The organism is Psychrobacter sp. AT9 (assembly GCF_047272965.1).
GTDB lineage: Bacteria > Pseudomonadota > Gammaproteobacteria > Pseudomonadales > Moraxellaceae > Psychrobacter > Psychrobacter glaciei.
Window position 1 is genome coordinate 2,594,676 of record NZ_JBKOTW010000001.1, and the last position, 57,671, is coordinate 2,652,346.

47 protein-coding genes and 1 tRNA gene (2 of these 48 cut by a window edge) are annotated in these 57,671 nt (G+C 42.8%); 17 read left to right on the forward strand and 31 right to left on the reverse strand.

The window, feature by feature from the left end; translation table 11 throughout:
* The 3 genes in view from ACMFL8_RS10845 to ACMFL8_RS10855 are tightly spaced (at most 1 nt apart) and all read left to right on the forward strand, a layout consistent with a single transcriptional unit that may run on beyond the window.
* Positions 1 to 873, forward strand: the 3' portion of a protein-coding gene (locus ACMFL8_RS10845) for an ABC transporter permease (RefSeq protein ID WP_189580195.1). Its footprint begins 42 nt before the window's first position; 873 of the gene's 915 nt are visible here — the last part of the coding sequence; its start codon lies off the left edge, out of view; the stop codon is at positions 871 to 873.
* A gap of 1 nt (position 874) precedes the next feature.
* Positions 875 to 1,948 (forward strand): ABC transporter ATP-binding protein, encoded by a 1,074-nt coding sequence (locus tag ACMFL8_RS10850; RefSeq protein ID WP_413190981.1) that lies wholly within the window; start codon positions 875 to 877, stop codon positions 1,946 to 1,948.
* Complete coding sequence (locus tag ACMFL8_RS10855) at positions 1,945 to 2,916, forward strand: peptide ABC transporter ATP-binding protein (protein WP_413190982.1); 972 nt, start codon at positions 1,945 to 1,947, stop codon at positions 2,914 to 2,916. The genes ACMFL8_RS10850 and ACMFL8_RS10855 overlap by 4 nt, the downstream gene beginning before the upstream one ends.
* A 12-nt stretch (positions 2,917 to 2,928) precedes the next feature.
* Here ACMFL8_RS10855 and ACMFL8_RS10860 read toward each other — a convergent pair whose 3' ends face one another.
* The 5 genes from ACMFL8_RS10860 to serS form a co-directional block, all read right to left on the reverse strand.
* Positions 2,929 to 3,948, reverse strand: a complete 1,020-nt coding sequence (locus tag ACMFL8_RS10860; protein ID WP_194619105.1) for an NERD domain-containing protein — start codon at positions 3,946 to 3,948, stop codon at positions 2,929 to 2,931.
* Positions 3,949 to 3,988: 40 nt separating this feature from the next.
* Entirely contained in the window at positions 3,989 to 5,506 is a 1,518-nt protein-coding gene (locus tag ACMFL8_RS10865) for a hypothetical protein (RefSeq protein ID WP_413190983.1), read from the reverse strand.
* Positions 5,507 to 5,780: 274 nt separating this feature from the next.
* Entirely contained in the window at positions 5,781 to 6,302 is a 522-nt protein-coding gene (locus ACMFL8_RS10870; RefSeq protein ID WP_413190984.1) for a hypothetical protein, read from the reverse strand.
* 283 nt (positions 6,303 to 6,585) lie between these two features.
* Complete coding sequence (gene tkt, locus ACMFL8_RS10875; RefSeq protein WP_413190985.1) at positions 6,586 to 8,583, reverse strand: transketolase; 1,998 nt, start codon at positions 8,581 to 8,583, stop codon at positions 6,586 to 6,588.
* A gap of 271 nt (positions 8,584 to 8,854) precedes the next feature.
* Complete coding sequence (gene serS / locus ACMFL8_RS10880; RefSeq protein ID WP_194619112.1) at positions 8,855 to 10,141, reverse strand: serine--tRNA ligase; 1,287 nt, start codon at positions 10,139 to 10,141, stop codon at positions 8,855 to 8,857.
* A gap of 439 nt (positions 10,142 to 10,580) precedes the next feature.
* On the opposite strand from serS, the gene ACMFL8_RS10885 reads away from it, so the two are divergent.
* On the forward strand, positions 10,581 to 11,240 hold the full coding sequence (locus tag ACMFL8_RS10885; RefSeq protein ID WP_240215358.1) for a YcxB family protein: 660 nt from the start codon (positions 10,581 to 10,583) through the stop codon (positions 11,238 to 11,240).
* 238 nt (positions 11,241 to 11,478) lie between these two features.
* The gene (locus ACMFL8_RS10890; RefSeq protein WP_413190986.1) at positions 11,479 to 11,955 is read left to right on the forward strand and encodes a Dps family protein; all 477 of its coding nucleotides are present in this window, start codon (positions 11,479 to 11,481) and stop codon (positions 11,953 to 11,955) included.
* A gap of 123 nt (positions 11,956 to 12,078) precedes the next feature.
* Here the strand turns inward: ACMFL8_RS10890 and ACMFL8_RS10895 are convergent, their stop codons facing one another.
* The 3 genes from ACMFL8_RS10895 to ACMFL8_RS10905 form a co-directional block, all read right to left on the reverse strand.
* Positions 12,079 to 12,786, reverse strand: a complete 708-nt coding sequence (locus ACMFL8_RS10895; protein ID WP_189580170.1) for a DUF2057 family protein — start codon at positions 12,784 to 12,786, stop codon at positions 12,079 to 12,081.
* Positions 12,787 to 12,857: 71 nt separating this feature from the next.
* Complete coding sequence (gene hda, locus ACMFL8_RS10900) at positions 12,858 to 13,661, reverse strand: DnaA regulatory inactivator Hda (RefSeq protein WP_010196392.1); 804 nt, start codon at positions 13,659 to 13,661, stop codon at positions 12,858 to 12,860.
* Between the two features lie 325 nt (positions 13,662 to 13,986).
* Entirely contained in the window at positions 13,987 to 15,090 is a 1,104-nt protein-coding gene (locus ACMFL8_RS10905; RefSeq protein ID WP_010196390.1) for an AI-2E family transporter, read from the reverse strand.
* Between the two features lie 350 nt (positions 15,091 to 15,440).
* Between ACMFL8_RS10905 and purM the strand changes: the two genes are divergently transcribed.
* Entirely contained in the window at positions 15,441 to 16,490 is a 1,050-nt protein-coding gene (gene purM, locus ACMFL8_RS10910) for a phosphoribosylformylglycinamidine cyclo-ligase (protein WP_194619116.1), read from the forward strand.
* The gene (purN, locus tag ACMFL8_RS10915) at positions 16,490 to 17,182 is read left to right on the forward strand and encodes a phosphoribosylglycinamide formyltransferase (RefSeq protein WP_201593683.1); all 693 of its coding nucleotides are present in this window, start codon (positions 16,490 to 16,492) and stop codon (positions 17,180 to 17,182) included. The genes purM and purN overlap by 1 nt, the downstream gene beginning before the upstream one ends.
* Before the next feature lie 153 nt (positions 17,183 to 17,335).
* Here purN and ACMFL8_RS10920 read toward each other — a convergent pair whose 3' ends face one another.
* A complete protein-coding gene (locus ACMFL8_RS10920; protein WP_189580158.1) occupies positions 17,336 to 18,709 on the reverse strand; it encodes an NAD-dependent succinate-semialdehyde dehydrogenase in 1,374 nt (457 codons plus the stop codon).
* Positions 18,710 to 19,155: 446 nt separating this feature from the next.
* Entirely contained in the window at positions 19,156 to 20,145 is a 990-nt protein-coding gene (locus ACMFL8_RS10925) for a LysR family transcriptional regulator (protein ID WP_010196381.1), read from the reverse strand.
* A gap of 783 nt (positions 20,146 to 20,928) precedes the next feature.
* On the opposite strand from ACMFL8_RS10925, the gene ACMFL8_RS10930 reads away from it, so the two are divergent.
* The gene (locus tag ACMFL8_RS10930; protein ID WP_189580155.1) at positions 20,929 to 22,515 is read left to right on the forward strand and encodes an isocitrate lyase; all 1,587 of its coding nucleotides are present in this window, start codon (positions 20,929 to 20,931) and stop codon (positions 22,513 to 22,515) included.
* Between the two features lie 171 nt (positions 22,516 to 22,686).
* Here ACMFL8_RS10930 and ACMFL8_RS10935 read toward each other — a convergent pair whose 3' ends face one another.
* Positions 22,687 to 23,907, reverse strand: coding sequence for a DUF4349 domain-containing protein (locus ACMFL8_RS10935; RefSeq protein ID WP_413190987.1), 1,221 nt, complete (start codon positions 23,905 to 23,907; stop codon positions 22,687 to 22,689).
* Between the two features lie 239 nt (positions 23,908 to 24,146).
* On the opposite strand from ACMFL8_RS10935, the gene ACMFL8_RS10940 reads away from it, so the two are divergent.
* Entirely contained in the window at positions 24,147 to 25,727 is a 1,581-nt protein-coding gene (locus tag ACMFL8_RS10940) for a CYTH domain-containing protein (protein WP_413190988.1), read from the forward strand.
* Between the two features lie 148 nt (positions 25,728 to 25,875).
* Here ACMFL8_RS10940 and ACMFL8_RS10945 read toward each other — a convergent pair whose 3' ends face one another.
* Positions 25,876 to 26,391, reverse strand: coding sequence for a L,D-transpeptidase (locus ACMFL8_RS10945; protein ID WP_194619124.1), 516 nt, complete (start codon positions 26,389 to 26,391; stop codon positions 25,876 to 25,878).
* A gap of 140 nt (positions 26,392 to 26,531) precedes the next feature.
* Between ACMFL8_RS10945 and ACMFL8_RS10950 the strand changes: the two genes are divergently transcribed.
* Complete coding sequence (locus ACMFL8_RS10950) at positions 26,532 to 27,749, forward strand: hypothetical protein (protein ID WP_413190989.1); 1,218 nt, start codon at positions 26,532 to 26,534, stop codon at positions 27,747 to 27,749.
* A gap of 110 nt (positions 27,750 to 27,859) precedes the next feature.
* Here ACMFL8_RS10950 and ACMFL8_RS10955 read toward each other — a convergent pair whose 3' ends face one another.
* Positions 27,860 to 29,098 (reverse strand): argininosuccinate synthase, encoded by a 1,239-nt coding sequence (locus ACMFL8_RS10955; protein ID WP_010196371.1) that lies wholly within the window; start codon positions 29,096 to 29,098, stop codon positions 27,860 to 27,862.
* A 352-nt stretch (positions 29,099 to 29,450) separates the two neighbouring features.
* Between ACMFL8_RS10955 and pyrC the strand changes: the two genes are divergently transcribed.
* The 3 genes from pyrC to ACMFL8_RS10970 all read left to right on the forward strand — a co-directional run bounded on the left by pyrC (position 29,451) and on the right by ACMFL8_RS10970 (position 32,118).
* The gene (gene pyrC, locus ACMFL8_RS10960) at positions 29,451 to 30,521 is read left to right on the forward strand and encodes a dihydroorotase (RefSeq protein WP_026037065.1); all 1,071 of its coding nucleotides are present in this window, start codon (positions 29,451 to 29,453) and stop codon (positions 30,519 to 30,521) included.
* A gap of 303 nt (positions 30,522 to 30,824) precedes the next feature.
* A complete protein-coding gene (rnt, locus tag ACMFL8_RS10965) occupies positions 30,825 to 31,484 on the forward strand; it encodes a ribonuclease T (protein WP_189582421.1) in 660 nt (219 codons plus the stop codon).
* 558 nt (positions 31,485 to 32,042) lie between these two features.
* A tRNA-Glu gene (locus tag ACMFL8_RS10970) sits at positions 32,043 to 32,118 on the forward strand.
* A gap of 517 nt (positions 32,119 to 32,635) precedes the next feature.
* On the opposite strand, the gene ACMFL8_RS10975 is transcribed toward ACMFL8_RS10970, so the two are convergent.
* The 12 genes from ACMFL8_RS10975 to ACMFL8_RS11030 form a co-directional block, all read right to left on the reverse strand.
* Positions 32,636 to 33,259, reverse strand: coding sequence for a BLUF domain-containing protein (locus tag ACMFL8_RS10975; RefSeq protein WP_413190990.1), 624 nt, complete (start codon positions 33,257 to 33,259; stop codon positions 32,636 to 32,638).
* A 712-nt stretch (positions 33,260 to 33,971) separates the two neighbouring features.
* Positions 33,972 to 34,730 (reverse strand): 2-C-methyl-D-erythritol 4-phosphate cytidylyltransferase, encoded by a 759-nt coding sequence (gene ispD / locus ACMFL8_RS10980; RefSeq protein ID WP_413190991.1) that lies wholly within the window; start codon positions 34,728 to 34,730, stop codon positions 33,972 to 33,974.
* Between the two features lie 148 nt (positions 34,731 to 34,878).
* Positions 34,879 to 35,187, reverse strand: coding sequence for an FtsB family cell division protein (locus tag ACMFL8_RS10985; RefSeq protein ID WP_010196361.1), 309 nt, complete (start codon positions 35,185 to 35,187; stop codon positions 34,879 to 34,881).
* Between the two features lie 95 nt (positions 35,188 to 35,282).
* On the reverse strand, positions 35,283 to 36,599 hold the full coding sequence (gene eno / locus ACMFL8_RS10990; protein ID WP_194619129.1) for a phosphopyruvate hydratase: 1,317 nt from the start codon (positions 36,597 to 36,599) through the stop codon (positions 35,283 to 35,285).
* Positions 36,600 to 36,916: 317 nt separating this feature from the next.
* Entirely contained in the window at positions 36,917 to 39,277 is a 2,361-nt protein-coding gene (locus tag ACMFL8_RS10995; RefSeq protein ID WP_413190992.1) for a heavy metal translocating P-type ATPase, read from the reverse strand.
* A gap of 350 nt (positions 39,278 to 39,627) precedes the next feature.
* The gene (locus tag ACMFL8_RS11000) at positions 39,628 to 39,852 is read right to left on the reverse strand and encodes a heavy-metal-associated domain-containing protein (RefSeq protein WP_010196358.1); all 225 of its coding nucleotides are present in this window, start codon (positions 39,850 to 39,852) and stop codon (positions 39,628 to 39,630) included.
* A 177-nt stretch (positions 39,853 to 40,029) separates the two neighbouring features.
* On the reverse strand, positions 40,030 to 40,284 hold the full coding sequence (locus ACMFL8_RS11005; RefSeq protein WP_413190993.1) for a hypothetical protein: 255 nt from the start codon (positions 40,282 to 40,284) through the stop codon (positions 40,030 to 40,032).
* A 27-nt stretch (positions 40,285 to 40,311) separates the two neighbouring features.
* A complete protein-coding gene (gene kdsA / locus ACMFL8_RS11010; RefSeq protein ID WP_189580125.1) occupies positions 40,312 to 41,187 on the reverse strand; it encodes a 3-deoxy-8-phosphooctulonate synthase in 876 nt (291 codons plus the stop codon).
* Positions 41,188 to 41,416: 229 nt separating this feature from the next.
* The gene (locus ACMFL8_RS11015; RefSeq protein ID WP_352310371.1) at positions 41,417 to 43,051 is read right to left on the reverse strand and encodes a CTP synthase; all 1,635 of its coding nucleotides are present in this window, start codon (positions 43,049 to 43,051) and stop codon (positions 41,417 to 41,419) included.
* Between the two features lie 327 nt (positions 43,052 to 43,378).
* Positions 43,379 to 44,500, reverse strand: a complete 1,122-nt coding sequence (locus ACMFL8_RS11020) for a porin (protein WP_413190994.1) — start codon at positions 44,498 to 44,500, stop codon at positions 43,379 to 43,381.
* Between the two features lie 285 nt (positions 44,501 to 44,785).
* Positions 44,786 to 45,832 carry a porin gene (locus ACMFL8_RS11025; RefSeq protein WP_413190995.1) on the reverse strand — a complete coding sequence of 349 codons (1,047 nt, stop codon included), beginning with the start codon at positions 45,830 to 45,832 and terminating at the stop codon, positions 44,786 to 44,788.
* 628 nt (positions 45,833 to 46,460) lie between these two features.
* Complete coding sequence (locus ACMFL8_RS11030; RefSeq protein ID WP_413190996.1) at positions 46,461 to 48,659, reverse strand: malate synthase G; 2,199 nt, start codon at positions 48,657 to 48,659, stop codon at positions 46,461 to 46,463.
* Positions 48,660 to 49,250: 591 nt separating this feature from the next.
* Here ACMFL8_RS11030 and ACMFL8_RS11035 point away from each other — a divergent pair.
* On the forward strand, positions 49,251 to 50,018 hold the full coding sequence (locus ACMFL8_RS11035) for a tRNA-(ms[2]io[6]A)-hydroxylase (protein WP_413190997.1): 768 nt from the start codon (positions 49,251 to 49,253) through the stop codon (positions 50,016 to 50,018).
* Positions 50,019 to 50,334: 316 nt separating this feature from the next.
* Here the strand turns inward: ACMFL8_RS11035 and ACMFL8_RS11040 are convergent, their stop codons facing one another.
* The 6 genes from ACMFL8_RS11040 to mtgA all read right to left on the reverse strand — a co-directional run bounded on the left by ACMFL8_RS11040 (position 50,335) and on the right by mtgA (position 55,346).
* The gene (locus ACMFL8_RS11040; RefSeq protein WP_413190998.1) at positions 50,335 to 50,535 is read right to left on the reverse strand and encodes a hypothetical protein; all 201 of its coding nucleotides are present in this window, start codon (positions 50,533 to 50,535) and stop codon (positions 50,335 to 50,337) included.
* Between the two features lie 125 nt (positions 50,536 to 50,660).
* Complete coding sequence (locus ACMFL8_RS11045; RefSeq protein ID WP_413190999.1) at positions 50,661 to 51,017, reverse strand: hypothetical protein; 357 nt, start codon at positions 51,015 to 51,017, stop codon at positions 50,661 to 50,663.
* Positions 51,018 to 51,100: 83 nt separating this feature from the next.
* Positions 51,101 to 51,364, reverse strand: coding sequence for a hypothetical protein (locus tag ACMFL8_RS11050; RefSeq protein WP_413191000.1), 264 nt, complete (start codon positions 51,362 to 51,364; stop codon positions 51,101 to 51,103).
* Between the two features lie 85 nt (positions 51,365 to 51,449).
* Positions 51,450 to 51,620 carry a hypothetical protein gene (locus ACMFL8_RS11055; RefSeq protein ID WP_413191001.1) on the reverse strand — a complete coding sequence of 57 codons (171 nt, stop codon included), beginning with the start codon at positions 51,618 to 51,620 and terminating at the stop codon, positions 51,450 to 51,452.
* Positions 51,621 to 51,980: 360 nt separating this feature from the next.
* Positions 51,981 to 54,206 carry a polyphosphate kinase 1 gene (gene ppk1 / locus ACMFL8_RS11060; protein ID WP_413191395.1) on the reverse strand — a complete coding sequence of 742 codons (2,226 nt, stop codon included), beginning with the start codon at positions 54,204 to 54,206 and terminating at the stop codon, positions 51,981 to 51,983.
* A 453-nt stretch (positions 54,207 to 54,659) separates the two neighbouring features.
* Positions 54,660 to 55,346, reverse strand: a complete 687-nt coding sequence (gene mtgA / locus ACMFL8_RS11065) for a monofunctional biosynthetic peptidoglycan transglycosylase (protein ID WP_010196335.1) — start codon at positions 55,344 to 55,346, stop codon at positions 54,660 to 54,662.
* A 196-nt stretch (positions 55,347 to 55,542) separates the two neighbouring features.
* Here mtgA and ACMFL8_RS11070 point away from each other — a divergent pair, with 196 nt between their 5' ends.
* From ACMFL8_RS11070 to ACMFL8_RS11080, 3 genes are all read left to right on the forward strand, one after another.
* A complete protein-coding gene (locus ACMFL8_RS11070; protein ID WP_201592420.1) occupies positions 55,543 to 55,857 on the forward strand; it encodes a glutaredoxin family protein in 315 nt (104 codons plus the stop codon).
* Positions 55,858 to 56,095: 238 nt separating this feature from the next.
* Positions 56,096 to 57,073: a rhomboid family intramembrane serine protease gene (locus tag ACMFL8_RS11075; RefSeq protein WP_413191002.1), complete on the forward strand. Its 978-nt coding sequence runs from the start codon at positions 56,096 to 56,098 to the stop codon at positions 57,071 to 57,073.
* Positions 57,074 to 57,188: 115 nt separating this feature from the next.
* Positions 57,189 to 57,671, forward strand: the 5' portion of a protein-coding gene (locus ACMFL8_RS11080; RefSeq protein WP_210540246.1) for a MipA/OmpV family protein. It continues 330 nt past the right edge of the window; the window shows 483 of its 813 coding nt (coding positions 1-483); it begins with the start codon at positions 57,189 to 57,191; its stop codon lies beyond the right edge, outside the window.

A 57,671-nucleotide genomic window follows, 5' to 3' on the forward strand; every position in this document is an offset into this window, starting at 1 on the left:
ATGACACCACCCTCGTCTTGGCAGCTATTTTTATCGACGTTCTGCCGTAATAAAGGCGCGGTACTTGGGTTTATTGTACTGGCATTGATGGTTCTCATTGCCATACTCGCGCCTGCTATTGCCCCTCATGACCCTTATGAATTATTTACTGGTCAAGAGCAATTGCCACCTGCCTTTCTGGATGGCGGCAATACAATGTTTTGGCTAGGTACTGATGATGCTGGCCGAGATACCCTATCTCGGGTGATGTATGGCGCGCGTTACTCGTTGTTTATCGGTCTAAGTGCGACGACTCTTGCCATGTTGGTGGGTGTCTCATTAGGACTGAGTGCTGCGTTTTGGCCCAAAGTTTGGGGCAAAGCCGTCATGCTGGTCAATGATATCTTAATGTCTTATCCGAGCTTACTATTGGCGATCATCATTGCCGCTATTTTAGGGCCTTCTATGACCAATACGATTATTACCATCGCACTGGTCTGTACACCACCCTTTATTCGGCTGACACGTGCCACTGCGATGGTAGAGCTACAACGTGAGTACTTTGTTGCCTCGCAAGTGATGGGTGCTGGTGTGCTCAGGTTATTGTTTGTGACCATTCTACCCAACTGTATGGCGCCGCTCATCGTACAAGCGACGATGATTTTCTCTTCTGCTATTTTAGAAGCAGGCGCGATCGGTTTCTTAGGCTTTGGTGTACAACCACCTGATGCCGAATGGGGCGCGATGCTAGGTACGGCACGTCAGTATATTCAAAGTAATGTTTGGCTCGCTATTTGGCCGGGTGTCGCTATTTTCTTGGCTGCCCTGTCGATTAACTTGACTGGTGATGGCTTACGCGATGCGCTAGATCCCAAATTAAAGCAGGTGACCTAAGATGATTGATCCATTAATTAAAACGCCAACCAGCCATACCTCTATGAATGGCGTGTCAGCAAAAGAATCACCATTGCTATTAGACATCGAGAACCTGTCCGTCACTTTTGGACAAGGGGTACGTGCTTTTCGTGCCGTCGATGATGTGTCATTGAAAATCACACAAGGCGAAGTCATCGCCGTGGTGGGTGAATCTGGCTCAGGCAAGTCCGTCACTATGATGGCGCTAATGGGACTGTTGCCACCCTCTGCAACCGTTCGCGCTCAGCGAGTGATGTTCGATAATAAAGACATGCTTAGTATGCCAGCCAAAGAGAAGCGCGGCATCATTGGCAAAGACATCTCTATGATTTTTCAAAATGCGATGTCTTGCCTAAACCCAAGCTTTACGGTTGAGATGCAGCTGGGCGAAGTACTACGCAAGCATCTTGGTTTGCGAGGGTCAGCTGTACAAACACGCATCTTAGAATTGCTAGAGTTAGTGGAAATGCCCGATGCAAAGAATCGTCTCAAGGTATATCCGCATCAGTTGTCAGGTGGTATGAGCCAACGGGTTATGATTGCGATGGCGATTGCTTGTGAGCCAAAACTACTCATCGCAGATGAACCTACTACTGCGCTCGATGTCACCGTACAAGCGCAAATCATGGACTTGCTGAGCCGATTACAACGCGAAAAACAAATGGCGATGGTACTTATTACCCACGACTTGGGTTTGGTCGCACAAAACTCGCGTGATGTTGCAGTCATGTATGCTGGGCAAGTGGTTGAAACCAGTACCGTGCCAGAGATTTTTCAAAATCCTGCGCACCCTTATACCGAGGCGTTGCTACAAGCCATCCCTGAACTGGCTATCGGTCAAGACCGACTGAATAGCTTACCCGGAGTCGTACCCAGTCAATATGATCGCCCAAGTGGTTGCTTACTGTCCCCTCGCTGCCCGTACAAAGAGTCCGCTTGCGAAGTACCACCGCCCATATTAGACACGCCTACTGGCAAGGTGCGTTGTATTCATGCTGATCCTTCTTCTCGCAACCCTACTTCTCACGCTGCTACATTGGAGTCACAAGTATGAATAATAAAGTGGTCCTAAAAGCAGACAATCTACACAAGCATTACCCCGTATCTCAAGGCTTAGGTAAGGCAAAAGCGTATGTTAAAGCCCTCAATGGTATCTCATTCGAGCTTGAAGCTGGCAAGACACTGGCCGTCGTTGGTGAATCAGGCTGCGGTAAATCCACGCTTGCCCGCCAGCTAACGCTGATCGAAGAGCCCACTCATGGTCAGCTATTTATCAATGATGAAGGCACCACTGACTATAGTAGAAAGGCGCTCAAAGAGCTGCGTACCGAAATTCAAATGGTCTTCCAAAACCCTTATGGTAGCTTAAATCCGCGCCATACTATTGGCTATCAATTGACTGAACCATTGGATATCCATACCAAACTCTCTAAAGAAGAGAAGCGTGACAAAATCAACGAGATGATGAGAAATGTTGGTCTACGTCCTGAACATGCTGGCCGTTATCCGCATATGTTTTCTGGTGGTCAGCGCCAACGGATTGCCCTCGCCCGCGCGATGATGCTCAACCCTAAGATTGTCGTCGCTGATGAGCCAACTTCCGCGCTCGATGTATCGATTCAGGCACAAGTCTTAAATCTATTTATGGATTTGCAGGATGAGTATCGTACCGCTTACGTTTTTATCTCGCACAACTTATCTGTCGTGCGCCATGTGGCAGATGATGTGATGGTGATGTATTTAGGTCAAGCTGTTGAGCACGGGCCGAAAGAAGCGATTTATAACGCGCCAAAACATCCATATACCATAGCCCTATTGGCTGCCGCGCCAACGGTAAATGGTCATAAGAATGATTTGACCCTACAAGGAGAGTTACCAAGCCCACTCAATCCACCAAGTGGCTGCGCCCTACACAAACGCTGCCCATATGCCAAGCAGCAATGCAGCGAAGTAGAGCCACAGCTGCGAGAGTGGGACGGTCGACTGGTTGCATGTTTACGTTTAGAAGAAATATATGGTTAAAGTAACTAAAGATTAGTCAATATTTACTACGCCGCGACACTTAGGAAACTGCGCGCACCCATAAAAGGACTGTCCTTGGCGTGCGCCTTTTTTGGCAACACGCTTGATCATCTCACCGTTACATCTCGGACAGGTTGGTGTTTGAATCAAATCAGCTGTATGGTCTATCACCACATCTGTCTCAGAGGAACTCGCTACTAGTTCAGGCTCTACAATTTCGAATGGCGTAAGAAACACTTTATCGGTAATATTATGCGGTGTAATTGTCTGCTGAGTACTCAAGCTATCAATTGGTAAATCGCTAGATTCAATCTCAGTCTGACCAGACCATCGCAGTACTTCTCTACTTTTTAGCGTGGCTCGTTTAGCGGTTTCTTTTACTATCGGCTCAAGTATTGGCTTATTAGCCATTTTAGCAACTGGCTTGTCATTAGCGTTATCGCTAGGCTGCTTATTTGACTGGCTATGCTTATCTTTCAGATAGGCCTTATGCTCTCTATTGGTTCGCCAAGACTTGCTAAATTTATTGCTGTTAATCTGCTCAACGATGGACTTAACCTCGTCTTCAGTCAGTATTTCATCCTGCTTTTTCTTAACATAAGACACCATACCACCTGTTAAGACGTGTTCGGGTAACTCATCACGGGTTTTTAACTCGCACTCACCAATGAAGGCAATCATCGAATGAAAATAGCTCAGCTCCAACCCTAATAAATCTGCAAGCGTCTTGATGTGCAGATAATTTTGGCGCAATGGGTTTTGGAATTTGAATTTACTGCCATTTGGGAAAGCTTGCGTCCACTGTCTTTGCTTTTCGCTACCATATATCCAGCCTTTATAGTTTTTGGTTTCGATGACAAAGATGCCGTATACAGAGACAATAATATGGTCGATTTGGGTACTACCGCCATTTGCTCTTGGCAAGGTAATACCGTTTAGTCGGTGATAAACGTTTTTTTCAAGCTTGATCCACATGGCGACATTGATGACGGTTTCACCTAAGAAACCTTTAAAGCTGGATTTTAGGGACATGGTGGCTTTCTCAAAAAACAATTCATTAGGTTGATATCTATTAAATAAAGAACTTAAACCCATATAAGACAGCTATGAATAAGATTACGGCAATGACAGTTTTCATGAAGCTTGTACTTTCTTGTCTTGCTTCTGCAAAATTCTGCTGAATTGAGGTTGCAACGAAGGCTATATCAGTTGAAGTAGGCTTATGGCTGTTAAAGGAGACTTCGCTAGCTAAGCTTGGAATATCATCAGTAAGCTCAGTCACTTGTGGCCGAAGGTGCTTCTCATACTTTTTCCAAGGATTGTCACTCTCATAAAGTTTTCGTACGCCGTAATACATATCTTCTTCAAAATAACTGTCTTGAATCCATTCATCATAATAAGCTTGCTCCCAAAACTTGGCAGGAAGTACAGTAACCTCAGCTGTTTCATCACTGATTAAAATAGGAAATGAGCTTTGCAAAATACCATTGGGTAAATGTAATCGCCAAACGAACAGACTGGTAGACTTTAGTGGTAAAGGCGTAATGCTATTAGGGATGTCAAAACCAAGCATTCTAGTATGTTCGTCAGTTATGTGCTCGGCATACTTTAATATTTCTATATCATCTGTATCAGGAATGGTATTTTTAAAAGTATAAAGTTTATGTGCAATTTCTGCTAGATAAGAAACTGGTGTTCGCCCTGTCGGATCGTATACTATTCCAGCAGGACAAGAGTATGCCTGATCAGAAGACCATAGCATTTTATTTGCTTGGACGACATGAGCCCATACTACTTTGCCTGTTTTATATAGCTTGGCCAATTGGTTGATCTGTTCATACAAGACGTCATCTTTCATCCATTTTGGAGGCATCATCTGTAAGTAAGCTAAATCCGCTCGATCTAAATTAGCAAATTCAATCTTTCTATCAAACTTCAACTCCATAATGGGTACGGGTGGCAAAGGCTGATTAAAATCTGTATTGCTTAATATAGTAGATGGAACTAGTTCCAACACACTTTGCCAAATTGTCTGGTCTTGTAATACCCCATCGTCACTAGCTATTATCAATGCTTGGTAAATCACTTGCTTAGGAACGAAAAAATCACACAAATCTTGGATATCACTATCAAACTCGACAAACATGTTTTCAGTCAGTGCGGCCTGTTCCCCTATACAATGATCGCTTGCATCAGGGTACCAAACTGGGGCTTCTCTACGAGCTCGTCCAATGATTTCACCTAAATAATAGCTCAATATCTCAATAGTCAAGCTATTGTGCAGCGGGTATTCTGAAGAAAAAATTCGATACTCTGTGAAGTCAGGTAGTCTTTTTTTAACCGTTAGCAACCACTCATCAATTCGCTTGAGACTATTTATTGAATAATCAAGATTGCAGTCACGAAGCTCTTTTTCATATATAAAGTCATGACGCTTGGTCAAATCATCTAACTCATTAGAACCCACCTTTTTTGACATGTCAGAAAAGAAATCATCTAACGCTAAGAGCACATTTACTGTTTCAACAGTCGGTTGATTAGACTTAAGGAATGGCTTTTGCGAGTTAATAGAATCAGTGTAATTTAGCATGTTGTTGTCTTAGAAGATGTGAGATTGAGTGACATGATTTTATCCCAGTGCAATAACACGACAAATCATAGCATTTAGCTAATTTGTCGTACCGTTCTATATATGCTGATTTTCTCTTTCGTTTGCATAGCGATATTATAAACATTTGTTATGATTATTACATCTAGATTAAGCTGTAAATAATTCCTCTCTAATCCACGATTTTAATATTGATTTTTATTATGAAATAGATGTTAGTTTTCAGGGTACGCCCAGCGAACCTATAAGATAAAAATTACGATGAAATTCTGAATAGCTCCTCATAGCATTGACAAATGACTGCCAAACATTTTTCTAAAAAATTGTTATCCACGTAAACCAGAGCTGCAATCTCTGATACATCACCTTCATTTCTAAATATTGAATTAGCTGGTGTGATTTCAAACGGTAGACTATTTCGTTTCTCTAAAAGTTTTGTATAGGACATACCTTTTCCATGCTTTAATACATTAATTGCGCAATAGAACTCTTCAAAACTTTCAAGTAGTTCCATCTTATTATGACTTTTAAGCTTTTGTTTTAACTCCTTAAAGGCTGAACCTTTCTCAATCTTGAGTTCCTTTTGAACTACTGCCTCAAATAGTGAAAACATTCCTATAGCGAAAATACTCCTCTCCCACTGCATCTTTTGAAGTGTTAGCACTAGCCTAGTTGAGCCTAAATTTTCAAGTTCATCACGAGTTAACTCTTCAACTCGATTAAAGTTTTCAATATTTGACTCTGTACTTTCAGATATGATTTGAATAAATGTTTGCATAATTTTCCTTGATCCACTTAGCAATAATATATTGTATTCCATTTTATTCATTCAAGTGCTCATAGCACACTATCAAAACGGTAACTTCAGTGTAAATTACATTTACCATCAAATCCTCAATTTGAAATACAGCTCCATACTGATTGCAGCAATTACCCTGTCGATGCCAATACTGATGCAGGTGAATCAAAAGAATTGCTCCAAAACTAAAGTCCAAACATAAAAAAGAGCCACTAGATTACTCTAGTAGCTCTTTTTTTACATACTAACTAAATTAGGTTTATTACACCAAACTATTTACCGCTTCAACCACAGCGTCAGTTGTAATACCAAACTCTTTGTATAACTGGTTTGCAGGAGCAGACTCGCCATAAGTGGTCATACCGATGACTTTACCATCTAGACCAACGAACTTATACCAGTAATCTACATGAGCCGCTTCGACTGCTACGCGGGCACGGATATTGGCAGGCAATACGGCTTCACGATAGCTAGTATCTTGCTCAACGAAAATCTCAGCACATGGCATAGACACTACACGGACGCCAACACCATTTGCGCTCAACGCTTCATACGCTTCCATCGCTAGGCCAACTTCTGAACCAGTAGCGATGATGATGGCTTGTAGCTCGCCTTGCTCTTTCGCCAGTACATAACCGCCTTTGGTGATGTTCGCTACTTGCTCGCTATCACGTGCTTGATGTGGCAAGCTCTGACGGCTAAAGATCAATGCTGATGGGTTGTTTTCTGATTTGATTGCTTCTACCCAAGCGCTTGCAGATTCAGTCGCATCACACGGACGCCATGTGCGTAGATTTGGCGTGGTACGTAGGCTAGTCAATTGCTCAACTGGCTGATGCGTTGGGCCATCTTCACCCAGACCGATAGAGTCATGCGTATAGACATGGATAACGCGCTGTTTCATCAATGCGCCCATGCGTACCGCGTTACGTGCGTATTCCATAAACATCAGGAAGGTTGCTACGTAAGGGATAAAGCCGCCATGCAATGCGATGCCATTGGCAATCGCGGTCATACCGAACTCGCGTACACCATAATAGATATAGTTGCCATCAGCATCTTTTTCGATACCCTTAGCGCCTTTAAATAGCGTCAGGTTCGAGCCAGCTAGATCCGCTGAGCCGCCTAGCAATTCTGGTAACAATGGCTGCAAGGTATTGATCGCATTTTGACTGGCTTTACGACTGGCAACATCGCCGCCCGCTTCTTGAGTTTGCTGAATATAGGCTTGTGCTTGGCTATCAAAATCAGCAGGCAAATCACCATTTAAACGGCGTAACAATTCAGATGCCAGTTCAGGATATGCTTTCTTATAAGCTTCGAAGTCAGCTTCCCAGTTCTTTTGTTGTACGTCACCTTTGGCTTTAGCATCCCACGCTTCATAGATTTCATCATCTAATTCAAACGGGGCATGCTTCCAAGACAATGCATCACGAGTCAAGGCAATTTCGTCATCACCTAACGGAGCACCATGACTGGCTGCTAGACCTTGTTTATTCGGGCTGCCCGCGCCAATCGTAGTTTTGCAAATCAGAAGACTTGGTTTAGTAGTTTCTTTAAGCGCTTGTTCAGTTGCCTGAGTGATTGCATCAGTATCATGACCATCTACTTTGATAACTTGCCAGCCGTAAGATTCAAAACGCGCTTGCGTATCATCAGTGAACCAGCCTTCGACATTACCATCGATAGAGATACCGTTGTCATCATAGAAGAAGACTAGCTTGCCAAGACCTAACGTGCCAGCCAATGAGCAAACTTCATGACTGATACCTTCCATCAAGCAACCATCACCTAAAAACGCGTAGGTGTTATGGTCAACGATGTTATGGCCTTCACGATTGAACTGTGCGGCTAGGGTTTTTTCAGCGATAGCAAAACCAACGGCATTAGCAATACCTTGACCTAGTGGACCAGTAGTTGTCTCGACACCTGGTGTATAGCCAAGCTCAGGATGACCTGGGGTTTTTGAATGCAACTGGCGGAAACCTTTCAGGTCATCGATGCTCAAATCATAACCAGATAAATGCAGCAATGAGTAAATAAGCATTGAGCCATGACCGTTCGATAAGACAAAGCGGTCACGGTTGTGCCACTGTGGATCGGTTGGGTTGTGCTTCAAAAACTTGCGCCACAGAACTTCAGCAATATCAGCCATGCCCATCGGAGCACCTGGATGACCAGAGTTGGCTTTTTGTACCGCGTCAAACGACAGTACACGAATGGCATTGGCTAATTTACGTTCGCTAATTGGAGCTGGCATAGAGTGTCCTAATATTCAAATGAGGGGTATGGCTGATAAGAGGAGAGTTTACTCAAAGGGTAATAAAATAAGGACGCAAAATGCGCCCTTACCGTGTTGGCTATAAAATCAAAGTGCAATATTAACATATTTGATGCAAGTCACGCCAAAAAATGGCATGGCTTAGCGATGAGTATTTCACAGTAATTTATATCAGTTTTATCAAACTACCCTATATTAAAAAACTGCGAGTCATCTTAGTAACTCACAGCTGGTATAAGCAAGGTAGCTATTAAACTGAAATCGTCTCAGCACCGCCCATAAACGGACGCAATACTTCTGGAATGGTGATACTGCCATCTGCGTTTTGATGATTTTCCATAACTGCCAATAGCGTACGACCAACGGCCAAACCTGAACCGTTCAAAGTATGAGCCAAGCTGGTTTGCTTGCCGTCTTTGACACGTGTGCCCATGCGGCGCGCTTGGAAGTCACCACAGTTAGAGCAGCTAGAGATTTCACGGTACGTATCTTGGCTCGGTAACCATACTTCGATGTCATAAGTCTTTTGTGCTGCAAAACCCATATCACTCGTACATAGCTGCACAGTGCGGTACGGCAGGTTCAACTGCTGCAAGATGTATTCAGCCTGTCCTGTCATCGCTTCTAGCAAGTCATCAGACTGCTCAGCCGTGGCAATATTGACCATCTCAACTTTTTCAAACTGATGCTGACGGATCAGACCACGGGTATCACGACCATGAGAGCCCGCTTCACTGCGGAAACAAGGCGTATGCGCGGTAAATTTAAGTGGCAGCTCGCTAATGTCCAAACGCTCGCCACGTACCAAGTTGGTCATGGGCACTTCAGCGGTTGGAATGAGATAGAAGTCCATGTCTTCATTGTTTGTGTGATTTTTCAATTTAAATAAATCATCTTCAAACTTTGGCAATTGCCCCGTACCTTTGAGGCTGTCTGAATTCACAATATAAGGCACATAGGTCTCAAGATAGCCGTACTTCATGGTATGCGTATTCAGCATAAATTGAATCAGTGCGCGATGCATCTGCGCCAACTGTCCTTTTAGCACATTAAAGCGACTGCCAGTCAGCTTAGTCGCCGCTTCAAAGTCCAGCATACCAAGTGTCTCGCCAATATAAGTGTGATCTTGAATCTCAAAATCAAACGTACGCGGCGTGCCCCACTTGCGAACTTCTACGTTGTCCTCTTCTGACGTACCCACTGGCACATCGGCTGCTGGAATATTAGGGATTTGCATGCCAGCTTTGGTGATGCGTTCCTGCAAAGTGCGCAGTTCATCTTCAGCAGCTTTAATCTCACCGCTGACACTTTGCATCTCAGCCAATAGCTCACTGGCATCTTCGCCTGATTTTTTTAGCGCGCCTACTTGCTTAGCACCAGCATTACGGCGCGACTGCAACTCTTCAGTTTTGATCTGCAAAGATTTACGTTCTGACTCGACCGTTTGCCAAAAATCCATGTCAAGTGCATAACCACGAGTGGCCAGCTGCTGTTGTAAATCGTTTAAATCGCCGCGTAAGAGTTTTGCATCAATCATAATAGTTGCCTGTAACACTAAAGGTGAGTAAAAGGGTTAAAAATATTATTAATATAATAATCGCTTAATGCCTGCGCCGCTATGTTTTGCATCAATCTGTCTTGTAGACGCTATAATACCAAGACGCAGCAGATTTGACCATGTTTTGGCTACTTTTGACTAAGTTCTCATCTATTACTTTTATTATCTATAGAAAATCACATTTGTCTTAAATACATGGCCTAACGTTCAGCTCACCCCAATAAGCCTCGCCCCTCTCTATTAATGCCATTAATATCGCGTCTATCAGCGAACAGACCTGCTTATATGTTTCATTTAGGAATACTTTTCGGTAAGATAAGCGCATACCTTTCTTACATTTTCAGCCAAGTACCGCATAGCTGCTCCACTTTGGCGATTTAAATCCAACACTTTTAACACAAGTATTTGAGAAACCTTTATGGCTCTGTATCCTTACACGCTCCAACCTGTCGCCTTAAACCTGACTGAGGCTGAATTTCACCAAGCACAGTATGAACTGTTTGCCAGTGCCAGCCCTTCATTTGGTCTATCAAGTTTAAAGACCAAAGAGTGGATCATCATGGCGGTGGTGGTGGTACTAGCCATTGCAGGGTTAATCTTTGTCACCGGCTATTCCACAATTATCTTTTGGGTCATGTTGGTTTCAGTAGTGGTCTATCTGTTGGTTCGCACTTTAGGTTTTAAATGGTATGTCAAAAGAGAGTTTGAAAAACAAGTGGCGGATCAAGAGATGCCAGATGAAATGCGCCAGATGAAGTTGGGTGTACAAAAGCATGGCTTAGTGATGGCAATGCCCGTCAATCAACCTGATATGATGAAAAACTCACAAATGCGTGGCATGCAAATGCGCGCGAGCAACACTCAACAAGCCGTTATACCTTGGACTGCTATCAAAAGCTGGGATGAAACAGACGACTATATCTTTATGATGTTTGAGATGAAAGGTCAACAAGGCAGTCAGATTGTCCCTAAACGTCTACAAGCACAAAAATTTCCTATTGATACGGTACGTCAGCATTTGCAAGAAGTGATTCCTTCTAAAGGTCTAAACCCTGAAAACTTGCAGCCACCAGCATAATGACAGTCAGGTCTCTTTAGCATTTGTATGCATGGTTGAGAGAGTTATTGTTGGTTTTATAAAACCAATCGTAAAATTACATTTATTAAATTTAACTTATTAATAATAGTTTGCTATTATTATAAGCATCAAAGGAAGAGATAGAGCTTACATTGATATATTTTATATATTGATTAACTAGAACTACTCTTCTTTATTTAATCCCGTATAACCACACTCACACTATAAGGATAATATTATGAGTAACGCTACTAACCAAATCGGCCTAGAAAAAGCAGATATGAGCGCTGTAATCACTGAGCTTAATAGCTTACTATCAAGCTATCACATGTTCTATATCAACGTCCGTGGTTACCACTGGAATGTCAAAGGTGAGCATTTCTTTACTTTGCACCCACAGTTTGAAGCGCTGTATACCAGCCTACAAGTACAAATCGATGAAATCGCTGAACGTATCTTGACGTTAGGTGGTACACCACTCCACGCGTATAGCGACTTTACTCAGCATACGAGTATCAAAGAAGACAAAAACGTCAAAGATGGCAATACTTGTGTGAAAGGCGTAGTAACTGGCCTACAAGAGCTGATTTTAGAGCAACGTAAAGTATCAGCGTTGGCAGCAGAAAGTGAAGATCAAGGCACCGCTGACCTCGTAGATGCCTATGTGCAAGAGCAAGAAAAGCTGATCTGGATGTACAACGCTTTTTTGGGTTAATAACAATCAGATCACGATAATTTAAATAATAGTCGAATGTAGAACAATAAAAAGCACCCGATATGGGTGCTTTTTTATTATCAATAATTTTTTATTATTATCAATACTTTATAGAGTATTGATTTACTGTTGAATCCACTGACGCATTTTTTCGCGCTCTGCAGGGGTTGCTTGTAGCCAAACCTGCATAAATGCATCTAACGTGTTGGTAGAGGTATTCACACTCGTAGCCTGTCTAACAGGAGCCGTTGGCGCTATGCTGACGTTGCTTTGGGCAGTAACTGATGGCTGACCAATAGCCGCAATCGCACGCTGGTTTTGTAATTCTGCATCAGTGCTACCACCAAATACACCGCCTATCGCTTTGCCCAATCCAGCAAATAAACCACCGTCGTTGTTTGCAATGCTTTTTTGACTAGCGACAATAGTATTGTTCTGCTGCACTGCGAGGGTTGGTTGATCCGCATACTCTTTGGCTGCTTCATATTTTTCTGGTTGATTGGGCATGGTCAAGCGGTATGTCTGATTGTCTGCCAACTCTGCTGTCACGCTAATATTTCCTGAACGCAGATAATCATGTTCGTCGCGAGGTAACTGATACAGTCGGTCATATTTCGCGGTGATAGCGTGCTGACCAGGCTGCAAAGTGAATTTTTTGGTCAATGGCTGAAAGGCACTCTGTTGAACTTCTTGACCATTAATGGCGGTCACCTTGATATAGTCATCGACGAGCAAAGTAACAGCAGCATGTGAGAGCATAGACACCGATCCTGCACTAATTAGTAAGGTGCTGATGGTCAGTTTTTTTAGTAAAGAAGCATTGGTTTTCATAAGTGGTTCCATTGATAATAAAGGCATTGATAACAGCGGTATTTTGAATAAAATGAATTACATTTTGAATATTAAAAATCGAGTGGCATCGTATGTTGGTCTTGACTGGCGGCATCATTGTCCACTTGCGTTTCTTGGGCAATATCTGCAAGCTCCGCCGCTAGCGTTTGCTCATCAATCGTACGCAAAGCATCACTGATTACCGCCTTAGAGATATTACTACGCCCTAGGTTTGAGAACATCGGCTGGATGTAATTGAGCACCTCCATCATGGCACCGATACGATGCGGCCCTTCGGTAAGTAGATAATCGATAATACGCTCATCAAACTGCCAACCGCGACGACGCAAGATAGACTGCAACAAGGCTTGACGGTCAGCAAGATCGTGACCATTTGGTACTTTAAAAGTAGGCGCTTGTGCCAAACGAGTGAGCAGGTCTGTCAGCTGAAACGGTAAGTCAGTGGCAGATTTATTGGCGGCAAATAATAACTGACGCTGACCTTCACGGCTGCGATTGATCAAATGGAATAAGGCTTCTTGCCATTGACTGCTCTGCTCCAGCACTTCCAAATCATCGATTGCGATAAGGTCGAAGTTCTCTAAAGATGAGAGCACATGGACATCGGCATGAATCAATTCGTTGAGTGACAAACAAATCGCGGATTTGTCCATTTCAATGAAAGACTCACAAATAGCGGATAGTAAATGGGATTTGCCAGTAGCGGGGCTGCCAAACAGGTACAATTGGCCAATCAGGCCGACATGTAGCTGCCGCACTGCATCAATAATCGACATCCAACCGGGACCGGCAAAGTCACTGAGACTCGCATCATGCTTAATGTCCAGATTGAGACTTAGCTGGGCTTCTGCCATGAATCATCAACTCGGTTTGCGTAGCGCAATAGGTAGAAAAGGAAAAAGGTTCGGTAACTTTTAAACAGGCTTAATCAAAAACGCTTAAACAGATTTGAAGTTTCAATCAAGCTTAGTTTAACCTGACAATTATCAAAACTGACGACGCTTATCAAAACCATCATAGTAACGGCTATTACCGCTACTACTGCGCCTATATATAACATATTTGCAAAATGACTGACAAGTCTTTTACTTACTAAGCTTTGTCAGTCATCATCCATCAAGCCCAAATTTTATGCTTATTGTCTAATAAATTTATCAACTTTCAATGACAAGATGTTCATTATTTTTTAAATAACACCAACTGTTTCCGACCTTTATAAAAGTCCGTGGAGAGATAATAACTGTACAAATGGCGGAATAATACATTAATGACCGCGGATACTGGTAGCGCGATAAGCATACCAACGAAACCCAATAGGCTCGCGCCAGCTAGTACCGCGAATATGACCCATAATGGTGACAATCCAATCTTATCACCTAATAATAAAGGCTGTAGGATATAGCCCTCTGCGGCTTGTCCTACTAAAAATGCACCAACGATCAATGACAGATATGTCCAATTTAAGCCGAATTGGAACAAACAAGCGATAATTGCCGCGATAAAACCAATACCAAAGCCCAGATAAGGTACGAAGCTGGCGATACCAGCCACCATCCCGATAATAAGACCTAGCTCCAGCCCAATAAGTTGTAGCTGTACGGCATAAATGGCACCCAATAAAACCATCACCAACAACTGACCTTTGATAAACGCCATTAATGCCCGATCACACTCTTGGGCAATACCAATGACTTTTTTGCAGTATGGTGCTGGAATCGCCATCTTCCACATCTGCAGGCGTTTGTCCCAATTGAACAAGAAATAAAAGGTCAAAATGGGCACTAAAACAATCAATCCTGCATTATTGATAAAACTCATACTCGAAGCAAGCACTTGACTCATCATCGAGCTGGCATCAGAGAACTTATAGTGCGTTTGCAGGTATTCAACCAACGTTTCAGAGACGCCCTTCGCTTCTAGTAGGGGCAAGCGGATATTGGTATTGGCGATCAACCACTGGCGTACTACCTCATTGTACCAGCTCAACACTTTAGGCAAATATTCCCAAGCCGCTTGTAGCTGATGCCATAATGTTGGTATCAACCACCAAAGCAGCAGTACCATCCCCAAGGTAATGGTAGAATAGACAATAATAATGGCTATCCAGCGTTTGATGTATTTCGAGAGACGCTTAACCAGCGGATTGAATAAGTAAGCGAGCACAAAAGCAAAAACGAACGGCAGAATGACTGGTAGCATTAAATACAGCAAAACGAAGGTGATGATAAGCGCGACGACGATAAATAAGCGCCGAAAAAAAGGGTCAATCGATTGGTTGATCATTAAGGGCTATCCTACAAGTAAGCTGATATCGATAACTTATCGTTAAAAAGGCAATTTTATTGCTACCAAATAACTGTCTGGTTATCTTTACGTCTATAAATTCTAAGTGCTTTGATTCTAAGTACTTTATTATCGCAGAGTAGATAAAAAAAGCAGTCATTTTTTGTTTCTTAGCGTTTAATTTGTCGCTTATCTTTAATCTTAGCCGAATATTGGCAAGTTGCTTTGCGAGTGAGGTCTATTATTAGGTATAATGCGCCCACTATCTTCGAACTTTATAACCTTGATTTTTGCATAATCAATTACTTTACCTTTTAATTCTAATTATATTCCCCAACTGTGAGATGACTATGAGTGACAAGCCTTCGTTAAGCTACAAAGATGCCGGCGTTGATATCGATGCAGGCGATGCATTGGTGCAGCGAATCAAGTCCGTAGCAAAAGCCACGACTCGTCCTGAAGTCGTGGGTGGGTTGGGTGGTTTTGGCGCGTTGTGCCGTATTCCAACAGGTTACACCTCACCTTTATTAGTCTCTGGTACTGACGGTGTCGGTACTAAGCTCAAGCTTGCCTTACAGCTGAATCGTCATGAGACGATCGGCATCGACTTGGTAGCGATGTGTGTCAACGATTTATTGGTGTGTGGTGCTGAGCCTTTATTCTTTTTAGATTATTATGCAACTGGTAAACTCGATGTCGATGTCGCTGCTACTGTCGTCAGCGGCATTGGTGATGGTTGTAAGCTGGCTAATTGTGCACTTATCGGTGGCGAAACCGCTGAGATGCCAGGCATGTATCAAGACGATGATTACGATCTTGCTGGATTTTGTGTGGGCGTGGTCGAAGAAGCGGAAGTCATCACTGGCGAAAATGTCGCAGAAGGCGATGTTTTAATCGCTCTTGCCTCAAGTGGCGCGCATTCTAATGGCTACTCACTAGTGCGTAAAGTCATCGAAGTCAGCGGTATTGATGTCACTAGCAGCAATGAGCAGTTAGATGGTCAATCTATTCAAGACGCGCTGATGGCACCGACACGCATCTATGTCAAAGCCATTAAAGCCCTACAAGATACCCTTGGTAGTTCAGCCCTCCATGCTATGTCGCATATTACTGGTGGTGGCTTAACGGATAACTTACCGCGTGTATTGCCTGAAACGCTAGCCGCTAGCATCGATACCAATAGCTGGCAGTTTTCAGAGCTGTTCACTTGGTTGCAAACCCAAGGTAATATCGAGCAAAGTGAGATGTACCGCACCTTTAACTGTGGCGTTGGTTTTGTGATTGTTGTGCCTAAAGCGCACGCTGACAAGGCGATTGAAACATTAAATGATGCTGGTGAGAATGCTTGGAAACTGGGTGAGATGATCAATCGTGAAGCCGACGCAGTGGTATACCGTTAATGTCCCTTGATCAATCAAGCCAACCCATCAAGCCGTTACGTATTGCCGTGCTAGTATCAGGTAGTGGTAGCAATCTACAAGTCTTAATAGATGCGATGCAAGCAGGCGCGCTACCGATTGAAATAGTAGGTATCATCAGCAACCGTGAAGATGCCTACGCTATCAAGCGTGCTGAGCAAGCCAACATACCTGTCGCCGTGTTATCGCACACTGATAGCGGTAAGCGCATGGCTATCAAAACCTTTGAGAGCCATGCTAGTGCCCAATTAACGGCGTGGCAACCTGACTTAATTGTTTTGGCTGGATTTATGCGAGTGCTGAGCGGCTCATTTATCGATAATGCACCAGCACCGATGATCAATCTTCACCCTTCTCTGCTGCCTGTTTATAAGGGGTTAGATACTCATCAACGAGTGTTGCAAGCGGGTGAACGTCATCATGGCTGTAGTATCCATGTCGTCACCGCTGAGCTTGATGCAGGTCAAGTGTTAACCCAAGCGGTATTGAACGTCAATATTAACGACACAGTAGAAAGCTTACAGTCAAGAGTACAGAAGCTTGAACACCAGCTACTGCCGTGGACGATTTTACTGTTAGCAAAAAATGTGTTATCGCTAGAAGTAGACAACATCTCGTCAAAGGCTACAACTTACTTGCCAGCTTTGCCTTTACAACTATTTATAGACGTATAAAAAATTCAGTTTGCTGAGTTATTTTTTTATAACGTAATTTATATAACACAATAAAAAGCCCAGTCACTCATAACGAGTAACTGGGCTTTTTTTATTTAATGACCATTTATATTTTAAAAATATAAACAATCATAAGCATGTTGGTATGTATTCTTAAAATACATGAACACCTTTGATGTTGACGAACTCTTTCACACCAAAGCCACCGTGCTCACGACCATAACCTGAGTTTTTCACGCCGCCAAAAGGCAGTGCAGGATTGGCAAGACCGTAACCATTGATGTAAATCATACCTGTGTCGAATTGCTCACGTGCTAAACGAATGGCTTTCTCTTCATCTTTAGAGAAGATAGCACCACCTAAACCGTAGCGACTGTCGTTGGCAATACGCATAGCATCTTCTTCGTCTTTGGCACGAATGAGTGACGCGACAGGACCAAACAGTTCGTCGTCATATGCAGGCTGACCTTTTTGCACATTTTCTAGAATAGTTGCTGGGTAGAAACTGCCTTTACCTTCAGGAACTGTACCACCAACAGCGATGGTTGCACCTTTAGCCACACTCTTTTCTACTTGATCGTGGAGCTGCTCTCGTAGATCTATACGTGCTAGAGGACCGATGTCTGAACTGTCATCCATTGGGTCACCAGCTTTTGTGCCTTCAAACTTTTCGACGATGCGCTTACGGAATTCATCATACACGCTATCGACGACGATGAAGCGTTTGGCAGCCACACAAGTTTCGCCGTTGTTGATCAAGCGAGCTTGAGCACAAGTTTCTACTGCCACTTCTATATCAGCATCTTCTAATACGATAAATGCATCATTTGAGCCAAGCTCTAACACGGCTTTTTTGATCGCTTTAGCAGCTTGTTGTCCAACGATAGCACCAGCTGAGTCACTACCAGTCAATGTCACACCGCGTACTTTATCATGTCCAATCAACGCTTCTGATTGGTCATGATCAATGATAATAGTGCGGAACAAATCGCTTGGCAAGTCAGATTCGTGAAGTATTTTCTCTATCAATAAGCCTGAACCCGTCACGTTAGACGCATGCTTTAGCAGGATACTGTTACCAGCCATCAAGTTGGCAATGGTATAGCGAAATACCTGATATGCTGGGAAATTCCAAGGCTGCATACCGTAGATAATACCGATAGGCTGATACGATACGATACCTTTTTTCATACCTTCGATATCACGTACATCGTCCGCTAAAGAAGCAACACCATTTTCAGCCGTATAATCACAGATTGCTTTACACAGGTCCAACTCTTGTAAACTCTGGCTATAAAGCTTGCCACGCTCTTCGGTCATTAGCTTAGATAGCTCTTCTTTATATTCCATCAGCTTATCACCGATAGATTTGATGGCACGACCACGTTCTTCGTGACTCACCTTGCGCCATTCTAAAAACGCATTGTGTGAGGCATCAACAATTTTGTTGACCTCATCTGTACTCATGTAATCGTAATTTTTGATCTCTTCGCCCGTGGTTGGGTTGATAGTAGTAATGTCTGACATAATTGCTGCCCTTGTTATTTGGTTTTATATATTTGAATTTTATATATTTAGTATAGTCGTGACTTTCAGTGTAGTCGTGACTTTCAGTGTAGTCGTGACTTTCAGTGTAGTCGTGACTTGCAGTGTAGTCGTGACTTGTAATTATTTAGTTGTCACGCTGATAGAACGACATGTCGGTAAGTCGTCTTCCATCTGCAGCTATAATAACAAGGTAATCGGCGAAGAGTTTTACAATATATTGTGAAGTGTGTTGAAGATGTTAATAGTGTGACTATCTTATTAATAAATAATTAAATATTGAATAATCATTTTTAGAAAAACTAAACAAAAAAAACCAGCCTAATTGTAAGGCTGGTTCATGGTCTGTACTAAATACGAGCTCGTTAACGGTATTTTAAGTAGTTCAATAACTGACTATATTGATTGCATAATTGCTTAAAAACCAATTAAAACAAATGATTAATAATAGGAATGTCTTGCGGTGGATTTTCTTCTTCGTCAACGATTTGACGTGCCACATGCATGATAAGCTGACGCAACCATCTATGTGCTGGATGATGCTGTAACAAAGGTGACCACGCCATGGTTAGCTCAAACTCAGGGATAAAAAATGGTGGCTCTTCCATCTTTATACTGTCGTTGTTGGCCTGCATTTTTGCCACACGGGTGGGCAATGTCGCGATCAAATCTTTATTGGCTGCCAGCATAGCCGGCATTTGGTAATGACGGGTAAAAACGCTGATTTGGCGCTTTTGTCCCAAACGTTGCAGTGCTTGATCGATAGAACCTAACCCGCCAGATTTTTCTGGGTTGACCCCAAACCCTACGCCCATCCCTGTTTTGGACACCCAAACGTGCTGCGCTTTTAGATAATTTTTGAGATTGAAGCGGTTGGCATAAGGGCTGTCAGAAGACAATAAACAGCTAAAAGTATCACGCCAGACCAACACTTGGTGAAAGCTTTGCGGTATTTCATTAAAGCGGTTGATGGCCAAATCCACGCGCCCCTGCTCCATATCGCGATAAGAGACATCGGATGGCGTCAAGAAATCCAAGATGACATTGGGTGCTTCAGACCGTAATGCTTTTACCAGTTTGGGTACTAAGGTCGCCTCTGCATAGTCTGAGGTCATGATACGAAAGACACGTGAGGTACTATAAGGGCGAAATTCGGTACGTGGCTCTAGAACTTGGGTCAAGTCAGCCAATATCTCGCGGATACGGGGCTGTAGCTCAAGCGCGCGCTCGGTTGGCGTCATGCCTTCTGAGGAACGTACCAGTAATGGATCGTTAAATAGTTTACGCAAACGCCGTAAAATATTGCTCATAGCAGGTTGAGTAATGCCAAGCTGCTCGGCAGCACGTGTCACGTTTTTTTCTCGTAACAATACATCTAAATGTACCAATAAATTTAAATCAACCCGCTGCAAATTCATATATATTTCTCTTTGCCTTAGAATAAATACCATTATAAATATTGGTATTTTTAATGCTGTCATAGAGACTTATTCTCTAGAACCGCACAATATCGTTGTTTTTTTGATTAAAATTTTCTAGTATTTGCCAATTATAACGCAAACCAGCAATCATAAGACATTGTTTTTTATATATTATAACTAAATAAAATACCCAAGATAACTATCATAAATTAGATAAATCTTGGTAAGGCAGTTATAGTAAGTGACACAGACAAGTCGTCATGTAAGCAAGAAACTGTCGGTTGAGATGCTGATTATAAGCCTTACTGACCAACACTATATTTTAATGGTCTATATCGATAGCAAAACATAATGAATTGACCATCAATACTACTAAATTAACTTTTAGACGATTATATTTTTTAGACGATAGCATCATTGATTATTGTAACACCTCTCATCGCCAATTATGAAATCACAACTCTATAATTGTTTTGGCAGTCTATAAAACATACTGAATGAGCGCAAAGTTATCGCCCTGTACCAGACAATTTGTCAACTGCTGAGTTCAGCAAATTCCTTGTGTTTATAGATAGGTTTGTTTAGGGTAAGTGGAGCTACGTTTGATAGACATTTATTTTTGGCGAATATAACCATCCATCCTTTTTAGTGATGTCCATTCTTATAAGATGTCGATAACGTTAATAAAATCTTATTCTATTTCTTTTAATAACAGACAGTCGTAATCATTTTTTATCACTTAATTTTTATCGTTTTTACACCCCACCAAGGAGACTATATATGTCAACTGTTTATAAGTCAGCGATCGATCTAGTACGTGAATTAAAGCAAAAACACGGTAACTGGCAAAATATCAGCGAAACTGATGCTGCACGTATGATGGCACAAAACCGTTTCAAAACCGGTTTAGATATTGCAAAGTATACTGCAAAAATCATGCGCCAAGACATGGAAGACTATGACAACGATACGTCTCAGTACACTCAGTCTCTAGGTGCTTGGCATGGTTTTGTTGCACAACAAACGATGTATGCTAAGAAAAAATACTTTGGTACTACTGCTAAAACTTACATCTATCTATCAGGTTGGATGGTAGCAGCACTACGCTCTGAGTTTGGTCCTCTACCTGACCAATCTATGCACGAAAAAACGTCAGTACCTAAGCTAATCGCAGAGATCTATACGTTCTTACGTCAAGCTGATGCTAAAGTATTGAATGACTATTTCCGTGAGCTAAACGCTGCTGAAGAAGCGGGTCAAGACACCTCAGCCATTCTAGAAAAAATCGAAAACTTTGATTCGCATGTTGTGCCAATCATTGCTGATATCGATGCTGGTTTCGGTAACGAAGAAGCGACTTACTTGCTAACTAAGCAAATGATTGAAGCGGGTGCTTGTGCTATTCAGGTTGAAAACCAAGTATCTGATGCTAAGCAATGTGGTCATCAGGCTGGTAAAGTAACTGTACCGCATGAAGACTTCATCTCAAAAATCAATGCTATTCGTTATGCATTCTTAGAGCTTGGTGTTGAAGACGGTGTTATCGTTGCTCGTACTGACTCTGAAGGCGCGTCACTTACGCAAAAAATCCCAGTATCAAATGAGCCAGGCGATCTTGCTTCTAAATATATCGATTTTATCGAAATGGAAGAAGTAACGCTAGAAGATGCTCTAGAAAACGATAGCTTGCTTAAGCACAACGGCAAACTAGTACGCCCTGTTCGCTTGCAAAACGGCTTGTATCAATTCCGTGAAGACACTAACATCGATCGCGTTGTACTTGATTGCGTAACTGCTCTAGAAAACGGTGCTGATCTACTATGGATCGAAACGCCTACGCCAAACGTTGAACACATCAAAATGATGGTTGATCGTATTAAAGAAGAGCAACCAAAAGCGAAGCTGGTTTATAACAACAGCCCATCGTTCAACTGGACGCTAAACTTCCGTAAGCAAGTTATCGCTGAATGGGAAGAAGCTGGTAAAGACGTTTCAGCATACAACAAGAATGACTTGATGAGCGCTGATTATGACGGTACTGAATTGGATGCAGCAGCTGATGAAGCGGCTAAAAACTTCCAAAAAGACGCGTCACGTGAAGCTGGTGTATTCCATCACTTAATCACCTTACCGACTTACCACACGACTGCTCTTAGCGTTCATGAACTTGCTAAAGGCTACTTCGGTGAAGAAGGTATGCTTGCTTATGCTGCTGGCGTACAACGTAAAGAAATCCGTGAAGGCATCTCTTGTGTTAAGCACCAAGCAATGGCAGGTTCTGACCTTGGCGATGATCACAAAGAAATCTTCTCAGGCGATAATGCTCTGAAAGCTGGCGGCGGCAAGAACACAATGAACCAGTTCTAATCACCGACACTTTGTAAGTAGTTTTTATCAGTAAAAGTTATAAAAAAAGCCGCCCTACATGATGTAGGGCGGCTTTTTTATGGGCAGACGTTACCCACTATAAAGAATACAATCAAAAACTCAGTTGAATAACAAGCATCTCAAAAACTGACTCTCGATAGAAAACGCGCTTTAATCGTTAGAATGACGGTCATCAGTATGGCTATTACCCTTAGTTTTCATATCAGACCTACGTTTTGCGTTGAGCTTGGCGTGGTTCATACGTCTAGTACTTCTACGAAATGTGCGATACAGTATTTTTATAAGTCTATAAACCATATAAAACACCCCTACTAATACGACAAGCCACCATAGTCTAATCAAAGTGATGGCGACTTCTCTTAACATTTCCCAACCCTCTTTGAATGCCTGACCCACTTGTGCGCTAAAGCTTGGACGTTCAGCCTCTATCAGTAGATCTATATTCTGCGTCGTTTCTTTATAGCTAATATCCGGTTGCGTAAAGGTTAAGTTGATCGTACTGTATTTCACTCTATCCGCAATATTCATTTGCTCTAACTGCGCATATTCCTGCTGTTGCCGCGCCGCATAGGTGGCGGTGATCGTATCGACATTACTGGTTTGATCTTTATCATTTTTGCTATCAAGCCGTTCTTGACTGAGATCCTTTGCCATATCGCTATTGAGCTTACTTGCCAGTTGCTCACGATATATATCCAAAGTGACGTCTTGAGCTGAGAATTCCTGCTCATTCAAAAAAGCCACTTGCTGCTGTACTTGTTTTAGGAACTTGTTCACGTTTTGTCTAGGGATACGTACGGTCATCTCAGCTTGTCGATAATAGGTTGTCAAAACAACGTTCTTATCCCCTTGAACAAAACCACGACTATCGCGCTCCCGATTGCTAATATGACTTGATGCAACGTAACCCTTTTGCTGATAGGTTAAACTTTCAATAGCGCTACTACTCTCTACCACATCCTCTACTTTAAAGTCAGCTGCCGCATTGATAAGTAAGGTCTTACCTGCTATTTTTATATCAGCCGCTTGGCTATTAAGGGTTTGCTCACTATCATTAGATAGATTTTGTACTTGTAACTTAGGTGAGTCTTTATTATTGGTATCTGATATATCAGCACCCTGATCCGCTATATCTTCAATCGCTTGTTCCGTAGCCACATATTCGGTCTCAGCGCTACTTTGTTCTGATTCATATTCCTCATTTTGTTGACTGCAGCCACTAGCGATAATGGCAGTCAAGGCTATAACGCTACATACTTTAACCCAGGTCGCCGTTTGGAAGATGGAGTCACTGTAATCTGATGCTGACGTGTTTGATTTGAGGGCTTGTCTTACAGAAAAAGCCCCTGTCTTTTTTAGTCTCGTTTTCATCGCTGTAACTCCATTTTATCTTACTTTTGTTTAATTCCTTGCCTTGATTATAATGATTATTTGCCAAAAGTATATTGCTAAGCACAAAACGCATGCAAACTGTCAAAATTTCACTTGTCATTATGAGGCAGCTTTCATACGATGTTAGTCAGTTGACTATGATTCTCGAACTATAATTATCGAACCACTAATACCTGACTATGATTATCGAAATTTGATTACCTGACTAGGAAAATACGATGCAAGAAATAGAGCTGAAGTTTTTGGTGCCAGAATCGCGGTTAAAAGGTTTGATGCGTCAAACGCACGTTAAATCGTCACAAGTACTGCAACTGGCGGCACACTATTACGATACGCCTGACCAGCAGCTTGCACAAGCAAGTATCGGCCTGCGCATTCGCAAAGAAGGTGATACATGGGTACAGACTATCAAAGCGGGTGGTGATGGGATTGCGGCGCGCTTAGAGCATAATGTTGTATTGGACAATGAACAGGTACAAGCGATGCTCGATAAGAATGAGCTGATGCCTGATTTGACAATATATGAAGACACTCCAATCGCTGAGGCATTGGCTGATTTTAAACTCAAAAAGCTAGCAAAGACGCTAACACGACTTTATGTTACTGACGTCGAGCGCACTACGCGGTTGCTAACGGAAAGTAATGAGGATGAAACCGATAATTGTATCGAAATGGCTTATGATCAGGGAGAAATTATTCATGGTACTGATGAAACTCGGCGCAAAGCCATTCGAGAGATAGAGTTTGAATTGGTGTCAGGAGATTTAGATTTTCTATTTACGACTGCCAAAACATGGTGTAAGCGTTATAAGCTGTGTCTATCTACCGTCACCAAAGCCGAAAATGGCGGCTTACTTATTAATGAGCAGAGCCACAGTCCTGCAGTCAACACAAACCTAAGTCAATTGCAAATAGACAAAGACAGCAGTGCACCTGCCTTTATACGTGCGGTAGTACACAATTGCTTATTGCAGATACTACCAAATAGTAGTGCTATCGTCGCTGGCAGCATAGATGATAATCATACTTTACAATTACGGATTGGTATTGATCGCTTGCGTACTGCGTTGAAAGCATTTGTCGACTTCTCCGATGAAATTAACCCTGAGTGGCTGCCGATACTTAATCAAACTGCGAACTTACTTAGCAATTATTATCAACTTGCTTATATCAACGCACAGATCGAACCTGAGCTACAAGCATGTGGCGCGCCTGCCGTTGACTGGACGACAGATATCGAAAATATTAAAATTACACCTATCAATACGCTGCAAGCCAATGACTTTCAGATAACCTTGCTAGAGCTGATTGCCTTTACTATGAGCAACCCAAGCATTGAACCTCAGACTGATCAGCTTGCCCGCGACAAGATGGAAAAAGTCCTCTCCAAACAATATAAAAAATGCCTTAAAACCAATAAAAAAACTGACGAAGTAAGTGTTACCGAGCGTATGAGCAATGATGTAGACGAAGACATCGGTGATAATGACCAACCTGAAAGCGAGTTGCTCAATCAGTTAAGAGATTTGCGTTACATCAGTGAATTCTCCGTACCTTTACTAAGTAAGAAAAAAGCTAAGAAGAAAACCAAACGTTGGCTAAAACGGCTGATAAAAGCGCAAAAAGCGTTAGAACAACTGAACGATGATAATCAATATCAGCAGTTCTACAATCTAAAATCAACAACAGATGCTAATGCTTTATATGGCGCGGGTTGGTTTGCAGCCATACTGACTGATGACCAAAGTCATATTGACGCACGTTTAGCAAAATTTGCGGACAGCTCAACGTTTTGGTAGTAGTAATATTATTTTTAAGACGGACACTACTCTCATAAAATAAGAACGTTCCATAAAAAATACAGCTTGTTGTATAACAGGCTGTATTTTTTTATCGTATTTAAATAGTGTCTATCAGCGCCATGGCTAAATTTGTACGCAACACGACCTAATCAACAACGATCGTAACGGGCATGCCCTCTTCGACTTGTTCAAACAGCTCAATAATGTCTTGATTACGCATACGGACGCAGCCGTGTGAGTAAGGTGCGCTCATCGGTTCGCTGTCTGGCGTGCCATGGATATAGATATAGCGCTGATAAGTATCACAGCTGCCTTGGCTGTTTCTGCCTTTATTAACGCCTTCCTCAAGACCGCTTAACCATAAAATACGGCTCAGTATCCAGTCGCGCTCAGGATGTAGTACGCCAAAATCCGCACTATACACTTCGCCTGTAGGGACACGCCCTATAAACACAGCATTCATAGGCTCGCTACCACCTATTTTCTGTTCAATGGTATGCCTACCGAGCGGCGTGCAACCACTATCCTGCTGACTACCAATACCATTCTTTGCAGTGGAGACTACGTATCTCACAACCTCAGTCTGCTGCTGGTACATCGTTAATGTTTGCTCAGCGATATTAATCACGAGTTGTTTATCAAGCGTCTTATTATTGGTCATAAATGCTTCCGACTATCAGTCATTCATCAGATTACTATTAAGGTTATTAGTAAAATGATTGAAAATTTCTATTATCAAGGGATTGTATCAAGACATTTGGCACCGTAATATAGGGGCACACTTTTTGATGCTAGCAGATTATGACGACTATTTCACCGACACGTGTGTCGATGTATGATTTTTTATATCATGATACCCAGCCGATGCTGTCACTTTTGGCCGATGCTGCACAGCTCTCTCTACCGCAAGCTCGCTTAGGGATGGATGCCAGTCTACAAGCCATCGTAAGTGCGCTGCTCGCCTATCAGCAGCGTTATCAGGGACAATCAGTCAGCAAAAAGCTATTTAGTCGTAGTGCTGTTAAAGAGTTACGACAGTATAACTCGATGAACTTTGCGACTATTAATGCAACATTGTATCATCGGCATGATGCTGCGGACGCCATATTCAATGATAGTGCACGAGTGATTAAAGCAAGCGATCGGATAGCAGCAAAAATTGACGCAACGACGCAACAAGCACAAATTTTACTCACCGCTTTGTGTGTGATTGTACTCCGTGAGCTGGCTATCTTGGCAGAATACAGTCAACTCGATAATGATGAAATTAATAAATGGTTCGCCTTACAACCGCAGTTTTTATCCGCAACACGTTTTGCAGCAATTGAGACAAACACTTTAGCAGCCGAAAACGCCCCAAATGCACAAGATAGCACAGAACCACATTTATTAAACATGGAACAGCTGCCAAGCGCCCCGCCAGCTTTTGATACTTACTGGTACGAGCTGACGGCATTCAAACCTGAAAATCATGATCCTGTGCAAGACATGCAATTGGCAACTGGCAACTACCTAAAAGCCATCGGGCGCTCACCTGATAATTTGCAGCAAGGCCGCCATAATGACATGTTGGTGTTTGTAGAAATGCAGGCAATTGCGTTACCGCACCAACGCTGGCTGCTACAATTAGCCAAAATCTCGGATATCTATCTCAGCCGAAACCGTCTGCGCGTAAACTCTGAACCTGCCAATCCCCCGAAACCGCCATTGGTTAGCTTGGGGTTAATCGGTGGCAATAACGACAACACACCAGCAACGATCAGTGAAAAACCGATTGAGTATGAGACCTCAACACCGCTTTGGAAAAATCCCGTTATTCTCATCATTCTTGTCGTCATCGGTATTCTTGGTGCGCTCGCCACTCTCAAATATCAAAGCCAAAAATCTGATGGTGCTATCCTTGCAACAGAAGAGGTCATAGAGCAAGACCTCCTCGAAGAACGTCAGCAGCAAGATGTGGCCATCGTAAAAGTAGACGATGATGAGCCTGTCATTGCAGACACTGCAAAAACTGAGTAGACACGGATAGTCATAAAAAAGCAGCCATAAAAAAAGAGACCCTATCAACATAGAGTCTCTTTTTTGTTGTGCGGTCTAAGTTCCTAATTGGCTATAAGTAGCCAAAAAACTTACTTAGATAAATCACGACCACGGCTGGCTTCGATCGCCAAACGTAATCCGTTCAAACGAATGAAACCTTCGGCATCTTTTTGATCATACGCACCAGCATCATCTTCAAAAGTAGCAATTTTTTCATCAAATAGTGAATCGTCTGATTTACGACCGACGACACTCACAGCACCTTTATATAGTTTCACGCGAACGGTACCGTTGACATACTCTTGTGATTTGTCAATCAACGCCTGTAGCATCATACGCTCAGGGCTGAACCAGTAGCCGTTATAAATGATTTTTGCATAGCGCGGCATCAGCTCATCCTTTAGATGCGCAGCTTCACGGTCTAGCGTTAGCGACTCAATACCGCGATGTGCTTTTAGCATAATGTTACCTGCTGGCGTCTCATAGCAGCCACGTGACTTCATGCCTACATAACGGTTCTCTACGATATCCAAACGTCCGATACCATGACTGCCACCGATTTCGTTGAGCTTAATCATCACTTCATAAGGCTTGAGCCGCTCGCCATCGATAGCAACGATGTCGCCTTTTTCATATTCTAGCTCTAGATATTGGGCTTCGTCAGGGGCTTGTTCTGGGCTGACCGACCAACGCCACATATCATCTTCTGCTTCGGCATAAGGATCTTCTAAGATACCGCCTTCATAAGAGATGTGCAGTAAGTTGGCATCCATAGAATAAGGTGATTTTTTCTTATTACCTGCATAGTCGATGGCAATGTCATGCTCTTTGGCATATTCCATCAAGCTCTCACGGCTTGATAAATCCCACTCACGCCAAGGCGCAATGGTTACAACGTCTGGAGACAAGGCAACTGCACCAAGCTCAAAACGTACTTGGTCATTACCTTTACCAGTCGCACCATGGCTGATCGCATCGGCGTTGTGTTCTTTGGCAATCTCAACCAAACGCTTGGCAATTAATGGACGCGCGATAGAAGTACCTAGCAGATACTCGCCTTCATAGATGGCGTTGGCACGGAACATTGGGAATACATAATCACGGGCAAACTCTTCACGCAAGTCTTCGATATGAATGTGCTTGATGCCCATGGCTTTAGCTTTGGCTCGTGCTGGCTCAACTTCTTCGCCTTGACCGATATCAGCAGTGAAGGTAATCACTTCGGCATCATAGGTTACTTGTAGCCATTTTGCGATGATTGAGGTATCAAGACCACCTGAATAGGCCAGTACGATTTTATTAATATTTTTTGGATCAAGCTGAGCCATGAATAACTCCTATTATGAGAATTGACTGTGTGAACTATGCTAAGGGTAAAAGACGCTAAGAATCAATCAAAAGATACATTGCTTGCTCAGTGTACATCATATTTACTATCGGCAAAAGTGTAACTGCCACAAGGTGCTAGCTTTTGGTATTCATTTGCTTATCGTCTCACGCCATTATGTGCATAAAATCCTTATTCATCTTGGTAAATACACAATGACCCATAAATGATATACAGATATGTTGTCGCATATTTAGTCGCATATTTAGTCGCGCAGGCAAATCTGTTATTATAGCCACACAGCATCATTTCTTTTTATTCCCATAAATGACGATATAGAGCGCGATGACACTATGACTGATTCAATGACCGAATTGACCATCCTTCAGCCAGATGATTGGCACATTCACCTCCGTGATGACAGCGCCTTAGCCACTACCGTACCGCATGCAGCCAGTAGTTTTAACCGTGTTATTTGTATGCCAAACCTAGTACCACCTGTCAAAAATGTCGACGATGCGCGCGCCTATCGTGCGCGGATCATGGAGCATCTACAAGCTAGCGATTTGGCTGCGGAGCGCCAAGCAGCATTTGACCCGCGCATGACGTTGTACTTAACAGATCGGACGACGGCGCAAGATATCGAAATGGCAGCACAGTCAGGTATCGTCCAAGCAGTCAAGCTCTACCCTGCTGGTGCCACGACCAACTCTGCAGATGGTGTCACTGACATCAATGCCTGTGTGGATGTCTTTGAAGCGTTAGAAAGGCACAACCTGCCACTACTGTTGCATGGCGAAGTGACACAAAATCATGTGGATATTTTTGACCGCGAAAAACGCTTCTTAGATGAGGTATTGGCACAAATTATCATCAAATTCCCGACGTTAAAGATTGTGATGGAGCACATTACTACCAGTGATGCGGCTGACTTTGTCTTGGCGCAAGGCAATCACATTGCAGCTACTATCACCCCGCAGCATTTGATGTTTAATCGCAACCATCTGTTGGTTGGTGGCATCAAACCACACTTTTATTGCTTGCCTATCTTGAAGCGCGAAAGTCATCAAAAGGTATTATTAGATGTCGCCACCAGCGGCAATCCAAAGTTCTTCTTGGGCACTGACTCTGCCCCACATGCAACGGATAAAAAAGAAGCGGCTTGCGGCTGCGCTGGCTGCTATAGTGCGGCAACTGCTTTGCCTTTGTATGCCACCGCTTTTGATAGTGTTGGCAAAATAGACAAGTTAGAAGGGTTTGCGAGTCGCTTTGGTGCTCAATTCTATGGCTTGCCAGTCAATGAAAGCACGATTACCCTAATCAAAACGCCTATGCAAGTACCCGCAGGCTACCCTTATTTTGATGGCTCATCATTGACCCCGCTGATGGCGGGCGAGACGCTGCCTTGGTCTATCAAAGCATAGTACTTGTAAAGCATAGCACTTATAAAAAACAGTACTTATAAAACATAGCACTTATAAAGCAACCTCTGTATTTTATCCTATGATATCAATAATGCCTTTGTACTGAAGGAGCGGTTGATTTCATGGGATACTCATTTCTAATTCAATATAACAATACGACTGATAAAAGCGATTTAACCTGATATGACCACTAAAAACGATGCCGCCTTACCGAACGACAACCCATCAAGCAATGTAGATACTAGCCTCAATGTCGCGTCCACTATTCACCTCGAAGATACCGCAGCAGACGAGCAAGTGCCTATGGGCTTGAAAGACCGTTTTCGCAAGTTTCTGCCTGTCGTCGTCGATGTGGAGACAGCAGGTTTTAATGCGCAAACGGATGCTTTGCTAGAAATGGCCTGCATTCCTGTATTACTCAATGAGCAGGGTGTGTTTTATCCTGGTGAGGCATTCAATGCTCATATCGAGCCCTTTGAAGGCGCGAATCTTGAGCCAAGCGCGCTTGCCTTTACTGGCATTGATCCCAACAATCCGATGCGTAAAGCCATTGCCGAAGATGAAAAAACCGCACTACGCCGAATTTTCAAAGGTTTAAAAGAAGTCCGCCGTGCTGAAGACTGCCGTCAATGTGTCTTGATTGGACACAATGCGCATTTTGATCTAGGGTTTTTAAATGCAGCCGTGCTACGTACCAACAGTAAAAGCCACAACCCATTCCATAACTTCTCCGTCTTTGACACGGTGACTCTATCAGCGCTTGCCTTCGGTCAGACAGTGCTGGCACGCGCTTGTAAAGCAGCAGGGCTTGAGTTTGACGGCAAAAATGCCCACTCCGCACTATATGACACCCAAAAAACAGCCGAGCTATTCTGTCATATACTTAACCATTATCCTATGCTGGCCAACGCGATGCATAATGAGGACACTAAAGAAGAATCGGGTGATAGCGATAATACATAAGTCACATATCCTATGTTGCCAACCATACGTAATAGTGCTATTTATAATACTTGATGACTTTGACATCTTGGACATCTTGATTTGACAATCAATAGGGATATGATTGATACCACTTTCAGTAAGTTGACAAACCTTCCTGACTTTATGTAGTACTGTTAAAGGAACTTAATAGCTTACTTGCTTGCCACTATTTCACTCCCAAACGACGCTGTTATATCCTATAGATGGTTTAAGTTGCTCACACTGCCTTGATAGCTGCTATTAGTAGCACTGCTGCTGTTAAGGCGTAATAGGAGGGACTTTATTATGGATCCACAACTTAAGTTATGGGGCACCATCATCGGCTATATGCTGCTCGCCTTAACTATTAGTGCTTGCACATCTCTATGGATTCGCCATCATTTAAAGAGTAATGACTTACATCCACGCCGTGCGCTCAAAAAAAGATACTTAATATTAAAAAGACGAAGAAAAAGGCTTGACAGCAAGCGCAGACGCCATTAAAATACGCACCACTTCGGCATAAATGGTGAAAGCAGCTGAGGTGTTGTGTTACTAGTCCCCATCGTCTAGAGGCCTAGGACACCGCCCTTTCACGGCGGTAACGGGGGTTCGAATCCCCCTGGGGACGCCACTATTTGGCGTCACTTATCAGCACTGTTATCGAAAGGCATCAGATAAGACTGATAAATGTACCATCAAAAAGCCCAATCACAATATATCGTGATTGGACTTTTTTTATGCCTGTTCGTTTTCTCGGTTTACTTTCTTGGTATCGCAACTAACTGCTACTGTGACTTTCGAGCATGAACAAGTATGGAATTATAGTCAGCTCACTATAAAAAAGACACGACAAATAAAAAATCCGCCTACCAATCCTCTCCTTTATCTGTTTTTTCACTCCTGCTCTTATATCAAAGTTATAGTCGATGCTAAATAAAATGGATAAACGACATTATAATGCGTGACTATTACAAATTTTTCTTGCTTGCTGTACGTACGCAGAAAGAGGCAACAGAAAAATTATATTCGTCACGCTGTCTCTTTTTATATTGACCTGACTACAGTTATCAAAAGCTATCAAAATTCATAACAAAAAAAGCCAGCAATCTTTGCTGGCTTTTCTGTATAAGCGGTCTACTTTTTATGACCTAAAAAATCTTATCCGATATCATGAACCACAGTAGCGCTAATATAATCAGCGAGCCCAATACGGTCTGAATCAAGAAAAAGGCTTGGTGCTGTCCGACAACTTTACTTAAGGTTAAACCTAAAGTGCTATATTGTATCGGTTGACTGTCAGTTTCGCCTGTGCTGACATGCTTTTCATAATAACCTTGCAAGATATCTAAAAACTCCGCCCATTCGTCAGTGCTCCACGCATAAGGCTTAAACGGCATAAACTTCTTAAGCTTAGGCTCTTTAATCATCCAGCGCTCAAGGGTAATCGAGCGCAGTGACCAACCAGCGAAACGACGATCTTCCAGTGCTGAAAAATCTAAAATGGTTAAGTCTTTATGTCGATCATCCATTATCAAGCGATTCTTGAGATTGGTTAACGCTTGCTCACTACCTTCCACACACTGTAAAAAGTAACCATTGCCGTAGCAAAGAATACCCGTAATATTATCAGCTTTGTTATGTTTGCTGGCGACTTCTGCGATATCGTTCAGTGTACTGGCGTTTGATAGACCAGTCGACGTGATGCGGCTCAAATACACAAGTTGGCAGAGATCTGTCGTTACTGGATTTGTCGAATCATTGACTACTGACAATCAGCTTCTCCCTATTTTCAGGTAAATGTAGCTAAAACAACCATACTAACTTTAGAAAAAACATAGAGACAAGACTTTCGAAAACATCGAATTGGCTTGGTATATTATTGATTTTATAAATGTTTATATTAATTGTATTAAGTTGGTTACATCATAGGCTAGTTTAGTCATCAAATCAATATATGTTTATATTACATCATTAAGTAGTAATACTAAATAATATAATATATTCATTCATAATGAGAATGTGGAGTATGATTTTTTAATATTGGTAGCATAAGTAGACAGTATGACGGGAAATTAATGATAAAAAACGTGATCAGTTAATGATAGCACCCTCATTTAGATTGTAAGATTGGTACAGAATGCTACTTATGACAATATCACTTACCGCGTTATGCAAACTCATCGATATGCCAGCATAATGATTTGGACTAATAACAAGTAGTGAAGGTAAGCCAATAAAAAGAAGATTGTTTTTTGATATTTATCAAAATAACTAGGGCGTGTCTTCATTTCAAAAATGGTGATAAAAATGAGATAAATTGCCGTCAAACAAGAAAAATAGTGCAGATAATATCGGGATATTAACCAGCTATTTGACGATGTTTGGCAAGATTTAGCCATTTTTAGCCCATTCAGATGACTATCGAGTGAATTGAAGACACGCCCTAGGCTGTCAGATAGCGATTTTTCAAATTCAGGATATGCCCTAAGACTGGGCTTTAAGAATCGCTGCGAGCAAGATAGCGTCATCAGGATAGGTGAGCTTGATGTTTTGGCGACTGCCAGTCACTAGACGAATAGGCAGTGCTAAGTATTCAAATGCACTGGCTTCATCGGTGATATCGAGTTTGTGTTCAGCCACATGATTCAATACTTGTCTTAGCTGTCCTAAACGAAATACTTGGGGCGTTTGGGCTTGCCACATATTACTGCGATCAATCGTTTGTTTAACATAAGCGCTAGACGTGTCTTTGTTTACGTTTAGAGAATCACGCATAAGCTCAGAGTGAGCGCTGGATTGTTTGCAGGATTGCTTTAGAGTGTCAGCAACAGGGGTCGCTAAGATAGCGCCATAAGGCTCAAGCATTGCCGCTTCAATGACTTGTTCAATATCATGAGTGGGAACTGCTGGACGCGCAGCATCATGAATGAGCACCAAGTCTGAGTCATCCGCACCTGTATTAACGATCGCCTCTACCCCCGCCTGTACAGACTGCCAGCGCTCAGCACCGCCAATAGCATAATGAATTGGAAGCTCAAAGCTCAATGTCTGTGCCGTAGTGTCATCTGCTGCGACGACCAATAAACATTTATCAATATAAGCACTACATCCAAGCCTTGCCACACTGTGCTGTAGCAAGGTCTGCCCTTGCAGCATAGTATATTGCTTGGCGATAGAGGCACCAAAACGATTACCGCGACCAGCAGCGACGATCATGGCATGTATATTAGGTGTGGTATTCATAAGGTGGTGTTCATAAAGTAGTAATCAGGGTTTGCTTGCATGATGATATGACTGGGAAGGTATGAGTATTAAGAAGAGGAGTAATAACGGTTTCGAGAAAAGCAAAGCCATCGTTATCAATGAACACTCATTACGATGGCGTTAAAAATTAGTAGCGACTGTGCGTCGTTGGTGCGGTTGATACTTGGACAAACGTCTCATTTGGCTTAATCAAACCTAAGTCTAAACGCGCATGCTCTTCTACTGCCTCAAGTCCATTTTTTAGATCATAGACGTCAGTACGTAATAAGTTATTTGCGGCCACTTGATTGTCATTTAAGCGTTGCTGATCTTCAGTCTGAGTCAGTAGTTTATTATGCTCAAAGCGCCCATTTTCACCCAGCCAATATTGATATTGCAGTCCTAACAGCACCGCAACGGCTAAAGCAAGTAGTATAAATTGGCTAAAGTATTTCATGTGATAGGCCAAACGATAGAGAGATAATAAAATAAATACCAGCTAAGCTTGCTAGACAATATATCAAAAATGACATATTGCCTAACCTTAGCTAATTAGCCACGTAGACCGATAAACTCTTCGCGACCACGGTAGCTTGCACGTACTTGTTGCTCAATACGTAGCAGCTGATTGTATTTCGCCACGCGATCTGAACGGCATAGTGAGCCAGTTTTAATCTGACCAGCCGCAGTACCAACGGCTAAATCTGCAATGGTGCTGTCTTCAGTTTCACCTGAACGATGCGAGATAATCGTCGCATAACCATTTTTCTTCGCCAAATAAATCGCATCTAGCGTTTCTGACAAAGTACCGATTTGGTTGAATTTAATCAAAATCGCATTAGCAATATGCTTATCAATACCTTCTTGTAAGATAGCAGGATTGGTCACAAATAAATCATCACCAACCAATTGGACTTTATCACCAATCTGCTCAGTTAAGTATTTCCAACCATCCCAATCAGATTCATCAAGACCGTCTTCGATAGAGATGATAGGGTATTGACGCGCCAACCCTACTAAATAATCTGAGAATCCTTGGCTATCAAATGCTTTATTACCCTCGCCTGCCAAGATATATTGACCATCTTTATAAAACTCACTAGCCGCACAATCTAATGCAAGATGAATGTCTTCGCCTGCTTTGTAGCCAACTTGCTCAATCGCTTGCATGATAACGGTGATAGCTTCTTCGTTACTACGTAGGTTCGGAGCAAAACCACCTTCATCACCGACCGCTGTGCTCAAGCCTTGTGATTTTAAGACAGATTTTAGACTGTGGAAAATTTCCGTGCCAGCACGTAACGCTTCTGAGAAGCTGGTGAAACCAACTGGTTCAATCATAAACTCTTGGATATCAATTGTGTTATCCGCATGCTCGCCACCATTTAAGATGTTCATCATGGGTACAGGCATGGTCAGCGACGTCTGGTTGCGCAAATTGGCGATGTATTGATGTAGTGGCAGACTCTGTGACTTGGCAGCAGCTTTTGCAGTGGCAAGGGACACCGCTAGCATCGCATTGGCACCAAGGCTGTCTTTGTTTTCTGTACCATCTAGCGCAATCATGGCATCATCGATACCTTGCTGCTCGGTGACCTCTTTATCCATCAACGCACTGCGAATCTGGCTATTGACGTTGGCAACGGCTTTTTTGACGCCTTTGCCCATATAGCGGTTTTTGTCGCCATCACGTAGCTCAAGTGCTTCACGTGAGCCAGTAGACGCGCCACTTGGGGCAGCAGCACGGCCGACAGTACCGTCAGCTAAGATAACATCGACTTCAATCGTTGGGTTACCGCGCGAGTCTAAAATCTCACGAGCACGAATGTCTTTAATTGCGGCAACGTTGGTGGTTTCTTCAGCGTACATAATGTCTGTTAATTCCTTTGGTCATGCCAAGTTTGTGGGATAAATAACGGCAACTAGAATACAAAAAAGATAAAGCAAAATATCATATAGCCCTATACCTAGACCAGATTTTTCTACTGATATACTCGGCTAGTTTTGAGCAGGCTTCAGGGTTTGTTTAGTACTTTAACCGTCAGCTATAGTGGTTGGCATCATAGCATAAATTTCACTAAACTTCCCTTATCTTACATCGACTGGCGGTCATAAAACCACACATAGATAGCCAAATATTAATTATCAATTTGTCTCAGTAGCTGATATCAAAAGTAAAATGACTCTTATGCTTTTATTGGGCGTTCCGCTCTAGTCTGAGAGGCAGATACCGTGTTATCAAGTTCCACTTCCGTTTTGAATCGAGTTAGACGTAGCGCATTCATTAATACAGAAATAGAGCTAAGCGCCATCGCAGCGGCGGCAATCATAGGATTTAAAAAACCAAAAGCGGCAAGCGGAATGCCAAGGCAATTGTAAATAAAGGCAAAAAACAGATTTTGCTTAATATTACGTAGCGTGGCTTGCGCAATTTTTTGCGCGGCATCGATATGCATCAGCGACTCGCCCATCAAACGGGCAGAAGCACTATGCTGGGCAACATCTGTGCCTTCAAACATCGCAAAACTGGCATCAGCGGTTGCCATCGCTGGCGCATCATTGACGCCATCACCTGCCATTGCGACTTTGTGACCAGCTGTTTGCAACAAGGCGATTTGGCTCGCTTTATCACGTGGACTCATCTTGCCATAAGCTTGCTTGATACCCAGCTGCCCTGCGACATGATCGACGACGGATTGCTTATCACCACTCATTAAAATGACATTGATACCAGCATCTTGTAGCGCAGTAATGGCCTGAGGGGTATCGGCTTTTAAATCATCAGCTAAAGCAAAAGCACCTAAGGCTTCATCGTTAATACTAATGGCAACGGTACTGGCGATTTGCCATACTTTTGGCATCAGCTTTGGTAGCGTTAAATTAGCAAACTCTGCGGTGCCGACTTTTACCACACCTAAACCTTCAATGCTCGCTTGTATACCAGCGCCTTTAACGACACTAATATCCGTAACATTCATTAATGGCAGATTACGGTCTCTGGCAGTATTTATTAACGCGGTGGCTAACGGATGGCTGGCATGCGCCTCGACGCTGGCGGCAATCTGCAATACATCATCCACAGCAAGCGACTTATCAACCATCACCTTATCGACGATAGTCGGTTTACCAATAGTCAATGTACCCGTTTTATCGAGCACGACCGTATCAATATTACCTGCAGCTTCTAGGCTTTGCGCATCTTTAAACCAAACGCCATGACGAGCAGCGACTCCCATACCAGCCATGATAGCCGCTGGCGTGGCTAAGCCAAGCGCACAAGGACAAGCAATGACCAATACTGATACGGCATGCATTAGGGCAGTATCAACCATACCTGTTAGCCACCATGTGACCCCAAAGGTGACCAAAGCAATCGTTACCACCACTGGTACAAAAATAGCCGTGACTCGATCAGCTAGACGCGCCAAGTCGGCTTTTGAGCCTTGCGCATCGCTGAGGGCTTGTACCATATCACCCAGCTTCGTATCACTGCCTTTAGCACTGACGCGATATAGTAGGCTGCCGTTTTCGACTAAAGCGCCTGCTAGCAGACTATTACCCTCTTCTTTTTTGAGAGGTACTGACTCACCCGTTAAATGACTCTCCACACACCAGCCACTACCTTCGATGACTACCCCATCCGTTGCCACACGGCTACCTTGTTTGGCACGCAAAATATCACCAATTTGCACATCTTTAAGAGCTACATTATGAAAATCACCATTTGGCTGCTGCTGTTCAACTTCATCAGGCGTTAAAGACAATAATAAATCAATACTATTAAGGCTGTGTTTTTTGGTACGCTCTTCTAAATATTTACCCGTTCGCACAAAAGCAATAACCATCACCCCAGCTTCAAAATACACAGCAGGGCTATTGCCAGTCCCATGACCACCAGCGTGACCACTTTGTAGCAGGCTATTTAACGTACCATCGCCATGCGTCAGCCACAGATATGTTGAATACGCCCATATGGTTACCGTACCAATGACGACCAGCACATCCATATTAGCAAGACCACCTTTAATGGATGCCCAAGCGCTCTTATAGAACGGTAATGCCAAGCCAAATTGTACAATCGTCGCTAGGACAAACTGAATCCAAACCGATGGCATCCACGCCATACCAAAGCCTGTCAGCATACCTGCCATACCAACTAAAAACGGCAGCAAACATAGCCACAAGCCAATCAAGCGCCACGGGTACTGAGTCGCCGCATCTTTATCCGCTTGGGCAAACAAACTATCAGCTGCCTGCAAGTTGGCAACGAAACCAGTTTTATTTACCCATTCTGTGACTTGCTCAGGCGTCGTCTGGGTCGGATCATAATCGACATTCGCGGTCTCACCAGCGAAGTTCACACTCACCTCGTATACCGACGGCTTTTTATTGAGCACCTTTTCAATTCGCGAGGCACAGGCCTGACATGTCATGCCATCAATAGCCAACTGCAAGTGCGCACGCTGCGGCGCGAGCGGCGTATTGGATTGAATGTCAGTTTCTACATCGTAAGCGTTATGATTGTCAGTTTGGGTAGAATCATTCATAAATAAAACTCGGTATGGCGTTTATGCGTTATGGCGTTATAAGGTCGTCTGAGCTAAAACAACAACAACCCAGTGGAGGGGACATCTAAGTCAAACAAGTAAAACATTCTGCTATTGAATATTACTGTAATCGAATCGAATAATTAGCATGCTATTATCATCAGTAATGGCAATAATGCTAAATAATGATCCTAAATGGTCATGATTGGTAGTCATTCAAATTCTTCAATTTCTTTGACTTCTTCAGCTGTATTGAAAAGGATAGCTCTATATTTTGACGCTACTATCAATAATTTTTAACCATTAAAAAACCAGCCATGATAGCCGGTTTTTTATACAAATGGATAAGATTAAGCGTTAGCAACGGTGGCATCAAAGCCAGCGTCATCGATAGCTGATGCAATGACTTCGGCACTGGTTTTACTATCATCAAAGGTGACCGTTGCTTGATTGTCTGCAAGCTCGATACTGATATCATCTAGCCCATCAATATCGGCGGTGGCGTTATGAACACTCGCCACACAGCCACCACAAGTCATGCCGTCGATTTTAATAATACGTGTTTGGTTTGCCATGTTCGGCTCCTTATTTTTATTAGTGAAGATAGCCTTGATAGCTGTTCTTTAATATTTACCTTCTAAAATTTATCAAAGCTACACTAAACAAGCATAAGCGCTATCATCCTCAGTAACAAGACTGTTTGGTTGTTACTTTATTAAAAGACCTATCATCAAAGAATGTTTTGCTCAACGCTAATCATCATAGTGTGGATTTTGCGGTGAATCGATGGGAAACGGTTGGGTAACATAATCGACCATGCTAATCGCGGCAGTTAAGGCGTGAATACTGGTATTGGTATCATCATAGCGCATGGTTGCAACGTCATTATCAGGATCAAGCTCAATCGCCGTGACTCCTGTAATATTCTTAAGCGCTGTCATCAAGCTATCAAGACCTTCAGCGTCATCGATGTTTTCGATACTGACTTGTGCAACTTGTATGGCCATTATCTTACTCTCTTATAATCTATACTATTAATGAGTATCTAATATCTCAAAGCCTTTAACGAGATCATCAATTTGCTTAAGCTGACGTAAAAATGGCTCTAACTGACTCATTCTCAAGGCGCACGGACCATCACATTTTGCAGTTTCTGGATTTGGATGCGCTTCTAAAAACAACCCTGCCAATCCAGTTGCCATACCGGCACGTGCAAGTGTCGTGATTTGCTCACGTCGTCCACCAGCGCTATCGCTACGGCCGCCTGGCTGCTGCAGACTGTGGGTGACATCGAAAAATACCGGTATGTCCATCTGCTTCATGGTATCGAAGCCCAGCATATCGACGACCAAATTATTATAACCAAAAGCACTACCGCGCTCACAAAGTATCAGCTTGTCATTACCACCTTCGAGGCATTTATTGACGATATGGCGCATCTCATGCGGCGCTAAAAACTGCGCTTTTTTGATATTAATAATCGCATCGGTCTTCGCCATCGCATGCACCAAGTCAGTCTGACGCGATAAAAAAGCGGGCAATTGGATGATATCAGCAACTTCAGCGACGGGCGCTGCTTGATACGGCTCATGCACATCAGTAATAATCGGCACTTGGAACTTTTCTTTAATTTGTCCCAGCCAATCGATACCTTTCTCTAGACCTGGACCTCGATACGAATGCAGGCTTGAGCGATTGGCCTTGTCAAAACTGGCCTTGAACACATAGCCGATGCCCAAACGCTGACAAATCTCGACATACTGCTCAGCAATTTCGAACGCCAATTCTTTGGATTCTAAGACATTCATACCACCGAACAGCACAAAGGGCTGATCGTTGCCAATATTAATGGTGTTATTACTCGGAGTCTTAAGCTGAATATGTGATTGCGCTGTTAATAGATTTTCCATGAAACCCTTGTCCTCTTTATTGTTATCAACACGTCTATCCCATATTGTAACCGATAGCCCAATTAAAAAAAGTGTCCAAGCGTAATTAGATATCGCTAACTAAAAGAATATCTAAACAACCATTATCACCCATCAAATTAAGCAAAAAAAAGACCAATCCGTAGATCAGTCTTTTTTGGTAAAAATAACGCTTTCACACTATATTTCACAACACTTCACATTTTAACGATTACTTTGTTTCGCTATGATTTTTTGCGGCTTTCACAAAGCTGTTAAACAGTGGATGACCACCACGTGGCGAGCTGGTAAATTCAGGATGGAACTGTACGGCGACAAACCATGGATGCTCGCTAATCTCAACCGACTCAACCAAATGCTGCTTGGCAGAATAACCCGATATGGTCATACCTGCTTGCTCTAATGGCTCGATGTAACGATTGTTCATCTCATAACGATGGCGATGACGCTCAGTGATATTGCTAGCGCCATAGATCTGGCTCAGCTTGCTACCAGCGACTAGCTCAGCTTGCTGTGCGCCTAAACGCATGGTACCACCAAGGTCCGAGTCGTCACTGCGAATCTGTAGCTCGCCGCGCTCATCTAACCATTCAGTGATCAGACCAATGATTGGCTCAGCAGTCTTGCGATCGAACTCAGAAGAGTTGGCATCGATATTCATCACATTACGTGCGTATTCAATAACGGCCAACTGCATACCAAGGCAAATACCCAAATATGGCACGTTGTTTTCGCGAGCATAAGTAATGGCTTTCATTTTACCCATGGTACCGCGCTCACCAAAGCCACCGGGCACTAAGATAGCATCGGCATCATTAAGCTGTGCAAATAAAACATCGTCGCCTTCCAAACGTTCGGCATCGATATAATCAATTTTCACATCTACTTTATGAGTGATACCAGCATGTAATAATGCTTCGTTAATTGATTTGTACGCATCAGGCAGCTCGACGTATTTGCCGACCATCGCTACGGTGACCGTTGATTCAGGATTGAGCTGGGCTTCAACGACTTTGTCCCAATCGCTCAAATCTGCTTCAGGCACATCCAAACCAAAGCGCTCACAAATCAAATCATCAAGATCTTGCTCATAAAGGGTGCGCGGTATTTGATAAATACTTTGCGCATCTTCACACATGATGACCGCGCGTTCTTCGACATTGGTAAACAATGCAATCTTACGGCGATTGTCTTGTGAGATATGATGATCAGAGCGGCAAATTAAGACATCAGGCTGTAAACCAATAGAACGAAGCTCTTTAACCGAATGCTGGGTAGGCTTGGTTTTGGTTTCACCGGCACTAGCGATATAAGGTACCAAGGTCAAATGCATCAGCATGGCGCGATTGCGACCTAGCTCTACTTGCATCTGGCGTACCGCTTCCATAAAGGGCAGCGACTCGATATCACCGACCGTACCACCAATCTCAATAATAGCGATATCATAACCCTCGCCACTGGCAAGGATTTTGCTCTTAATCTCATCAGTGATATGCGGGATAACCTGCACAGTACCGCCCAGGTATTCACCACGGCGCTCTTTATTCAGTACGTTCTGATAGATGCGACCACTGGTAAAGTTATTACTCTTACTCATCTTAGAGTGGCGTAAAAAACGCTCATAATAACCCAAATCTAAATCCGTCTCCGCCCCATCTTCAGTGACGAACACTTCGCCATGCTGGAACGGACTCATGGTACCTGGATCGACGTTAATATACGGATCCATCTTGGTCATTGTCACGTTCACACCGCGCGCTTCGAGTATCGCGGCAAGAGAAGCAGCAGTGATACCTTTTCCTAGTGAGGACACTACCCCACCGGTCACAAATATAAACTTGGTCATAGTACTCTTTCGGTAATTGGTAAAGAAGGATTTTACTAAAGATACGCCAAAAAATATAGGGCAAAAGCGCAAACTATCCGAAACTCTTAGTTTTTGCTCAATGTTTATTGATTAAAACCGCATAATAAAAAAACTCACCCCGAAGGATGAGCTTTTTAGCAGAGTATTTATGCAGCATATAGTCGATACTAAATAAAATAGATACACGACATTATAATGCGTGACTGGTACAAATTTTTCTTGCTTGCTGTGCAAGCGCAGACAAAGGCTACAAAAATTTATATCCGTCACACTGTCTCTTTTTTATATTAAACTGACTATATTGAGTTAGAATTTATATTCTAAACCGCCACCGATAGCAAACACATCCGCATCACCACGAGCTTTAACTGAGTCAATGGTGTCATCAGCATTGTTTCTAACAACGAGCAGACCGTTCTCTAAATCTGCAGAGTTTTGACCAATATAAGCATGAGCAATCATATTGTCTTTGAACTTATATTTACCGCCCAATACGATTTGGTCTGAGTCGTTGCCATCAAGGCCAGCCAAGTTCTCAGTCTTATCATACTGAAGATAAACAGATGCTGGGCGAGCAAAGTTAGTTAGACCCATCTCGGCACTAACGACCAATCCTTTCTCTTCATCATCTGAATTATCAAAATCAACTTGCTGGTATAGCGCGCCTAGCTTCACAGGATAAGCCATGTATTTGCCCAAATCGACACTGGCACTACCACGTAGAATCTCACCTGTGACGCTCATGTCTTTGTCATAACCAACACCTGCAGTAAAGCCAGTACCTGGATCAAACATCAATGAAGCACCAAAGCCACTGTCACGGTCATCGCTATCAGAGACAAAAGACTCATCAGCACCGTATTGTAAGGCAAGCTCTAATGGTAGACCATTGTATTTGGGTGCAATCCATACGATTGAGTTATTAATACGCTCACCATCAGTCAAGGTAAGCGCTTCACTCAGCGTACCATCACCACCAAGAGAGCTTGAGCCGATATTATCCCAATAACCTTCGTTAACGGTTACGTTGTTGACGTAATCTGACACTGAGTAGTTGCGACCAAAGCGAAATTGACCGTAGTCTTTGTTTTTAAAACCTAGATAGGTGTCACGGCTTTTAAAACCAATGTTGCTGCTACCGCTGTCATCGATCTTGATGCCATACTCTAATTGATAAATCACATCGGTATTAGCAGTGATTGCTTCGGACCCTTTGAACCCTAGACGTGAAGAATGCGAGCTGACTTGTACTGAGCTGCTGTCTTCATTGATATTGATAGTGTCGTTAGGCAGATCCATAGACTGACGATCAAGCTCAGCGTTGACATAGTTAGCAGTGACGAATGCTTTGCCATAGACCGTTGGCGCGGCTTGAACGGCAGAAACTGATAGCGTTGCAATTGCTGAGGCTAAAAGTAATTTTTTCAAAGGGTATCTCCACTTGACGATTTGAGTGATAAATTGGCTAAGATTGACTGGCATGTACAATGGTATTGCTACAAACTCCCAAGACCATGATATATAACGAGCCACCAGAACGGCTTAGACACTACTTTATCAAGCAAATATTACAGTAAGATGAAAGAACAAAATTTACATGCCTGTAACTATCTATTTTAAGACTGATTACAATGAAGGGCTACTTTCTTTTTTCGCATAAAAAAACTCATCCCGAAGGATGAGTCTTTTTATACTATCTACTTGAGTGTGATACTAGAATAAGTATTCTAGACCGCCACCAAGTGCGAATACGTCAAGATCAGTATTACTATTCTTGTCTTCAGCAGAGTTGTTACCAACATAAGCATGAGCAATCATGTTGTCTTTAAAGTTATATTTGCCACCTACAACCACTTGGTCTGAGTCACGGTTGTTAACACCAGCTAAGTTTTCAGTACCATTGTACTGTACATATACAGATGCTGGACGAGCAAAGTTAGCTAGACCCATTTCAGCGCTTACAATTAGACCTTTTTCATCTTCAGTACCGGCATCGAAATCAGCTACTTGATACATTGCACCTAACATAACTGGATAAGCCATGTATTTACCTAGATCAACGGTAGCACTACCACGTAAAAGATCACCAGTTTGGCTCATGTCTTTTTCGTAAGCAACACCAGCAGTGAAGCCTGTACCTTGGTCAAACATCAATGAAGCACCATAACCACTGTCACGGTCGCCACTGTCAGTTACAAAGCGCTCGTCTGCACCGTACTGTAGAGCAAGCTCTAAAGGCAAGCCGTTGTATTTAGGGGCAATCCATACGATAGAGTCATTGACACGGCCGCCATCAGCCATAGTTACAGCATCAAGAACATCGCCTTCCATATCAAGATTACTAACACCTAAATTATCCCAAAAACCTTCAGTAACAGTAACGTTGTTGATGTAGTCAGTTACTGAGTAGTTACGACCAAAGCGGAATTGACCATATTGCTTGTTATTTAGACCAAGATAGGTATCACGGCTTTTAAGACCAATATTGTCATCAGTACCATCGATGGCAATGCCATACTCTAACTGATAGATAACATCAGTGTTAGCAGTCATTGCTTCAGAACCTTTAAAACCAAGGCGTGAAATGTTTGAGTTGATTTGTACTGAATCACTGTCTACGTCGAATTGATCATCGTTACCATCACGCTCAGCATTTACATAGTCAGCAGTAACGAAAGCTTTACCATAGACAGTAGGTGCTGCGTTGGCTGCAGATACAGATAGGGCTGCGATGGCTGTAGCTAAAAGTAGTTTTTTCATGGGGTATCTCCACTTTACAATTGTAGTAATGAGCAAGCTATGATTAGCCGGCGCCCATAATGGTATCGTCACAAATCCTCAAAGATATAATGTGTAACTGGCTACCGAGATTGGTCTAAAACAAGTGTGGCGAATTTCTACTACAATAAGACAAAAAAAACCATGACTCACATGACTGGGATTAGAACGTAACTGCCATGTAATCTTTGGTCTTTATCACTCCGTTGCGTAACATCCGTTACCAAACTCATACTTCGAATACAAGCATAACAACTTTGACATAATTTGCAACATTTTTTTTTGCTTTTTCGATACATCTACTATCGAATAACAAATGCTTTGTCATATTTGAACCGTTATGAAAAAACCCCTATCGACTCAAATAGATACGATACCCATTAATTAATATCATTACTGATAATATTAATTGGCGGTAATAAATACGATACATTGACCCAAAAAAAGCGCTACTTATTGATAAATAAATAGCGCTCATAAAGAACTGTTTGTCATATTTCTGACACATATGACAGTCACAAACGGGTAAGATGCATCAATGCCTGATCACGCCCAAAGGCTTAAATAGCACTTAGGTTACATGAGCAAACATGATACTTAACCTATCGTTTTAGGCATTTGCTTTGAGATCAAGACGCGCTTGATGCAATAGTGGCTCAGTATAGCCACTTGGCTGCTCGCGACCTTTAAACACCAAATCACAAGCCGCTTTGAACGCATAAGAGTGTTCAAAGTTATCTGCCATTGGCTGATAGTCACTATCACCTGCATTTTGCTCATCGACGACTTTTGCCATACGTTTCATCGTATCCATCACTTGCTGTTCGCTCACGACGTTATGATGCAACCAGTTGGCAATGTGTTGGCTCGATATCCGCAAGGTCGCACGATCTTCCATGAGACCAACGTCATTGATGTCAGGGACTTTAGAACAGCCAACGCCTTGGTTTACCCAGCGTACGACGTAACCTAAGATGCCCTGAGCATTGTTTTCAAGCTCTTGCTGTTTCTCTTCGTCTGTCCAGTTGGTGTCTTTCGCCAATGGGATGGTCAAGATATCGTCTAAACTGGCACGCTCACGTGATTTTAGGCTGTCCTGTACATCAGCGACGTTGACTTGATGATAGTGCATGCTGTGTAAGGTTGCACCTGTTGGCGATGGTACCCACGCCGTACTCGCACCAGACTTAGGATGAGCGGCCTTGGTATCCATCATCTCTTTCATCTCATCAGGCTTCGCCCACATGCCTTTACCAATCTGAGCGACACCCTGTAGGCCAGTCTCCAGACCGATATCGACGTTCCACTGCTCGTAGGCTGGCTGCCATGCTTGTGACTTCATGTCACCTTTAGGGACAAAAGGCCCTGCGTTCATACTGGTATGCATCTCATCGCCCGTGCGATCTAAGAAGCCGGTGTTGATAAAGATAACACGCTCTTTTGCTTGGCGAATGGCTTCTTTCAAATTAACCGTCATGCGACGTTCTTCATCCATGATGCCGATTTTAAGGCTGTTGCGCTCTAGCCCTAATAAATCTTCTGAAGCGTTAAACAAGTCATTGGCCATTTTGACTTCTTCAGGGCCGTGCATTTTTGGCTTCACAATATACATCGAGCCTTTACGTGAGTTTGATAGCTCGTTCTGACCTTTCAAATCATTTAGCGTTAATAGTGGCGTAATCAAGCCATCCATTAGACCTTCAAAGATTTGTTCTTGACCATTGCCCAAATCTACTAAGATTGCAGGGTTTTGCATCAAGTGACCGACATTACGAATAAGTAATAGTGAACGACCAGGCAAGATCAACTTCCCACCGTCTGGGGTGTTATATTCGCGGTCTGGGTTTTGCTTACGAGTGCTGGTCTTGCCCCCTTTTTCAAAGGTTTCTTGCAAGTCGCCATTCATTAGACCCAGCCAGTTGCGATATACTTCTACTTTTTCTTCTGCATCGACAGCAGCGATTGAATCTTCACAATCCTGAATCGCCGTAATCGCTGATTCTAATAGTACATCTTTGATGTTTGCTGGGTCATCTTTACCGACCGGATGATTGGCATCGATTTGAATCTCAGCATGTAAGCCGTTATTTTTTAATAAAATACCAGTAGGAGATTCAGCCTCACCAACGAAACCAACAAATTTGGCGGTATCTTTTAGCTCAGTGCTGCTATCGCCTTGGACGATTTCCAGTTTGCCATCGACCACTTTAAAGCCGGTCACATCGTTATATGAGCCTGACGCTAAGGCAAAATGCTCGTCCAAAAATGATTTGGCATAGGCGACAACTGCCGCACCGCGAGTCGGATTATAGCCGCCTTTCGCTTCTTGGCCATTATCATCACTAATGACATCAGTACCATACAAAGCATCGTATAAGCTGCCCCAACGAGCGTTCGTCGCATTGAGTGCGTAGCGAGCATTTCGGACTGGCACGACCAGCTGTGGCCCTGCGATATGAGCAATCTCATCATCAACGTTTTGCGTGCTAACTTTAAAATCATCGCCTTCTGGTAACAGATAGCCAATCTCTTTTAAGAATGCTTTATAAGTAGGGTAATCAATTTCGCCGTCTTTGGCAGGGTGTTGCAGGTGCCACTGATCGATCTGCGCTTGAATCTTGTCACGAGTTTCTAGCAGCGCTTTATTACGCGGAGTAAATTCTTTGATGACTTTTTCAAAACCTGACCAATAACTTTCTGAATCAACACCGACTTTCGGCAGCACTTCGTTTTCAATAAAGTCATACATCTGCTGGTCGATGGCAAGAATGCCTTTTTGAACACGGTTGGCGTTAGAAGACTGGCTCATATTGTTATCCTTATCTGTTCGTGAGGTGTGTTAATGCTAAGTTGCTACTCTAATGGTTGGAAAACGTGTGCCCTTGCAGCATTTGTGCCTAGTTTGCTTTACAGTGGATAAATAGCAAACATAACAGTATGTACTGTCAGCTATAATCGGGCAGCTGCTCATATGATATCTGTTTGATACAACATCTGGTTAATGTAGCATCTATGGTTTTTGGACCGTCTTTAAGAAGATCTGGCCTATAAATCTTGTGTTTTGATACAGGATTGGCAGTTGATATAATGCGCATTAGCCGCTACTAAATGATAATCAATAGTAAGACAAAATGCCTGAAAAGCAAAATCTCATCCTACTATCAAATAATAAAATAAACAAGGAAACGCCATTCACTAAGTAAATACTTAGGCTGTATAATAATGATACTCTATGAGCCATCTACTCTAGGGGCATTAATCCATACTTTAGAGCTAGGCCGTTATACGTTCAGTATAAACTGTAAGTAATCATTACAGCCTCCATTTATGCTTAACGGTTATCTATTTAACTTTTAATATTTGATTAAAAAGTGTTTAACATTCCACTATGGCAAAGACTATGAATAAAGAAAATATGAAACCCAGCAACAGCAAAGATGACGTTGCTTCCCACAACCGTGTAGAAGACGTTATAGACAAAGACAATATAGAAGAAAACAGTGTAGAAAAAGACCGTATAGAAAAAGAGAGTGCCGATATCGCACAACTGCGCACCCCTATTAAGGTTGACCTATCCGCTGTTTATGACTTTTTGGGCTCGCGAACCACACAGGCGTGGGTAGATGCGGCTACTGCGGATGTACCATTAATCATTCAAGATCATGCCAACTGCGAAAAAAAAGCGGCTGGTACAGCGATGAATCTATTATTCCGCTATGAGTTCTCGTATGATTTGCAGCGCAAATTGGCACAACTGATACGTGAAGAGATGCTGCATTATGAGCAAGTGCTCGGCATCATGCATGAGCGCGGGCAAGAGTGGAGATATCTGAGTGCGGGGCGTTATGCCAAAGGGTTGCTCAAGCACAAGCGTACTCATGAGCCAGCAGCGATGGTCGACGTGCTAATCATTGGGGCATTCATTGAAGCACGCTCTTGCGAGCGCTTTGCTGCGCTTTCTGACGTCATCGACGATGAGCGTTTGGCAAAATACTATCGCTACTTATTGAAGTCAGAAAGCCGCCATTTCGAAGATTATTTAGCATTGGCACAATCGCTATCTGATGATGATATCGATGAGCGCGTCGCATTTTTTAAAGCAGTAGAAGCAGAGTTGATATCCAGTCCTGATACTGAGCTGCGCTTTCACAGCGGCACCCCTGCTTAGCGTTTAAGCTGGCAGATTTTGTTAAATAAGCGCTATATAAAAGCACCCATATCGATCGCATAAAAAAGCCAACATCAGGGCGTGTCCTCAATTCAATCAATTACTCTCTAAATGGGCTAAAAATGGCTAAATTTTGCCAAACATCGTCAAATAGCTTATCAATATCTCGATATTTTTTGCGCTACTTTCCTTGTTTGACGGCAATTTATCTCATTTTTATCACCATTTTTAAAATGAGGACACGCCCTAGTCTCATAAACGATGCCTAGTGTTAGCTTTTTTATTTGTCTGTACAGAATATAATGGTCAGTTATGACTATTTCTTATCTTCCATAAGCGGGCTGTCATACTTTTTGTTATTTTTCGCAACATTATGCGGATCATGATCGTCAGTCGCTTGTTCTGCAGCGGCTGGATTTGCCTTTTGTAGTGCATCATCAGGGACGATACCATTATTATCATCCGCATCTTTGAGCTTAAGGTTATCGGTGTCAGCCCTATCATTTGAGTTATTCATCACCACTCCTTGTTATAATAGTTATTATTACAATAATTATTTTCTAACTCATATTGTCCAACTCAAGCTTTGATCAGTCATTGCCGTGGTCTAATATTCAACACGCTCTAGCTAAAATCAGATTTTCAGTCTTTTTCGTCTGGGTTTAAGACGCGAGTTTGTGCATTGTCAATATTGGCATATCTATTCATGTCTGTGATGCCTTCACTTTTTGGCGCTTCACTGCCCACGGTGTCTTCGTTAACATTGTCATCAAACGGACTGCTGCCTTGTTGATCACGGCGGTCAGGCTGGCGTGCAGGATTGTCATCGTCATTCACATGTTCTGAATCAACGACTTCTTCCTTTAAAGTATCAGTCCCTTTGTTTTGATTGGTATGGCTTTCAACGTCGTCATGGTCGTTGACGGGTTCTTTATGCATTGCCTCAACATTAGTATCATCAATTGCAGTTCTACTTAACGCAGGATCTTGCGGTTGCATAGTCATGTCCTTATCGTGTTAGGAGGCCAACGAATAATGTTAGCGTTTTAATTAATAGAAAATACCAAGCAGTCATGCAAATACTAGGTGTTGTTATTTTTGCTCAAATCATAAGCATTGAGATCCGCCACGTTTTTGCCACCTGCTGGTAAGTTCTCTTCTTCACGTGGGTCGGAATATATCTCGTCTGTTTCCTGTGAATCCTGCTGTGGTCCATCGATATCAGGTTCGTGTTTTCGACCTTCAAAACTGTCTTTGGTATTTTCTCTAGTGTTTTTCGGTTCCGATGCTACGGGATCATCGACCAATACTTTCTCTTTGTTATTTGGTTCTGTATTGACTGTCATAGCGTGTCCCTCGCGTTTATAGTGTTAATTCTTCATTGAACATAGTCATTGATATCGTTGTTATTGATATCGTTCAAACTGCTGCTTACTTGTCTGTCCGTAACTCATCATCAATAAAAGAGGTTTGCTCTTCTTTGCTCAACTCTTCAGGAGCATCTACCTTTTTATCTTCATTTAAGTTTTTCTCGATTTGTTGATCATCTGCCTGATTAGCTGCTTTTTTAATGTCTGAAGTATCGTTGTTAGTGTTACTCATGGTGCAATTCCTATTATTATCGTTGTTTAGTAAACCAGCCATTCTTTTTACGCTTACCTTTGTAAAATTGAATAACATTCTACAAAGGTAAGCATCTCGGTATGATTTTTATTAAAAATATCTTTGCAATAGCGGTAGAACTGTCATCAATTATAGTTAAGCCAACCAACAGCGCACCAGTGTACTGCCGTATCAATATGTGAATAAATGTGAGGTTACCAGACAGTTTGTAACTTATCCGAGCGCAAAAAAACCAAGCGTCGGTCGTAGCCAGCGCTTGGTTCAATAAATCATAGGGCTTTTATAGGGCTAATGCTGTTAAATGACAGCATTAGCAAACAATATAAGCAAAACCTTCGTCTATATTGGCTCACCGACGTGATTGATTACCCGTAGCAAATGATCTTGGGCAATATGTGGTGCTTCATCGGCGGCTGGTTGACTTTGCTGCCACGCCCCATCGCCATTAAGTAGCCATGCTTGGACGTTATCTTGTAGATAATTGAGCAGCCCATCTTGATAAACCTGCTTGAACAGTTTTTTATCTTCAATCGGAAAAGCGACTTCGACACGATGGAATAGATTGCGATCCATCCAGTCAGCACTGCCGCAATACAAGCGCTCATCACCATCATTATAAAAGTAATAAACGCGCGTGTGCTCTAAAAATCGCCCGATGACTGAGCGTACGGTGATGTTTTCAGATAGGCCTTTTACTTGTGGACGCAGACAGCACATGGAGCGCAAAATCAATTCTATTTTGACGCCTGCCTGCGACGCATCATATAACTTATCGATCAGACGACGTTCGGTCAAAGCATTCACTTTGATAATAATATGCGCACGCTTGCCTGCCTTGGCATGAGTGATTTCATCATCGATAAAGCTCATTAACTTTTCGTGCAACGTAAATGGTGCGTGCAACAGTTTTTTTAGATTGGCAGGTTTGCCCATGCCTGTCAGCTCTTGAAAAATTTTATGTACGTCTTCTGAGATATCAGGGTCAGCGCTGAACAAGCCATAGTCGGTATAGACTTTGGCATTGGCCGCATGATAATTACCGGTGCCGAGATGCACATAACGGCGAATGCGGTCGTCTTCGCGGCGCACGATAAGCATCAGCTTGGCATGGGTCTTGTAGCCGACGATCCCGTAAACCACCACTGCCCCAGCCTCTTGTAAAAAATTGGCGACAGCGATATTGGACGCTTCATCAAAACGGGCGCGTAGTTCGATGACAGCCGTGACTTCTTTGCCATTGCGGGCAGCAGCAGCCAGCGCCTTGACGATTTCTGAATTGGTGCCTGATCGGTACAAGGTTTGTTTAATCGCCAATACTTTGGGGTCACTGGCCGCTTCCCAAAGTAGATTGATAATCGGTGAAAATGCATGAAAGGGATGATGTACCAAGACATCACCTTTGCGCATGGCAGAAAATATACTGGTGCTTTTATCAAGCTTATCCAGCTCACGGCGAAAGGGTTTTGGCACAATATGGGTAAAAGGCTCATAGCGCAGCTTGGGTATATTAAAGTCAAACAGCAAGCGCGTTAAGTTCACTGGACCATTGACACGGTATAGCTGATTGTCATGTAGCTCAAATTCATTGAGAAGATAATCGCTAATCGGTGTTGGGCAATCAGTCGTCACCTCAAGCCGTACTTTGTCGCCAAAGCGGCGGTTTTCAAGCTCGCCTTCTAATGCCTTGGCAATATCCTCGACATCATCTGCTAAGTCCAAATCAGCATTGCGCGTGAGGCGGAACTGATGGCAGCCTGTCACTTGCATACCTGGAAACAGCTCACCGATGTGCTCGTGAATGATGGCGGACAGCATGACATGGTGCTCTTTACCACCAGTCAGCGCATCTGGCAGACGAATGACCCGTGGCAGGCTACGTGGCGCTGGGACAATCGCAAGATTGATATCGCGACCAAAGGCATCTTTGCCCTCTAAAGTGGCAATAAAGTTGAGGCTTTTATTCACCAACCTCGGAAACGGATGCGCAGGATCAATGCTAATGGGTGTCAGCACTGGTGAGACTTGTTCTGTAAAATAGCGCTTCATCCATGCTGATTGCTCAGTATTCAGCTCATCGCGTTTTAGGTATCGAATGTCTTCTTTGGCGAGCGCAGGCAAGATGTCTTCGTTAAGAATACGATACTGCTCAGCGATGGCATCATGCGTGATAACGGATATCTCGTTTAGCACTTCACTAGGACGCATCCCATGAGCACTGGTCGATACGTCACCTATATTGAGCTTTTGCATGATACCCGCAACACGAATCTCAAAAAACTCGTCGAGGTTGGATGAAAAAATAATTAAGAAAAACAAGCGCTCAAGTAGAGGATGGTGAGGACTAGCGGCTTGCGCTAAGACCCGCAGATGAAACTGTAATAAGGACAAATCACGATTGATATAACTACTGGGCGAATAGCTGCCATCTTCTGAGCGCTGCCATGCAATGTCAGTCAGCTGCTGGCTAAGCTGTTCTGTTCTAGATTCTGTTGCGCTATCGGCTGCGTTAAGCTGCGTCACTTGGTGTATATTCAGGTCGTTAACATCGGTATTGTCGTTAGTCATGACACTGTCGTTCTGATTATTCATATCTGCCATACCGCTATTCCCCTGTCGTTATCAATTTATCATCAATGAGTAATTTGTCTTTACTGTCATCAGCTATCTTTTTTATTCCTAACTTTTTTGAAAAGCTGTATTTTGACGCTTATATATTTTGATGCTTATATATTTTGATACTGAATAAAGTAGATACACGATATTATCGTATGAGGCTGGTACAAATTTTTCTTGCTTGCTGTGCCTACACCGACAGAGGCTGCAAAAAATTATCCCAGCCTCGCTGTATCCTTTTTATATTGACCTATCTATAGTGTATATAATGGCATTCATAATAGTAAATTTAATAATAGTGACGTCCTATCATTGCAGCCACGTGACTATTGATCATGTCATTCGTTTATCGTGCTATTTATAATTGTATTTATCATTCAGCAAACCACCACCAGCACATGTCGATTAAGACGCTTGCGGCAATACTGCATTCTTCATACGTTTTTTAATAATACGCTGCTTGTTACGTAAGCGTCTGTCACCTTGATTGTCTTCGTAATACTTTGGATTGGTGAGCATCGCAATGAGGAGTGCTGATTCGTCTCGATTCAAATTGGCCGCAGACTTATCAAAATAGTGATGCGCTGCTGCGTCAATACCATAGATACCATTGCCAAACTCGGCGACATTAAGATAAGCGGTCATAATACGTTGCTTGTCCCACAGCGTTTCAATCATCACAGTGATGATGGCCTCTTCGCCTTTACGAACATAAGAACGATGCGACGTCAAAAATAGATTTTTGGCCAACTGCTGAGTGATGGTCGAGCCGCCAGCCGACATCTTACCCGTCTCTTCGTTTTTCTTTTGCGCCGCTTTGATACCTTTAAAATCAAAGCCACTGTGCTGACTAAACGTCGAGTCTTCACTCACGATCGCTGCTTGCTTGGCTGACTTGGCGATAGCATCGTATTCAGCCCACGTCTGAGTGACCGTGCCGCCAGTTAAGCGATGCGTCAACATAAACATACTGTTATTAATCGGCTGTGTTTTCCAGATTAATAGTAGCCCAACTATTAAAATATGGAATGCGACGACCAATAACATAATTGCCAATAACAGTCGTTTAATGAATGTGCCAAAACTTGCCATGCGCGATATCCGAGTGGTTAAAGAAGTAATAAGATAAAATTGATAATCATAAACAGCAGCTCATCTTACCTAATCTCACAATCGCTGTCATTATTTACCCCACTTCTTTATCATGTCATAACCGCTAAGCCACATTGATGTGTCGGCTTAAAAACGCTAAACAAGTATTTTGAAGGCATACAATAAGAGTAGAAACATGCATAATGATAATAGTATAAAAACATTACGGAACCGTGTTATTGCAGCACGCCCTGATCTTGGGAACACTGAAAATATTGATCAATGGTGGTTACTTGGAACGACCGGCTGTCACTTATGTGACGTGGCGACGCAGCTGCTGACTCAGTTTCAAGCAGTACAGCCACTTACCTACCAGTATGTCGATATCGCCGACTTTGATGAATCTCTGATGATGGAATTTGCCACTAGCATTCCGGTGCTACTGACAAAGACGCAGCGTCTGGATTATCCGTTTTCAGTCATGGACTTACAGCAGCTGCTGGCGTCATAGTATCTGCCATAGGATAATTACTATCCCGTCATCAAGTAACACTGCGTCATGAAGCACCAACACTAAAATGTTTATGAGGCACAAGACATAAAACATTAATATTGAAAGCCTATACGATGCACTTACTTATAAAGCGTCATATGAGTTTTTGATATCGCTAATAACATGCCATTGACTGACATGATCCGATCATACCCTTTATACTCTACGTCACCTTTTGAATTGATAGTTAGCTTTTATGACCATTCAACAGCTTTTAAAAACAGCACCCGTGACTACCCTGCTATTAGTCAGCTTTATTGGACTATTCATCATGCAGGTGCTGACAGGTGTCGATGCCAATAATCCATCGACTGAGGCATTGCTTAAATGGGGTGCTAACGCCTTACCTTTTACCATGGGCGACGATCCATGGCGATTGGTGAGCAGTGCGTTTTTGCATATTGGCCTCATGCATTTATTGTTTAATGGCTTTGCCATGTATTTCTTTGGACAAGTTGCCGAGCCGATGTTTGGCTCTGCTAAGTTTTTGGCGTTGTTTTTATTGGCAGCCATCGGTGGCAATTTACTTAACAGCTATGTGACGTGGCAAGGTATTTTGGAAGGGACTGGACAGCCAGGAATATCGGCTGGTGCCTCTGGCGGTATCATGGGTATCGGTGCGGCATTATTAATAGCTGCTGTATTTAAAATATCGGTCAATGGCTTAGTGCTCAATTTAAAGAGCCTGATACTTATTATGGGCATCAACTTGGTGTATGGCTTTGCTGTTCCGGGCATTGACAATGCTGGTCATATTGGCGGTGCGGTTACTGGATTGATCATTGCACTGGCAATCGGAATCGTCCATCGTCAGCGTATGGCAGCCATCATGCAGACAGTCGCTATCAACCAGAGCCCTTATCAAGCTAATACTCAAACCACCCAAAATGATTACCAAACCAGCTATATCGATCAGTCAACGATAAGCAACGTTGATTTGGATAATAATGCTCATTTTGATGACGACACTGGTGTAAACTTACCTATAAATACGAACGCTAATCGTGTCCACATTATCGATCAAGAAACAATCGAGCAAAAAACAGCGGTCAAACCCGCCTTCATTTGGCAACTATTGCCATGGCTGGTGATGTTACTCATAAGCATTGGCTTTGTCTGGTGGTGGCAAGATATTCATCAGCAGATAGTGCAAGTGCTAAAAGCTATTGAGTAAATGCTGACACTTATCTATGATCATTAAACGGCTCACAAAAACAGACATCTGATTTTGGCTTTTCTTATTCCTCTATTGTTATCCGGCTATTTTTACCTACTTACGAGACTTGATTATGTTTAAATCTTCAGTGCTACCCACTATCTCTACGCGCACCTTGCTCAACACCTTAATAGCTACTGCCCTATTTAGTGTTGCCAGCATGTCAAATGCTGCCTTTTTTAATAAAAACTTACCTGCTGATCCAGATGCTGAGCTAAGCGTTGGTGTTAACGTCATGGCGGTCAAGTCAGCCTATGATCTAGAAGACAGCACCGAAGTGCGGGTGCTGCCGGGTGCATTTTATGACAATAATAAGTTTTATGTGCGCGGTGCTCAAGCGGGTGCATATCTAATCAATGATGGTGTGAATCAGTTGTCTGCTTATGCCAAGCTTGCGGGCAGCGAGTTTGATCCTGATGATGCCAATGGCGCGCTTCAAGGTCTTGATGAACGTAAGTCGTCAGCAGAAGCAGGGCTTAGCTATCAGCGCCGTACCCCTGTCGGTGGTTTCCGTGCTCAAATAGGAGCTGACGTGTTAGATCGTAGTGGTGGTAAC

Excerpts from the sequence above, each read along its gene's own strand:
- ACMFL8_RS10850 (WP_413190981.1), top strand. The coding sequence starts at position 875 with ATGATTGATCCATTAATTAAAACGCCAACCAGCCATACCTCTATGAAT.
- ACMFL8_RS10855 (WP_413190982.1), top strand. The coding sequence starts at position 1,945 with ATGAATAATAAAGTGGTCCTAAAAGCAGACAATCTACACAAGCATTAC.
- ACMFL8_RS10860 (WP_194619105.1), bottom strand. The coding sequence starts at position 3,948 with ATGTCCCTAAAATCCAGCTTTAAAGGTTTCTTAGGTGAAACCGTCATC.
- ACMFL8_RS10865 (WP_413190983.1), bottom strand. The coding sequence starts at position 5,506 with ATGCTAAATTACACTGATTCTATTAACTCGCAAAAGCCATTCCTTAAG.
- ACMFL8_RS10870 (WP_413190984.1), bottom strand. The coding sequence starts at position 6,302 with ATGCAAACATTTATTCAAATCATATCTGAAAGTACAGAGTCAAATATT.
- tkt (WP_413190985.1), bottom strand. The coding sequence starts at position 8,583 with ATGCCAGCTCCAATTAGCGAACGTAAATTAGCCAATGCCATTCGTGTA.
- serS (WP_194619112.1), bottom strand. The coding sequence starts at position 10,141 with ATGATTGATGCAAAACTCTTACGCGGCGATTTAAACGATTTACAACAG.
- ACMFL8_RS10885 (WP_240215358.1), top strand. The coding sequence starts at position 10,581 with ATGGCTCTGTATCCTTACACGCTCCAACCTGTCGCCTTAAACCTGACT.
- ACMFL8_RS10890 (WP_413190986.1), top strand. The coding sequence starts at position 11,479 with ATGAGTAACGCTACTAACCAAATCGGCCTAGAAAAAGCAGATATGAGC.
- ACMFL8_RS10895 (WP_189580170.1), bottom strand. The coding sequence starts at position 12,786 with ATGAAAACCAATGCTTCTTTACTAAAAAAACTGACCATCAGCACCTTA.
- hda (WP_010196392.1), bottom strand. The coding sequence starts at position 13,661 with ATGGCAGAAGCCCAGCTAAGTCTCAATCTGGACATTAAGCATGATGCG.
- ACMFL8_RS10905 (WP_010196390.1), bottom strand. The coding sequence starts at position 15,090 with ATGATCAACCAATCGATTGACCCTTTTTTTCGGCGCTTATTTATCGTC.
- purM (WP_194619116.1), top strand. The coding sequence starts at position 15,441 with ATGAGTGACAAGCCTTCGTTAAGCTACAAAGATGCCGGCGTTGATATC.
- purN (WP_201593683.1), top strand. The coding sequence starts at position 16,490 with ATGTCCCTTGATCAATCAAGCCAACCCATCAAGCCGTTACGTATTGCC.
- ACMFL8_RS10920 (WP_189580158.1), bottom strand. The coding sequence starts at position 18,709 with ATGTCAGACATTACTACTATCAACCCAACCACGGGCGAAGAGATCAAA.
- ACMFL8_RS10925 (WP_010196381.1), bottom strand. The coding sequence starts at position 20,145 with ATGAATTTGCAGCGGGTTGATTTAAATTTATTGGTACATTTAGATGTA.
- ACMFL8_RS10930 (WP_189580155.1), top strand. The coding sequence starts at position 20,929 with ATGTCAACTGTTTATAAGTCAGCGATCGATCTAGTACGTGAATTAAAG.
- ACMFL8_RS10935 (WP_413190987.1), bottom strand. The coding sequence starts at position 23,907 with ATGAAAACGAGACTAAAAAAGACAGGGGCTTTTTCTGTAAGACAAGCC.
- ACMFL8_RS10940 (WP_413190988.1), top strand. The coding sequence starts at position 24,147 with ATGCAAGAAATAGAGCTGAAGTTTTTGGTGCCAGAATCGCGGTTAAAA.
- ACMFL8_RS10945 (WP_194619124.1), bottom strand. The coding sequence starts at position 26,391 with ATGACCAATAATAAGACGCTTGATAAACAACTCGTGATTAATATCGCT.
- ACMFL8_RS10950 (WP_413190989.1), top strand. The coding sequence starts at position 26,532 with ATGACGACTATTTCACCGACACGTGTGTCGATGTATGATTTTTTATAT.
- ACMFL8_RS10955 (WP_010196371.1), bottom strand. The coding sequence starts at position 29,098 with ATGGCTCAGCTTGATCCAAAAAATATTAATAAAATCGTACTGGCCTAT.
- pyrC (WP_026037065.1), top strand. The coding sequence starts at position 29,451 with ATGACTGATTCAATGACCGAATTGACCATCCTTCAGCCAGATGATTGG.
- rnt (WP_189582421.1), top strand. The coding sequence starts at position 30,825 with ATGGGCTTGAAAGACCGTTTTCGCAAGTTTCTGCCTGTCGTCGTCGAT.
- ispD (WP_413190991.1), bottom strand. The coding sequence starts at position 34,730 with ATGAATACCACACCTAATATACATGCCATGATCGTCGCTGCTGGTCGC.
- ACMFL8_RS10985 (WP_010196361.1), bottom strand. The coding sequence starts at position 35,187 with ATGAAATACTTTAGCCAATTTATACTACTTGCTTTAGCCGTTGCGGTG.
- eno (WP_194619129.1), bottom strand. The coding sequence starts at position 36,599 with ATGTACGCTGAAGAAACCACCAACGTTGCCGCAATTAAAGACATTCGT.
- ACMFL8_RS10995 (WP_413190992.1), bottom strand. The coding sequence starts at position 39,277 with ATGAATGATTCTACCCAAACTGACAATCATAACGCTTACGATGTAGAA.
- ACMFL8_RS11000 (WP_010196358.1), bottom strand. The coding sequence starts at position 39,852 with ATGGCAAACCAAACACGTATTATTAAAATCGACGGCATGACTTGTGGT.
- ACMFL8_RS11005 (WP_413190993.1), bottom strand. The coding sequence starts at position 40,284 with ATGGCCATACAAGTTGCACAAGTCAGTATCGAAAACATCGATGACGCT.
- kdsA (WP_189580125.1), bottom strand. The coding sequence starts at position 41,187 with ATGGAAAATCTATTAACAGCGCAATCACATATTCAGCTTAAGACTCCG.
- ACMFL8_RS11015 (WP_352310371.1), bottom strand. The coding sequence starts at position 43,051 with ATGACCAAGTTTATATTTGTGACCGGTGGGGTAGTGTCCTCACTAGGA.
- ACMFL8_RS11025 (WP_413190995.1), bottom strand. The coding sequence starts at position 45,832 with ATGAAAAAACTACTTTTAGCTACAGCCATCGCAGCCCTATCTGTATCT.
- ACMFL8_RS11030 (WP_413190996.1), bottom strand. The coding sequence starts at position 48,659 with ATGAGCCAGTCTTCTAACGCCAACCGTGTTCAAAAAGGCATTCTTGCC.
- ACMFL8_RS11035 (WP_413190997.1), top strand. The coding sequence starts at position 49,251 with ATGAATAAAGAAAATATGAAACCCAGCAACAGCAAAGATGACGTTGCT.
- ACMFL8_RS11040 (WP_413190998.1), bottom strand. The coding sequence starts at position 50,535 with ATGAATAACTCAAATGATAGGGCTGACACCGATAACCTTAAGCTCAAA.
- ACMFL8_RS11045 (WP_413190999.1), bottom strand. The coding sequence starts at position 51,017 with ATGCAACCGCAAGATCCTGCGTTAAGTAGAACTGCAATTGATGATACT.
- ACMFL8_RS11050 (WP_413191000.1), bottom strand. The coding sequence starts at position 51,364 with ATGACAGTCAATACAGAACCAAATAACAAAGAGAAAGTATTGGTCGAT.
- ACMFL8_RS11055 (WP_413191001.1), bottom strand. The coding sequence starts at position 51,620 with ATGAGTAACACTAACAACGATACTTCAGACATTAAAAAAGCAGCTAAT.
- ppk1 (WP_413191395.1), bottom strand. The coding sequence starts at position 54,206 with ATGACTAACGACAATACCGATGTTAACGACCTGAATATACACCAAGTG.
- mtgA (WP_010196335.1), bottom strand. The coding sequence starts at position 55,346 with ATGGCAAGTTTTGGCACATTCATTAAACGACTGTTATTGGCAATTATG.
- ACMFL8_RS11070 (WP_201592420.1), top strand. The coding sequence starts at position 55,543 with ATGCATAATGATAATAGTATAAAAACATTACGGAACCGTGTTATTGCA.
- ACMFL8_RS11075 (WP_413191002.1), top strand. The coding sequence starts at position 56,096 with ATGACCATTCAACAGCTTTTAAAAACAGCACCCGTGACTACCCTGCTA.